The following is a 56,966-nucleotide window of genomic DNA, read 5'->3' as shown; positions in this document are numbered from 1 at the left end:
CCGCTCACAAAGCTGGTATCAGCTGGCAAACTCCATTCACGCGACACTACTCATTGGTGACACTGGCGATTACTTGCTGGAAATTGCCGCCAGCCTGGGTATTTTGCTGCTGGTGAGTGGCCTGTATCTGTGGTGGCCGCGCGACAACGCGAGCAAAGCTGGTTTCCTGAAAATCCGTTTTGGCAGCGGCACGCGTATTGTCATGCGTGATCTGCATGCCAACCTGGGTGGTGTGCTGTCGATTGTGTTGCTGTTCTTTCTGATCTCTGGTCTGTCGTGGACCGGATTTTGGGGGAAAACGCTGGTGCAGGCATGGAACACGTTTCCAGCCTATTACACCTGGGGACAGAAACCGACCTCAACGCCGGTTACTCACGCCAGCCTGAATCATGGCTCTGAAGAAGAGATGCCTTGGAACCTGGAGCAGACACCGATGCCTCAGTCGGCGGAACCGGAAAAAGCGCACGACCACTCCAAAATGGGGATGGAAGAAGCGCACATGATGGCGTCGAATACCGTAGATATCGATAGCATCATTGTCAAAGCGCAGGCGCTGGGCTTTGAACATTACCGCGTCTACTTCCCGAAAAACGCAACGGGCGTGTATACGGTCGCGGCTAATACCATGGCGGGAGACATCACCGATCCGCGTAACGATCGCACATCGCACTTTGACCAATATTCGGGTGAACTGCTGATGGATGTGACCTGGCAGGATTACACACCATTCGCCAAAGCCATGGCCGCTGGAGTTTCTCTGCATCAGGGCGATTTAAGTTCGTTGAATAAATACCTTAACGTCGCGTTTTGCCTGTCGTTTATTCTGATTGCGCTGAGTGGCATCGCGATGTGGTGGATTCGCCGTCCAGTCGGCAAAGGCAGACTGGGGGTACCGCCGCGTTTTGCACAAGCAGGTATCTGGAAAGTGGGTTTGGTAACGCTGGTCGTGATTGGTGTGGCATTCCCGCTGGCGGGTGCAACGATTGTTGTGGCTTTGCTGTGTGATTGGCTGCTCTTTAGCCGGGTTGCAACGCTGCGCAATGCCCTGCAATAGGCCTTGATGCCGTAATGAAATAAAAAAGCCAGAGTATGAACTCTGGCTTTTTTGTGCCGTTATGCCTGATACAGTTCGAGCGGCAGGCCATCCGGGTCCTGAAAGAAGGTGTACGCGCGTCCGGTGTACTCATCGATGCGCACTGGCTCAACCGAGATCCCTTGATGTTCCAACTGCTGCTTTACCTTTGCAACATCATCTACCGCAAACGCCAGATGGCGCAGGCCTTGTGCTTCCGGGTAACTCGGGCGAGCCGGTGCATCGGGAAAGGAGAACAGTTCAATTTGAGAACCATCGGGCAGCGCCAGATCCAGCTTGTAGGAATCACGTGCCGCGCGGTAATTCTCTGCAACAATCTTCAGCCCCAGAACTTCCGTATAGAAAGCTTTTGAGCGAGCATAGTCGGAACAGATAACGGCGGTGTGGTGAATCCTTTTCAGCATGACTTATCCTTTCTCGTTCAGTTTCGGGCTGAGGTGCTTCATGACGTAGTCGATGAACACACGCAGGCGAGCGGGCATGTATTTGGTCTGCGCGTACTGCATGGCAATCGCGCCATGATAGTTGCTTTTAATGGTCCAGTCTTTGAGCAGTTGAACCACTTTGCCTTCTGCCAGCGCATCTTGTACCACGAAGTCATGAAAGATACCGATACCCAAACCATTTTTCACTCCATTCAAGCGCATTTGCGAATGGTTGACGGCGTAACGTCCGCTCACCGAAACAGTGTGAAATTCATCGTCTTTCAAAAAGTCCCACAGGTGATCTTTGTCGGTTTCGGCCAGATACAGGCAATCGTGCTCAGTCAGCTGCGTGGGATGAGTCGGAACACCTCGTTCCTCAAGGTAGTCCGGGCTGGCGCACAATACCAGATTGGTTTTACACAGTTCGCGCAGCACCAGATTTTCATCCGGTTTGTCCGTTAGCTTAAATGCCACATCGATATTGTGTTTGAACAGATCAATTTCACCATCGGCGGCGCGCAGCTTGAGCTGGATTTGCGGGTATTTTTTGAGAAATGGCACTACAAAGGGCTGCAACACCGAGTTCAGAAACGCCTCTGGCGCAGCGACTGTGAGCGCACCGGACGGCTCTGTGTGATCGGAGCCGGAAAGCTCAACCGCCTGCTGAGCAGCATTCACCATCACCAGGCACTGATCGTAAACCTTTTGCCCCGCCTGAGTGATGATCAGTTTACGGGTGGTACGTTCGAAAAGTTTGACGGAAAGGGCCAGTTCCAGGCGAGTGATCAATTTACTCAGTGCAGAGGGGGTAACCCCAAGTTTGTGGGCAGCGGCTGTAAAGCTGCCTTCATTTACCACCAAAATAAATGTCGCTAAGTCGGGAAGTAGGCCAATGAGTTTGGTATTTAACATGGTCTTTCTACTTCTTCAATTTTCCAAAAATTCATGTTTCGGATGCTCTATAGTGCTGCCACGAACTCCTTGTGCAACAGGACAGAGTGGCAAACATCGAACCGTCGATTTTATAGGTAATCGTTCGGTTAGTGTAAGAAAGTGCGACATTTTGGCAGATTTGTGGCGGATAAGTGTCCGACTATCGTTTTTAATATCTCAATCTGTGCGCTGTGCCAAAAAATGGTATTCATCAAACCAATAAATCATCCGCATATTAGTATCTAATTGATAAAACTAAATTTTATTTTGCTCGATTAGTGAATTGAAATCATAAATATTGCGTTCAAGAAAGCGCGTATTCACGCGAAAATGTTGTCTTCTTTTAAAAAGACAGGCTCATTGGAATCAGTGAGCCTGAGGGTCAAAATCATCACTTTTAACTATCCATCGGATTATTTCAAAATGCCGAGCGATTTAAGCTTGCGATACAGGGTATTGCGGCTGATTCCCAGCATCTTGGATGTCCGACTGATGTTGCCTTGGTTGGCTTGATACGCTTGCAGCAGAGTATCTTCAACCGTTGATTTGAGATCCATCGCTGCGCTATTTGCGGGGGGAAGCGCGGTACTGGTGAGGGATTTGGTGATATGCCCGGGCACGTGTTCCAGACGCAATTCCGGCTCGTCACTGGACAGTAATGACGCAACCTTCATTAAATTATCCAATTCACGAATGTTACCCGGCCAATGGTAGCTGCACAGCAGTGTCATCAGGTGAGGGCAGAGTGCTTGTGCGCCAATGCGATATTTGTGGTGGATATGCTCAATCAGTGCCGCTTTATCTTGACGTTCACGCAGAGCGGGCAGTTGCAACACCAATCCGTTGAGTCGGTAATACAAATCCTGACGAAAACGACCCTCAGCCACCGCCTGTTCGAGATCTTTGTGGGTGGCGGCGATGATCTGAATGTCGACGTTATAGCTCTGGTTGGATCCAACCGGGACGACCAGCTTGTCTTGCAACACATGCAGCAGACGCGATTGCGCCTCCAACGGCATGTCGGCAATTTCATCCAGAAACAGAATGCCCTGATCGGCTTGGCGAATCTTACCCTGATAGCCTTTGCTGTTGGCGCCGGTAAAGGCGCCCGCGACATAACCAAACAGTTCCGATTCAATTAAGTCTTTGGGTAGCGCGCCGCAGTTGACGCTGACCAGCGCCTTGCTGTGGCGCGAACTGCGTTTGTGCAGCGCTTTAACAAATTCTCCTTTGCCGACCCCGGTCTCACCGAGGATCAACAGAGTAATGTCTTTGTCGATCAGTTTATTGGCTTGTTGCCACGCCTGCTCAACATGGGTATCACCAAAATGCAGGTCACAGGAAGCGGAGTAGGCCCGTGTTGTGCGCGGTTTGGCTTTGAGTTCATGCTTTTCAAACACAAAACCCGCCACGCGGGTATCAAACAGCTCTTCAATCGAGTGGCCCACCACCGAATTTTGCGCTAATAGCTGCGCGGCAATGTGGTTGTGTGCCAGCACTTTTCCGCCTTCATCGGCAATCACGATGCCTTGCCAGCCACTGTTGAGCAGCGAACGGTCGTAGGCGAGATCAATACGAGTCGAGCCTTGCGGAATATCACACAGCAGATGGTTTTCCACCAACTGCACCATGTTTTGCACCAGTACCTGAGTAGAGAGATCGTGCTGCTGTTGCTCACTGGTGATATCGAGAATACCGAGTAGTTCGCCTTGATGATTAAACAGCGGACAAGCGGAACAACTGATGAAATGGTGCTGACGAATATAGTGCTGATTGCCGATGATGGTCACGGGTCGCGCTTCGACAATCGCAGTACCAATTGCGTTCGTGCCTTTGAGCTTTTCCTGCCAGCAGGCACCGGATTCCAGCGCGATTTCCGTCAGTCTCTCGCTAAAATGTTGCTGACCCCAGGTGGCGAGGATCACGCCTTCGCTATCGGTCAGAATCAAACGACTGTCACTGTGACCACACATTTGATTGAACAGCGGCAGCGCGTATTTTTCGACAGCAGAAAGCAGCGATGTGGCGCGCCATTTACGTTCTTTCAGCTCATAGTTCGGCAGACGAATATGTTCCGGCCGAGTTCGCTGTGTCAGCCCGGCCTCTTGGCTGCGATGCCAGGAAGTGGTGAGCCAATCTTGATTAACTGATTGAATTTGCATAACTGTTCCATGTTGTCACAGTGGCAGTGTGTCATTTTGGGACACTGGAACATCGGGGGCAGCTCCCGAACATCCATTCCGTTGAAGCACTGATCTTTTAATCATTTTGTTAATCATAGTTTTACATTTCCTTAACAACAAGAATTCGCACTCTGGCTTGTGATTTGCGTTACGTACTTCAGAAGGTGCGCCGCTTGTCTGTTTTAAACGGTCTTCTAAGGGACGGAATTAAAAGGAAAACGCGACACCCGAACAACAAACTAACGTGAATGAGAAAGTGAGAAGGATCGAACGATGATTTATGCGCAACCAGGAACCAACAACGCGATTTTCAATTTCAAAAGCCATTACGATAACTACATTGGTGGCCAGTGGGTGAAACCAGTAAACGGAGAATATTTTGACAACATTTCGCCGGTGAATGGCCAGGTGTACTGTCAGGTAGCACGTTCGGGCGCTGAAGATATCAATCTGGCGTTGGATGCAGCACATGAAGTACGGGCACAGTGGGGCAAAACCAGCGTGGCGGAGCGCGCCAATATTCTGCTGAAAATAGCCGACCGCGTGGAAGCGAATCTCGAGAAATTGGCTTTTGTTGAAACGTGGGAAAATGGCAAACCAATTCGTGAGACGCTCGCGGCAGACTTGCCCTTAGTGGTCGATCACTTTCGTTATTTTGCAGGCTGTATTCGCGCTCAGGAAGGCAGCGCGGCAGAAATTGATGCCAACACTGCCGCTTATCATTTCCCGGAACCGATTGGTGTGGTCGGACAGATCATTCCATGGAACTTCCCGATGCTGATGGCCGCGTGGAAACTCGCGCCTGCGATTGCAGCTGGTTGTTGTGTGGTGCTCAAACCAGCAGAACAAACGCCGACGTCAATTCTGGTGCTGATGGAAACCATTGGTGACCTGCTGCCATCGGGCGTGGTGAACGTGGTCAACGGTTATGGCGCGGAAGCTGGGCAGGCGCTGGCGACCAGTAATCGCATCGCCAAACTGGCGTTCACGGGTTCAACCGATGTCGGACACCACATTCTGAAATGCGCCGCTGAGAGCTTAATTCCATCCACTGTGGAGCTGGGCGGTAAATCACCGAATATCTACTTCGCCGATGTGTTCGATCACGAAGATGCGTATCTGGAAAAATGTCTGGAAGGGACGTTGCTGGCCTTCTTCAATCAGGGCGAAGTGTGTACTTGTCCGTCGCGCGTGCTGATCCACGAATCGATTTACGACAAGTTCATCGCTAAGCTGGTGGAGCGTGCGAAAACCATCAAACAAGGGAACCCGTTAGACAGCGATACCCAAGTGGGCGCGCAGGCATCACAAGAGCAGTTTGATAAGATCCTGAGCTACCTCGAAATTGGCCGTCAGGAAGGGGCGCAAGTCTTGTGTGGCGGTGAAGTTGCGCAGCAACAAGGCGAAATCAGCCAGGGTTACTACATTCAGCCAACTATGCTGGCCGGTCACAACAAAATGCGCGTGTTCCAGGAAGAAATCTTTGGTCCGGTGATTGCGATCACCACCTTTAAAGATGAAGCGGAAGCGCTGGCCATTGCCAACGATACTGAATATGGTTTGGGCGCCGGGGTGTGGACACGCGATACCAACCTCGCGTATCGCATGGGACGCAACATCGAAGCAGGCCGCGTATGGATCAACTGTTACCACGCGTATCCGGCGCATGCGGCGTTCGGTGGCTACAAGAAGTCCGGTATCGGTCGTGAAACCCATAAAATGATGCTGGATCATTACCAGAACACCAAAAACCTGTTGGTGAGCTACGATGTGAATCCACTCGGCTTCTTCTAAATCGTTTCAATATCAAACCAAAGCGCCTTTGATAGGCGCTTTTTTCGTCCCTTTTTTCGGCGATAGAGGAATAATAAATCTTATTTGTGATTTCAAATCACTAATGCTTTTCCACAAAGCGGGATAATCCCTTTTCTGAGCTTGGATTACACTTAGAAGAGTTGAATTTTTACAGTGTAAATGGATCAACCTGAAGGATCCGTTCACTGACCCTACATGCCGCAAGGCAAAGAAAAAACAAGAAGGAAAATGCAATGTCTTCTGCTTTTTACCAACAGATTCGCGATCAGCTTGAGGAAGTGAAAGCTGAGGGTCTTTATAAAGCCGAACGAGTGATCACCTCTCAGCAGCAAGCGGCGGTGCACATCGCGTCTGGCGAAGAAGTCCTGAACTTCTGTGCCAACAACTATCTGGGGCTGGCTAACCACCCATCGCTGATTGAAGCGGCGAAAGAGGGCATGGACTCTCACGGTTTTGGTATGGCGTCAGTGCGTTTCATCTGTGGTACACAAGACACGCACAAAACACTGGAGCAGAAGCTGTCTGAATTCCTGGGTAAAGAAGACACCATTCTTTACACCTCATGTTTCGATGCCAATGCTGGCCTGTTCGAAACTCTGTTGGACAAAGAAGACGCTATCATTTCTGACGCGCTGAACCATGCGTCGATCATCGACGGTGTTCGCCTGTGTAAAGCGATGCGTTTCCGTTACAGCAACAACAACATGCAAGAGCTGGAAGAACAGCTGATTGCCGCTGATGCCGCAGGTGCTCGTCACAAGTTGATCGTCACTGACGGCGTGTTCTCAATGGATGGCGTGGTTGCAAACCTACCGGCTATCTGTGACCTGGCAGACAAATACAACGCGCTGGTGATGGTTGATGACTCTCACGCGGTTGGCTTTATGGGCGAAAACGGTCGTGGTACGCACGAATACCACAACGTGATTGACCGCATCGACATCATTACCGGTACGCTGGGCAAAGCCATGGGCGGCGCTTCAGGCGGTTACACTTCTGGTAAGAAAGAAGTGATCGACTGGCTGCGTCAGCGTTCTCGTCCATACCTGTTCTCGAACTCAGTGGCTCCGGCGATTGTGTCTGCATCGATTCGCGTTCTGGATTTGCTGCAAGAAAGCGGCGACCTGCGTAAACACTTATGGGACAACGCGGCGCACTTCCGCGCGCGCATGACGAATGCGGGCTTTACGATGGCGGGTGCTGACCACGCCATCATCCCAATCATGCTGGGTGATGCGAAAGTCGCAGCGGAATTTGCTGAGCGCGCACTGGCGAAAGGCATCTACGTGATTGGCTTCTCGTTCCCAGTGGTACCAAAAGGTCAGGCTCGTATCCGTACTCAAATGTCTGCAGCACACTCGCGCGAGCAACTGGATAAAGCAATTGATGCCTTTATCGAAGTCGGTAAAGACATGGGCATCATCTAAGTTTTCACTGCCAATAGTGATAACGAAGAACATGGAATTTTTTGCCTCGCACTGAGCGGGGCAATACTTGGTGAATAGTATGAAAATCAAAGCGCTATCTAAGCTAAAGCCTGAACAAGGCATCTGGATGACCGAAGTGGATAAACCAGAAATGGGCCACAACGATCTGCTGATTAAGATTAAGAAAACCGCGATCTGCGGCACTGACGTACACATCTACAACTGGGACGACTGGTCACAAAAAACCATTCCAGTGCCTATGGTTGTCGGCCACGAATACGTAGGTGAAGTGGTTGCGATTGGTCAGGAAGTTCGCGGTTTTAACATCGGCGACCGCGTTTCTGGCGAAGGCCACATCACGTGTGGCCACTGCCGTAACTGTCGTGGCGGTCGTACTCACCTGTGCCGCAACACCATCGGTGTAGGCGTAAACCGCACTGGCGCATTTGCCGAATACTTGGTGATTCCAGCATTCAACGCGTTCAAGATCCCAGAAGGCATCTCAGACGATCTTGCATCCATCTTCGACCCGTTCGGCAACGCAGTACACACTGCTCTGTCGTTTGATCTAGTGGGTGAAGACGTGCTGATCACTGGCGCAGGCCCAATCGGCATTATGGCGGCAGCGGTAGCGAAGCACGTTGGCGCACGTCACGTGGTGATCACCGATGTGAACGAATACCGTTTGGATCTGGCGCGTAAAATGGGCGTAACCCGCGCAGTGAACGTTGCTGAGCAAAAGCTGGAAGACGTGATGGCTGAACTGGGCATGACGGAAGGTTTCGACGTTGGCTTGGAAATGTCTGGTGTACCAAGCGCGTTCAGCTCCATGTTAAAAACCATGAACCACGGTGGCCGCATCGCCCTGTTGGGTATTCCACCATCAGACATGGCAATCGACTGGAACCAAGTGATCTTCAAAGGCTTGGTGATCAAAGGCATCTACGGCCGCGAAATGTTTGAGACTTGGTACAAGATGGCAAGCCTGATTCAATCTGGCCTAGATCTAACGCCAATCATCACACACCACTTCAAAGTAGATGACTTCCAAAAAGGCTTCGACGCTATGCGTAGCGGGGCTTCCGGTAAAGTTATCCTTGATTGGGAATAAAATAGAACGCGCTCCGAAAGGGGCGCTTTTTCTTTCCTACCAACATGTATGCACAAACAGTTAAATGGAAAATTTAGCCCCATTTAGTCCCCAGAAAAGCCCCAATTTAGCCCAAAAAGAGAAAGCCACCCTTCAACGAACTCCCAAAAAAGCCCTAAGAACTATTATCTCACTTTTGCCCCAAAACGAGCTAACTCGCTGTCTATGACGTAGTCAAACGCAGACTTTATCGCCTACAAGTTTTCATTCATTTCACTCAAATTTTGCAATTCTTTGAAATGTCTAAAATCTGGACAGACATACAGTTATATTGAAATCATGACGATTTTTATCCCAACATCGTGCGCGTTTTCACATTTCAACATGAAAAAATATTTTTAAAATCATGCAATTATAAAACTAAGGGTTAGATAATAGGTTTGGGAAACGCGCATGCGCGTTTTTCCAGATGGTGAATTTAGCAAAATGCTGATAAGTTCATTACATACAAATAGTTAACTGTGCGCGTTTTCACTGGTCCAACGAGGTAAACGCGCATGCGCACGAATAAAATGTTATGTGCCAAATATATGTACGAGAATAACAAATTTAATGAGGAGTAATAATGTCAGTGTCTGGAGCTGTGGAAGTCCAATCTAGTATGAAGGAGTGGTTAGAAATTGCATACTACTTTGCTGGGATTGTGGTTTCAATTGTAGCGGTATTAGGATTGTCGCAAGTTCGATTGTTGCGGAAACAAATCACGGTTGCCAAGGAGGATATTCAAACGACAAAATCTATTGCGAGGACAAACTCTCGCAGGGCTGCAATCGAACTAGCTGTTTCTGAAAATCGCCGCTTCGCTGAAACGTGCATACAAGCAAGCGTTAAAATTAGAAAATTCTGTACTCGAAATGAAGTTTCTTACCTTCAAGATATATTATTTGAGCGTACAGAAAATGGCTTTAAATTAGATACCAGCAACATTAATGCTGAGTCAACCAAAAAAATGGTTGAAATAGAAGAATACATTAACGAACTAGTTAATGGTCTAGAGTCATATGCTTTATATTTCATTGGTGGAGTCGCTGACGAAAAAATGGGCTTTTTATCCAATGGAAAGCAGTATATAGCTACATGCGAATTAGCATTTAAGTTTTTTCCCATTGCAGATATCGAAGATGATGATTTTGAAGCAGTTAAAGCTCTGTATTTTAAGTGGCGTAAGATGCTAAAAGAGAAGGAGTTGCGTCTCAAAGAGAAAGAAATCAAGGCTGAACTAGAGAAGCATAAAGAAACTTACGTCAAAGCGATAGGCACATAACAAGCAATTTAAGAGGGATTCACAACGCTTGGCATTTTTGCTTCTACTTCAAATTTAGTGTTTATGGCACAATGCTTTAGGTTTGGGTGAAGGCGTTGGTCACCCCTTAATTGGGCTACATGGACTCCCTCTTTTGTCAACAATAGCTCTCTTTGACAACAGTGGATCGGACAGCAGCTCTACATTCGGTATTTGACAGGCTTTATTGCCATTACCTTGATGATATTCGCTTGGTACCAGCCTCATTCGTTAGACAGTATTTTCTACTTCCCAATTAAACAGGCTTTGATACCTCGGTCTGACCGTATTGCCATCAATTGCAATTGTGTTGACTCGGTGGGGTTAACCATTGATATAGTTAACTTTATACTCATTTCCCGAAGTCAGTAACGCCCAGATAATTCGGGCGTTTTTAGCGGCTAAAGCGACGGTTGCTCGCTTATAACCGCGACGTTCAACTAATTGTTGTAACCAGAGACTGTTTCTATCCGTTTTGTCTTTGCATCTTGCTATAACAGCACGTGCTCCATGAATAAGTAACGTACGGATGTGTTTGTCGCCTCGTTTGCTTATGCGCCCAAGTTGGACGTGACCGCCAGTGGTATATTGTCTCGGCACTAATCCAACCCATGCAGCAAATTGACGGCTGGAACGAAATTGTTTTCCATCAGAAACCGTAGCAACAATGGCTGTTGCACTATGTTCTCCCACGCCAGGAATAGTCATGAGCTTTTTAGCCTCTTTCATCTGACTGACGAGCGCATAAATTTTGCGGTCGTATCGCAGTACTTCAATGTTGATATCGTGGATACGATTGACTAAGTCATAGAGTAGTTCGCGAGCCAGCATAGGTAGCCCATTTTCAGCATCTTCAAGAATGCTGGAAATGGTATTTTGGAGTGGGTATCGACCTTGAGGAATAATAATACCGAATTCAGAAAGTAATCCACGTAACTGATTAATGGTGGCGGTGCGGTTTTTAATCAGACCATGTCGAATGCGATGCAGGGTAAGCACAGCTTGTTGCTCTGTACTTTTAATAGCGACAAACCGCGTCTTGGGACGGCTGACGGCTTCACATATAGCTTCAGCATCATTGGCATCGTTCTTTTCATTTTGCCGATAAGGGATAACAAACTTCGAAGCCATAATGCGAGGTGTATGTCCAAGTTTACTCAGTTCTCTCGCCCAATGATGAGCGCCAGAGCAAGCTTCCATACCGACTAAGCAGGGCGGTAGGTTGGCGAATACCTCTAACAGTCTGTTTCTTTTAACTGTTTTGCGTAGTACACACTTGCCATATGCATCAACGCCGTGAATACTGAAGACATTCTTGGCGAGGTCAATGCCAATAGTTTGAATGGTGGACATAGTCACCTCCGTATTATCAACGTGTCATGAGTAACTATGGCACGTGAAGTGTCAGGTAGAGGGAGTCCATATCATTCGTTATGTTTCAGTAGAATAGTTATGATAGATAATATAGATTTTTCAGAATGGTTTAGTTTTCATAAGTTTGAGACTCATGAACAGATCGGTTGTCAAGGGACTTATATAATCGGCCAATTTGATGTTCCACCTACAGGTAAACCAAATGAGTTAGAAAAAAATATAGTTTATGTGGGTGAAACTACTCAGAAGCTAAAAGTTAGACTGAGAGCATTTGTTAAATCTGCGTTTGAAAGAAAAGCTGGTCACAGTGGAGGATGGACATTTTCGGATAAGTTCCTTCAAAATACACCTGTAAATGAAATTCCAAGAAACCTATATATTTCAATTTATTGCCCATCTGGAAATGATAGTCAAAAGAGAGCGTTAGCGAAGTTTGCAGAACGAAAAGTAATCCTAGATTACTGTTTAGAGTATGGCGAATACCCAGCTTGTAATAAAAATTAAAGTTATAAATTTAAACATACAAAGCGTTCAAGCGGGACTCATGCCGCGTGGCATTTTTGGTGTACGGTGATTTTTGTTGATGAAAACGTTGTTAGCCTCGGATGGATGTATTTAGGTGGAACGTGGTCTTATCTCCGAGTGGTGAAGATAAGACCATAATTTGGGTATAAGACTAATTGTACTCGCGTGCTATATTTCTCGCCATGCGATGTCGTTGACTCGTATTTCGAAAAAAATTATTCAGTACGTTTATTTCGCAAGATTTTCCAGCATAGTTTTCGTTACTAGAGTGACTCCTTTTTTTGTAACACGAAAACCATTGGCTTCATCCTGTTCCCTATCATAACCAATGCTCAAACCGGCTGGGATACAACAATAACTATCAAGGATAACTCGCTTCAGTTTAGCGTGTTCACCAACTTCACTGCCAGGCAACAATACTGACTCTTCAATAAGACTGTATGAGTGGGCATGGACACTTGAATACAACAATGACTTTCTAATAGTAGAACCAGAAATAATGCACCCTCCAGAAACCGTTGAATCTACGGCCATACCACGGCGTTCATCGTTATCAAAAATGAATTTAGCAGGTGGAAGCTGTTCTTGATATGTCCAAATCGGCCAATCTTTATCATAAAGGTCAAGTTGTGGTTTAGGTGTCACAAGTTCCATATTGGCTTCCCAAAATGAGTCTAGTGTACCCACGTCACGCCAGTAGGGCTGATTTTCACTGTCTGGATCTTTGAAAGAGTACGCAAAAACATTACTGTCATTAATGATTGAAGGAATGATATCGTGGCCAAAATCGCGGGTGGACCCTTGGACATCCACATCTTTTAATAACTGGTTAAAAAGAAAATCAACATTGAATAAATAATTGCCCATTGAAGCCAAACACTTATTTGGTTTGTTAGGAATTGGATTGGGTTGGGCTGGTTTCTCATCAAAAGCGACTATTTTGTTGTTGGAATCTACGGTCAGAACACCAAAGCTACCTGCGGCTTCCTCAGTATCAACTTCCAGGCAACAGACTGTCATATCGGCGTTATTTGCCACATGCTCCGCTAGCAGAGAGCCATAGTCCATACGATATACATGGTCACCAGACAGAATTAGAATGTACTTGGGTTTATGTGAACGAATTATATCAATATTTTGATATACCGCATCTGCTGTACCAGCATACCAATCATCGCCCGTTCGTTGTGAAGCAGGTAAAATTTCAACAAATTGTTGAGCCCTAAAACTTCCCCAACCGCGGCTAATGTGACGGATCAACGAGTGCGACTTGTATTGTGTAGCGATACCTACGCGGTGAATACCTGAATTGAAACAGTTTGATAGTGGAAAATCGATAATACGAAACTTACCACCAAAATATACAGCAGGTTTTGCTCGGACATCGGTAAGTTCAAATAAACGACTCCCTCGACCACCTGCCAATATCAAAGCGTAAGTGTCTTTGGTCAAATTACTGATATGTCTATCATAAACCTGGGACATAGAGACCTCCATGGGAACGTTTTATAAACTTGTTGTAGCGCGTACTTAAACAGCGTACATCGGAGCAGAGTATTAATTGTATGCAAGTTACTATATAGGGGGATTGTTGAAAAAACTGTGACTGAAGCAAGGCATTATTATTTGAATAGCCACCAGTGTTGTAGCCACTTTTAGCATTACCAAAAATAAGCCAATTTATAACAGAAGAAATGAGTCAGCTCAGGGCTAGCTGACTCGATGATAGGTACACTAATGTCAAACACTTATCGCTGCTGACACAAGAGTCACTCAGTAAGAATCGGACGGAAAAAGCTACGCTCATAACTCATTACGCAATCAGTTTCCTCTGCATACTTGAATGCAGCTTTACAATTTTCGTCTGATACCGAGTCATGACGGTATTTTTCATAGTCAGATAAAGATGGAAATGAAAACAACGCCATTGCAATGTTATTCGCTCCTTCCGACGGTAAAAAATACCCATGATGTATACCACCAAACTGTTCAACGAGTGGAATCCACATACGGGCATAGTGTTCAAATTCAGGGATTTTCTTAGGGTCAATAACGTATCTAACGTAACAGGTGATCACTGACAGTTCCTTCTTTTTCTATAGGCTACTCACATCCTGAGTATTAGATAAATTTGGTCAGTGAATTTGGAATTCAAGCTAAGCAATTGAAGTTAGTGACACCGAATGGTGCACTTTTAAGTTACGAAGAGCCAACTGTGTATGTTCAAGACAGAAACATGTTTGAAGTTGGCGAGTAAATGTCCGGGTATGGCACAGTATTGCTGACTTTGGTCACTAAATCTCTACGACGTATTCGCCTGATAGTGATAACATCGCCGCATCAGAATTTCCGAGAAACTCCATGTTTATCCATCATGTTAACGACATCGACTGGCTGGTGATTACAGCCTTTGAAGAACTGAAAACGCTATTCATCGAAGACGCTGGTGCTATTCCCTCTTGCTTCTCTACCACCAGCGAATTGAGCCTGATTGATCAAGCCAAGCGCACTTACGGATATTTGCCTAAACTCGACGGCGTAATCACCGATACCGGCACGTTTCAAAGGCCAAATAACGAAGAAGATTTGAACCCACAGCTTGCCTGCCTCGTTGAGGGGCGTGGCCGGGTGTTTATCTATCACTGCGGCTTTGTGGCTTTTGTGGACGACGAGAAAACCTTTATTACCCGAATGGACTGAACATGATTCAGTCAGTTGGAATTGAGCTGCGCTGGCTCCTAGTATCAATAAGAAATGCATAACCATCGACTTGATGGACGCAGTCTGAATTGGATACGGGCTGGAATACCGGTTTCCGCTTCTTTTGAAATGCCAATGATTTGCTGTTGATTGAATTGCTTATTAATGTTCATCATCCCCTTGGTTGGATGAACATTAATAAGCGTAGACTGAACTAGATTAAGGAACGTTGGCCAGACCGCACTAATAAAGCCTGTTAGTCGAGATACCAGTTAGTCGCATAAATCACAAGAACCACTACAGTGACCAGAAAGGCGAGTATCATTACCATCTTTTTCATGTAGCTTGATCTATCAAATGCCACGCCTTTTTCTTCCCTCACTCTCGCTTCTTCATCGAAATGCCACTTAATCGCTAAGTAGCCTCCAATACCTAATACAACAATCTTTAAAGCTCCTGCGAAGTACGGAAAGAAGTTGGACCAACTGCCGTTCATTATCTATCTCCATCAAATTAAATATCGATTATGCGTTAGCATCATCAAAGGTTCATGTTTAGCGCGCCTCAATCAGGCGTTTTAGCTAGCGCAAGTCTACTGCTCGCGCTAGTTGCCTACAACTCTCTTTGTAATACCTTCTGTCTAACAAAGTTATGTGAATACACTCGTAGCTTGGAAGACGGGGCTTTTCTATTTGTGCTGAAAGGGCTATTCAATGCCGTTGTGTTTTGAGTTAGGAGTCAATTTATGCCTGTCCATCAGTATCAAATCTTCTATCAGGGCAGTAGACTAGAGCGCAATTTCACCTATTTGGACACGGCGTCAAACAGTTATCAAAAAGAGAAAGAGATATTGCTTTCCCAAGGGTTTGAACTTGATGTTGATCCGATCACTGCAGCCTCTCCAGAAGAAGTCATTCAAAAGTATACGGACAAACTTGAGCATGAGTTACATGGAGCCAATTCAGCACGTCACCCATTTTACTCATTTGCGTTGATGCTTGAATCGGCTTTAAAAAGTCGCAAGAAGTAAAAACTTGCTTACCTGTCCGTTAAATTTGGACGTTCAGTGCATCGCATTTTGATTGCAAACTTGTTCAGGTGATTAAGGCGGTAAAGCCTGCTTTGGCGGCAGTACTCTCTTCCTTTAACGTGACAGTAAGCTCAGAGGAGTATATGGAAAATATCATCACACAAGCGATTGAGTTGAGAAAAGAGGCTAAGTATCAAGAATCCAGAGCGTTGTTAGCTACGTTATTAAACGATGAGCGATACGCGGCTAAAGCACATCTGCAAATTGCGTGGTCGTATGACAATGAAGGTAAAGAGCAGGAAGCGATAGGTCATTATTTATCATCTCTGGTTGGCCATCTTTCATCGGTAGAGCGGTTTGACGCATTATTTGGTCTCGCGAGTACATATCGAAGCCTCGGTAACTATTCAGAGGCGTTAAGCTATTTCGAACAAACGATCAGCGAGTATCCTGACTCTGTCGAAGTTCAGCCTTTCTATGCGATGTGTCTTTACAATTTAGGCCGTCATAAAGAAGCAACGTCTTTGTTGCTTGAACTATTGGTTTCAACCACGAATAGCGACGCCATTAAACAATACCAGCGTGCTATTTCTTTGTATGCGAAAGACTTAGACAGAGTATGGTAATCAAACACGCTTGTAGATATGTTTTGAGGGATCGATAGACGACGTTTTAACCCTCGTCTTCCTTGGCGCATTGCTGTAAATGCTCAATAAACATAGGAATTTTCTTGGCTAGGTGTTTGCGTGAGGCGTAGAAAGCATAGAGCACCAAGTCTTCTGGTTGGTATTCCAGTTTAACGATGTTGAGCAATCCGGTTTGAATTTCACCGTGGCAGAATGCGATAGGTAGGATTGCAAACCCTAAGCCAGCAATGGCTCCGGATTTCGCGAGATTGCCGCTGTTTACTTTGAACGCCGATTGCACTTTTTGCGTGATGACTTCGGCATTTGAGCGCTTGAACACCCAAGGTTCTCCCTTGAGCGCCGACAAGCTGCTGATGCAGGGCAGTTGACTCAAATCGGTAATATGAAAAGGTGTGGGGTAGGCGTTAAGAAGCTCTGGTGACGCCACCACAGCACTTGGCCAGCGTTTGATTTCTTTTGCAATCCAATTGTGGTCGTTGAGTTTGCCGCGCTGAAAACTCAGAACAACATCGAAACCGTCCAACAAATCCTCCTTCGGGCTCACGCTGGTATCGCAGCACAGTGAAATGGAAGGGTGCTGGCGACAAAAGGCCACGACAGCATGAGCCAGTTCCGGTGAGTCAGGCATTAGGACTCGCAATTGCCCCATCACTTCGTTGGAATGCTGGGTTACCTCTTCTAACGCATCGTTCAGCTTACTTAACAAGGGTTGTGTTTGAGCGTAAAGCTGTTCTCCGGCCTGTGTCGGTGCAATGCGGCGTGTCGTTCTGTCGAACAGACGGATATTTAACCGACTTTCTAGCAGCGAAATATGACGGCTGACGTTCGAGGTAGGAAGCATCAGCAGTTCCGCCGCTCTTTTAAAGCTATTGTTCTCGTAAACGCAGTGAAAGCTGGTCAGCCATTGTTGTTCGATCTTATCTAGCACTTCAATAATCCCATTTTGTTGGATTATAAAACCAATAATCGCCACTTTATTACCAAATATAGGTGCATACAATCCTAAGCAACGGTTGAAAGGTGAAGTAAGGTCGTCCATGAGTTGGTTGGAAAAGCTATTTGATAAAAAGAACATTTTAAATACCCGTAAAGCGACGATTCCGGAAGGTGTTTGGCTCAAGTGCGCTGCCTGTGAGCAGGTGTTGTATCGTACGGCACTTGAGCAGAATTTGTGGGTCTGCCCCAAGTGCGAGCATCACATGAGAATGCCTGCACGTATTCGTTTGGAGCGCTTTTTGGATCAAGAAGACAGAGTTGAGATCGGCAGTGAACTTCACTCCCAGGACCTCTTGCACTTCAAAGATGTGAAAACATACAAGGAGCGGCTATCTCTGGCGCAAAAACAGACAGGGGAAAGCGATGCGTTAGTTGTCATGCAAGGAAAACTAATGGGATTGCCCGTCGTGGCTTGCGCGTTTGAGTTTTCGTTTATGGCTGGTTCGATGGGGGTGGTGGTCGGAGCTCGATTTGTTAAAGCGGTCGAGGCCTCGATCGAACATCGATGTGGTTTAGTGTGCTTTTCCGCGTGTGGTGGCGCGCGTATGCAAGAGTCGCTGATGTCTTTGATGCAAATGGCCAAAACCAGCGCCGCACTCGACCAGTTGGCTCGCGCCGGTTTGCCTTATATCTCGGTGCTCACTGACCAAACCTTTGGCGGTGTTTCCGCCAGTCTAGCCATGCTCGGCGACATCAACATCGGTGAACCGAAAGCGATTATCGGCTTTGCCGGGCGGCGCGTGATAGAGCAAACGGTGCGTGAAAAGCTCCCAGACGATTTTCAACGCAGTGAATTTCTTCTGGAACATGGTGCATTGGATATGATTGTGGAAAGGCGTGATATGCGTGAACGGGTTGCCCGTTTGCTGGCGAAATTGATGAACGTGGAACTAAGGCAACAATCACTGCAAAGCAATAAGGCCTCAAATGATTGAGGCCTTTTTAAGCACTGAATTCGCCCACTTCAGACAAGAAACTTATAGCCTAATGACAGCATCAATAAACTGAGTGAGAGTGAAATGGTGCGTTGAATCAGTTTTGCGCCATATTTCATGGCGGATGCACTGCCGACATGGTTCCCCAACAAGTTCATGACCACTAACGGGATTGCGAGCATATACAACACGTTTCCAGCCAGCATAAAGGCGATCAGCGCACCAATGTTGGATGCAAAGTTAAACATCTTCGATGTTGCGGATGAGGCCACTAAATCGAATTTCAACAGGTAATGCAGGGCCAAAATCAAAAAGCTGCCGGTTCCTGGGCCGAAGAATCCATCATAAAAACCAATCACAAATACCGCACTTGGTACGCCAAAGAGAATGACACCTTTGTTGATGGGGGCGCTATTTGGCTCATGGCGACTCTTTTTCGGAATGAACGACAAAGCGATGCCGAAAGGCAGCATAAAGAGGATGATTCTACCAATCGTATCCGGGTCAAAATAGAGAATCGCCTGCGCGCCTGCGTATGCACCGATGAGACCAGCCGGAATACCTGTGGCTACGGCGGTCCAAATGACTCTCTTATTACGAACAAAATTTCTGATGGCGGCAATCGTGCCGAGTGTACTGACAATTTTTTCTTGGCCGAGTGCCAACTGAGGGGGCAAACCGGCAAGAATGAAGGAGGGCACTAAGATCAGTCCGCCTCCTCCGGCAACAGAATCAATAAAGCCAGCCGCAAAGGCCGAGGCCATTAACGCGATCAAGATGACAAGGGTAATGTCGTTGCCGAAGATTTCCATACTTCGCACTCCTTTGTATGGTTATCGCTGGTAAATCTTAAATAGCGCAGAAGTGTCCATGCGGCCAAACCCTTGCTGTTGAAGAGTTTGATACTCACTATCAACTTGTTGGGTGAGTGGCAGGTCGATACCCATCTGCTTGGCTTCACTTAAACAAATATTGAGGTCCTTGTGCATCCAGTCGATAGCGAAACCAAAATCAAATTTCCCCTGTGACATGGTGATGGCGCGGTTTTCCATTTGCCAAGAGCCTGCGGCGCCATGTTTGAGAACTTCAACCAACTGGCCGACGTCCAAACCAGCCTTCTGAGCCAGCAATAAACCCTCGCTTAGCCCTTTCAATACGCCCGCGATGCAGATTTGATTGACCATCTTACTGCGTTGACCCTGACCGTGTTTACCCATCAGAGCGGCCTGCTTGCCGTAACTTTTCATCACGGGAGCGATGCGTTCAAACACGGCGGGCTCGCCGCCACACATAATCGTCAGTGCACCGTTTTCCGCGCCGGCCTGCCCACCTGATACCGGTGCATCGATAAACGCGATGCCTTTTTCTTGGCAAGCGTTGGCTAGCTCTTCGGCGAGTTCAGCTGAGGTGGTGGTATGGTCAACCAATACTGAACCTGGCTCCATGCCAGCCAGCACGCCGTTGTCGCCGTAGACGACACTTCTTACATCGTCATCATTTCCCACACACAAAAAGACAATGTCGCATTCGGTAGCAGCAGCTTTGGGTGTTGAGAAGAATTCGCCGGAAAACTGCTGAGTCCACTGCCTAGCTTTATTCTCTGTGCGATTAAATACGTTGGTGCAATAGCCCGCTTGTGAAAGGTGACCCGCCATAGGAAAGCCCATTACACCCAAACCGATAAATGCGACGTTAACGCCTTCCCTTACTTGCATCTTTTCCATCTTTCTCTCCTCACTGAACGTTGTAAGCAATCAAATTGAGCTATGTCATTTGGTTGCCTTAATTAGGCTATTGATCATATTGATATATGTCAATGATAAATTTGATGTATTCAAAAAGTAATAAAACCAAAAAGACATATGTTATCATCCGGCAACGATGGGTTACTCCGAGGGAAAACGGGCGTGAGCACGAGCAAATTCATTCGCATTGCAGAAGTCATAGAACAGAAAATTGAAAGCGGTGAATTTCCACCCAGTTCCAAGCTGCCCACTCATCGCTTGCTCGCGGAAGAGCTGGGTACAACGCCGGTAACCGTCGCCAAGGCTTATAAGTTATTGAATGAAAAAGGGTGCCTTGAGTCGTTTGTTGGCCGTGGAACCTTTGTTCGGGCACACTCTGATCTTGATAAAGCCATCCAAGCCCCGGATGAAGAGCAAAGTTACAACTTTTCTATCCTTCAACCTTGCCTGTACCGTAATTTACCTGCACTCAAAAATGCCTATCGCCAATCTGCGGAGTTACTGACGACGGCGGTGATTGGCTACACGGAACATTCCGGGCACGACGCGCACCGCGATGCTGGCGTGAAGTGGGCACAAAAATATGGCTTGGAAGGGGCGAATCGCGACAACATGTTGCTGACTAACGGGGCTCAGCATGCGTTGTCTTTACTCGTCGATACCTTAACCAAGCCGGGTGACACCATATTGGTGGAACGCCTGACTTACCCTGGAATCTTAGCCATCATCAACACCTCTGGCCGCCAGATAGTGGGGGTAGAGATGGATCAGCATGGTCTCTGTCCTAACGCTCTTGCTTCAGCGATTGACGAGCACAAAGCGGCGATGGTGATTGCCATTCCCAGCCACCAGAATCCGACCGGCATTTCGATGCCGGAATCGCGCAAGAGGGAAATTGCCGAGGTCATCAACGATAAGAAAGTTTGGCTGGTGGAAGATGATATTTACTGTTTTCTCGATGATGAGCCGATTGCTCCTATCGCCAACTTTGCGCCGGATTACACGTTTCATATTTCGGCGTTGTCAAAGGCGATCAGCCCGGCCATGCGCTGTGGCTATTTAAAAGCGCCCGAGAGCCAGGTCGCGGCTCTCAATGCCAACATTCGAACTCATATCTGGCTGGCGTCGCCCATCAACTTTATCGCGGCGACGCTCTTAATCGAGTCGGGAGAAGCGTTCCGTTTGGCTGACCAACAACGTGAAATCGCCAACGAGAGACAAAAGCGGGCGAGAGAAATTTTGACTTCGATTGACTGCAGCGCATCGGGCTATCACATCTGGCTGCCACTGCCTGAATATTGGCAACCGGACCGATTTGCGATGGAAGCAAAGAATCGTGGCGTGATCGTGACCAGCGGCAGCTACTTTTGCACCAACAACAAAACGTCGCCACACGTCAGATTGTCTCTCATGTCGATCAGTAACGAGGCTCGATTGGAAGAGGGATTGCAAGAGCTGCAATCACTGTTGGTATCGGATGTGAGTACCTTTTTTCCGTATTAGAATTTCAGAATATTGACTGACAACATGACCAGATGCGATGGCTTTAAGATTCGCTCTGGCACGATTTAACAATGACATCGTTAAGGAAAGACAATGCAGTTGGGTAAAGCGTTTCAATATAAAAAATGGGCAAACAGTGAGTTATTGATGCTGGGGGAAAAGCAGTTTTCCCAGCTTCCCGAAAGCGATGCCACGTTCTTCATTCGCATCTTAAATCACACGACGGTGGTGGACAGTTTGTTCATCAGCCGCATTCTTGGTGAGCCAGAACAGTACAGCGCCGACAACACAGTCGAAACGCCGACGTTAAATGAGTTGCGCCAGACAATGGACAGCAACGACTCGTGGTTGATCCAATACGTGGAATCGGCCCCTGCACAAGAGCTGCAACGAGTGGTTCACTTTACGTTTGTCGACGGTGATTCAGGGCAACTCAGCGTGGAAGAGATCCTGCTGCATCTGTTGACGCACGGAAGCAATCACCGAGGCATGGCCTCAAGAGTATTGGCTGAGAACAATCTTGAACGCCCGCGAGATACCTTTACGCGCTATTTACATCAAGCAGAGCCACAGCGTCGACAAAATTTAACGGGTTCAAAATGAATGTGAGCACTTTTGTCAGTCGTCGCTTAGCCTAATGATGCTTTAGTTTTGCCACCTCCACGAGACTTTGCGATAATCGCGCTCCAACACGCTAGTTAAATTATTAAGACATTTGAACAGGTATATATGGCAGTTTTAGACATCCTCACCGCTCCGGATCCTCGCTTGAATATTCAGGCAGAAAAGGTTCAGGACGTTAACGCTATTCAGTCTCTGATTGATGATATGTTGGATACGTTATACGCGACCGACAATGGTATTGGTCTTGCTTCCACACAAGTGGGACGTAAGGAGGCCGTGGTGGTGATCGATCTTTCCGAAAATCGTGACGAGCCATTGGTGTTAGTGAACCCGGAAGTTGTCAGTGGCAGTAACAAAGCGATGGGCGAAGAAGGCTGTCTGTCGGTACCTGATTACTATGCGGAAGTGGAGCGTTTTACTTCGGTTGTCGTGACAGCATTAGACCGGAACGGCAATCCTATCAAGATTGAAACCGATGACTTTCTTGCGATCGTTATGCAGCATGAAATCGACCATTTGTCCGGCAACCTATTTATCGATTATCTGTCACCATTGAAACGTCAAATGGCGATGAAGAAAGTGAAGAAGTACGTGAAAGCGCACGCCAAGTAAGCGCGTTTGGTAACGAAACTTCTCCGGGTGCCTTTTCTGTCTTTGTACGAAGGCACCTCACTTCTCACCAGTCCTCCAGCGCCTCCGCTTCGACAAATTTTTAACCCTGTCGGACACTCTCACTGCTCCAATAAACAGCAAAATTTTACATAGCCTAGACCTTAGGTAATGCACTGCGTGGCATACTTCATCGCTCAATAATCAGGAGGTGTTTGTATGACCCAAAAATCTATCAGTGTTGCTTTGCTCGCTTTGCTGCCAGTGTCGGTTGCTTTAGCTAATACACCGCCACTAAAAGGCTGCGCGGCGAAAGAGCAGGCCATTCAACAAGAAATCGATGCAGCAAAAGCGCATGGTAATCAGCGCAAGCTTGATGGCTTAAAGGAAGCATTAAGCCAGGTCCGTGAGCATTGTACCGAAGACGGTCTGTTAAAAGAGCGGCAGGCGAAAGTCCAAGAGAAACAACGAGAAGTGCAGCAACGACGTCAAGAACTTGAAGAAGCGCGTGCTTCTGGAAAATCGGACAAGATTGAAAAGAAAATGCAGAAACTCGATGAAGCCAACGCCGAATTGGCAGAAGCGATGGCTGAATTGTCTAAATAGACGTTCGCGCTGGTAGCAATACGTAGTTGCGGCGGTTCTCAACTATCCATGTATTAGGCTGCTTCTTGTTTGGTGATGCTCTCTCATTGAACTAATAAATTTGTCATCACTTTTACATACAACGGACAACTTTCTGTTCCAAATCTCGTTTACTTGTCTCTTTTGAGTCATCAACGAAACCAAAAGCAGAGGTGTGAGAGTGTTTATGCGAGGAGTCCGACATCGGATTAAACGTCTGTTGATGACGGCTATCGTTTTAGCGCTGGGGTTGCCGGTTGTTTTGGTTTTGGTGCTGAAATACGTCAATCCGCCATTCTGGGGATGGCAAGTGTCGCGTACGCTGTTCCCGCCGCAAGGATACCCTCAACAGTCTCAGCATCAATGGATTCCTTTGGCATCCGCCTCTCCCTCGTTACCACTGGCTGTTATGGCCTCCGAAGACCAACGCTTTCCCGAGCATTGGGGTGTTGACGTGAACGCTTTGGCATCGGTAATAAGAAATCGTGGCGAAAATGGGCCAGATCGCGGTGCGAGCACCATTACTCAGCAAACTGCGAAGAATGTGTTTCTGTTTCCAAGTCACACCTATATCCGCAAAGCCTATGAGCTCTATATCTCGCTGTTGCTTGAGCTGATTTGGGGTAAAGAGCGCATCATGGAAATGTATCTCAATGTGGTGGAATTTGGTCCGGGCATTTATGGCATTCAGGCCGCGAGCGAGCACTACTTTGGCGTATCGGCAAACCGCTTAACGCGTTACCAAGCTGCGCAATTGGCCGTTGTTCTTCCGAATCCGTACCGCATTCAGCCTTATCCGATGACACACTACGTCCAGCAACGTGTGAACTGGGTATTGAGACAAATGCAGAATTTAGGTGCCGTGGCTTTGTAGGAAGGCTGATGATTCAACCGAATCAGCGCATTAAACAATGGTGTGAGTCGTTAATCAAGGGAAATAAACAAGATGGCCATCGAATTGAGAAGCGATATTCGATGGCCATTGTCTATTCCGGCGGCAGCGTCGGGAATGTTATTTCCCTACGTTGTTTCACTGCATTAGCGCTGATCTATCCGAAGCAGAATAGTGATTAGAAATAAAGTTGGTCGACAAGTTTATCGTTAACGAAGAGCTCGCATTTGTCTGCACTGCTGTTTTTAGTCGACTGAATGATGCCTGCAACCACGCCGAATGCACCGCCTTGATCGCCTAAGACAGACCCGAAATAACAGTGGCTGCGCAGGGCTAATCCTTGGTAGGTAGAGCTGAAGTTTTGGGTTGGCGTGTAAGGCGGAAACTGTCCTTGCATGATAGGGTCACCATTAACAGTGAGGATCAGCTTGTTTTTATCTTCTAGGTAACTGCCTGCAAACTTGAGGACTTTCCCGTCAACTTCGACGGTTTTCTCTTGCGCTGTACGAGGCGCTGTTGCACAGCCCATGAGTGTTGAGACGAGAACAAATGTAGCGAGCGTGGAAATTTTCATCAATCTATTGCCTTATGTTATTTATAAACACTTCCTATGAGACAGGGAGCATATCATGAGGTTTGATGAATATTGACGCATTCACCACGAAGAAGTGAGGGATTATTCTGGATAGATGTCACAAACAAAAAAATATACAACGAAAGTTGTAACCCTTTTTAGGCGTGCCTGGTTGGCTGCCAGTATTAATTCAGCGGAAATCTCGCAGTGTGATTGTTTGACTTACTGCGCGACGACTTTTATAAACGAAAGTAGCCTTTATTCAGGGAAGCAGAACAACCTTGTCAGAGCTTATTAAGAAACGATTTACTAAGTATGTCAGTGTTGGATTAGTCAACACGGTGGTGCATTGGCTCTCATTTGCGCTGATCTACTCGTTGGGCGTTTCACAGAGTGTGGCGAACTTTTCGGCCTTCTTGATTGCGGTGACATTTTCATTCTTTGTGAATGCGAGATTCACGTTTAAATCGTCTGTGACATCGAGAAAATATCTGCTCTATACCGCTTTTCTCGGCGCTTTAGCGTTACTAATGGGGAAAATTAGCGATATGGCAAACTTCTACCCGCTGATGACGCTGGTCGCTTTCTCCGCAACCAGCCTTGTGCTCGGTTTTCTATTTTCCCACTACATTGTGTTTAAGCGCGCCGAGTAACACCGCGCGTGTCTATGCGTTGTCTCGAGCGAGAACCGCATCCAGTTCGCTTTTGGGCATCGACTTGTAAAAATACCAGCCCTGGATGTAACCCCACGGGCAGTTTTCTTCAATGATCTTAAACTCATGTTCCGTCTCAACCCCTTCAAAAACTACTTGTTTGTTGAGTCCGGTGATGAGATCCATCACTGGCCTGACAATATTGCGTTTCATGTCGTAATTAAGCGCATTGACGAACACACGATCGACTTTGATGAAATCAAAATCCATTTCGGTCAGCCAGACTAAATTAGCGACGCCCGTACCGAAATCATCTAACACGACCATAAAGCCCATCGATTTCGCTCTTCTGGAAAAATCGGCTAATTCGTTGAGAGGAAGGTCAATTCGTTCGGTGATCTCTATTTTGATTTGTGAGGGTTGAATACTCAGCTCAAGCGTGAGCTTACTTAGGAACGGCAAAAACTGGGGATCCTGCAGTTCGAACGCGGCGATGTTGATCCCAAGAGAAAAGTCAGGATTTTCTTGAAGAATCGGCGCCATTTCGCTGATAGAGCGCTCGGCAACGAAATAGGCCAGTTGCGGATAAAGGGAGAGCTTTTCGGCAATCCCGATAAAGAGTTCCGGTGACACTCGGCCATAATGGTTGTCTTCCCAGCGCACCAGACTTTCGACTCCGGCGATACGTTTGTCTTTCACCGTGACAACGGGTTGATATTCCATATAGAGTTTCTTCTGCGATAACGCCTCGCGAAAACGATGTTCGATGGAATTGTGTCGACTGATAAACGTCCAGAAAGAGTAGGCGAGCAGAAAGCTGAACAGCAGTGCGATTGCGAGCAAAGCCAACAGGACATGCGCCGAGTAGTTCGCCAGTCCGGCTTTGGCGTTGTGCGTATGAACGCAGTAGTTGAACCGGTCGCTGCAGGTTTTCGTTTTGATGCTCAATGGCGGAAACGGGTTGCCGTAATCGTTGCCAGGTGTGTATTGGGTAAAAACATGCTCATCCGTGGCTGATTCCACACTGAAACGGAATTTTGGCATGCGTTGCATCAAGTGCTGGTATTGATCGGGTACGGTCAGTGTCACGAATTGGTTCAGACGGGTCAAATCGTACTTGTCATCCACGGGGAAAAGATGATCCACTTGGGTGTAAAAACGATAGCCTTTAAATGCTGTCTGGAATTTATCGGCGACATTCACGGGGTCAAAAACGCCCCAGTTCGCGGAGCATAGAACGGATTCTCCCTCCATCAAACCGATGTCGTAGATTTCGGAGTTTTCGTGAACGAGCTGGCGAATCACCGTCATGGTGGCGTGATCGCAACTGGGTTGGAAGATGGTATTGGCAACGTGAAGGGCATCAGATATCTGCTCAGTCGCTTGCTCAGCTTCGTCCAGCACTTCTTTGGCGAACCGAATCTGTTCATCCTGCTGTAGGTAATAGGTAGTCACTTCGAGAATACCCAAAGTAAGAGCAAACGCCGCGAGGAACATGGCCACTCTTTTCAACACGCTATGAGCCATTCTTACCCACTGAATCCGATTGGAATAAAGTACTGAGTATGCGCAGTTAATGCCTTTCACACAATAATCATCAGGGATAATTTACATCGGGGAAACAAAGCCGAGATGAACAACCCCAGATTGTTTTCTTGAGCCCGCGCGGCGCATTGTCTAAAATGGCGCACTTTTTAATGACACTGGGTCAATAATATGAACGACACGACTGCAAAACCAGCACTTCCGGATCACCTGGCAGGTAACCCTCGTAGCCCGCATTTTGTTGCTGAATGCTTTGAACACCAAATCGGCATTCGCTTGAACGGCAAAGAGCGTACCGACGTTGAAGAATACTGCATCAGCGAAGGCTGGGTAAAAGTCGCCGCGCCTAAAGCACTGGACCGCCGTGGTCAACCGCTGCTGATGACGCTGAAAGGCACAGTAGAAGCTTACTACAAATAATGATGAGGTTGCCGGTTGGCGACCCAACATCTTCGGGCTTAGGGTGGCTGAGTCTGAAATAGAAAAAGGCCGCTGAGCGTAGACTCGGTGGCCTTTTTTATGACCTGCTTTTATTGCTGCACAGGGCGTTACGACGATAAGCACACGGTCTGTTCTGCCTGCGCCACCATTTGCTCCTGCTGCTGCAACAGGTACATGGCGCGGTAACGACCATGTTCGATCGTCATCAATTGCTGGTGGTTGCCTTGTTCAATCAAGTGGCCTTTATCCAGCACCAGAATATTGTCGGCGTGATGAATGGTGGAAAGGCGGTGTGCCACCACAATCAAGGTGACTTTGCCTTGCAATTCATTCAGTGCTCGCTGCACAACCTGCTCTGTTTCACTGTCGATGTTGGCCGTTGCTTCATCCAGCAACAGAATTTTGGGTGAACCGGCTAACGCGCGGGCAATGATCAACTGCTGGCGCTGGCCCGTCGAGAGGCGCAAACCGCCTTCACCAAGTTCAGTCTGATAACCGTCGTTCATCGCGATGATCACTTCGTGCAGATGCGCCTGCTTGGCTGCGCGTTCCACTGCCTCCTGGCTCAGATTACGCCCCATATCAATGTTATCGAACACGGTAGTCGCCAACACAAACGGCTCCTGAGGAATAAAACCAATCCCCTGGCGCAAGGTGTGCTGGTCGTAATCACTCAGTTTGTGGCCATCAATCCGAATGCTACCGGATTGTGGCTGATAAAAATTGAGCAACAGATTCAGCAGCGTCGATTTGCCGCTGCCGGTATGACCAACAATGGCGTAGAAACGCCCCGCGTTTACTTGGACATTAATATCGTGCAGAACCGGCTTATCTTTCTGATAGCTGAACGTCAGTTGTTCAATGGCAAGATCGCCGCGCGAGATTTCACTCCAACGAGCGGAACCTTCATGGGCGGAAGGCTCTTGCAGCAGTTCATGCACGCGATCGCCTGCCACAATGGCTTGCTGGTAAAGGCTGAATCGCTGAGTAATCTCAACCAGCGGTTCGGTGAAACGGCCCAGATAATTCAAATAGGCATACAGTACGCCGACTTCCGCCACGCCCTCGACTACTTTAAGACCAAAGAACCACACTACGCCGCCCAGTACAAGAATACTCAGCAGGTTGATGGCCGGACGCAGCAGCAAAGATCCGACCGTGACCGATTTCAGCCTCGTGGCGTAGTAATCGCGGTTGATGGCCTGAAACTGCTCATATTTCGCGTGCTGCTGATTGGTGGCCTGAATCACCGTCATGCCGGAAATCGATTCATTCATCGTCGAGTTGATGTCCGAACGCAACTGACGGCTTTCGGTGACGGCTTTGACACTGAACTTTTGATAGAGATAAATCAGTGTGACGACCGCCGGGATGAGCAGCAGGGCCACCAACATCAGTTGAATGTCCAGAATCGCCATCGCGGTCAGAATGCCGATCAGCAGAATCAAGTTGGCGAGGATATTCGACAAGAACTGTACGTAAATATCTTTAATCGATTCGGTATCGTTGGTGATTCGGCTGACCAGCTGACCAGTGCGCGCGTAGTCGAAGAAAGCGACGGGCAGCGTCAGCACATGTTTGAACAGGCGCTTACGAATATCCAGCACGGCATTGAGTGCGATATCGAGAAAACGCAGCGTCTGTTTGTATTTGAGGTAAGTTCCCGCCAATACCGAGAACACAAACAGACCGATCACGCCCGCCACTGGCCACAGTGGGTAGTGATCCTGCATCACAAATTCGTCGATAAACACTTTGCTCAGCATCGGGCCGAGTACATCAAATCCAGTGGCCAGAATCACCAGCAGCAGCGTTTTGACAAACAGGGCCTTTTCGGCAAACACATAGCTCATCAGCAGTTGCAATGACCCGGAGCTTTTGGCTTTCTGTGGTTGAGTTTTCATTGCAAATCGTTCTCCAGTGCCTGCTCCATTTGTTGGTACGCCGCCATACGCGCATACCAGCCGTCTTGGCGAATCAGTTCGCGGTGCGTGCCTTTTTCAATCATTTCGCCATGCGCCAGCACGACAATTTCATCTGCGCGTTCAATGGCGGACAGACGGTGGCTGACTACGATCAGCGTCTGCTCACGTCGCTGCTGCAGGTGCTCAATGATCACTTTTTCCGTTTTGATATCGACCGCCGACAGCGCATCATCCAGCACCAGAATGGGTGCCTGGCTAATAAGCGCACGAGCGATAGAAATACGTTGACGCTGACCACCAGAAAGTGTCACACCGCGCTCACCCACCAGAGTTTGGTAGCCTTCCGGAAACTGTAAAATATCGTCGTGAATCGCTGCCAGTTTTGCTGCCTGATGCACTTCTTCATCGCTGGCTTCACTGCGGCCGATACGAATGTTTTCCATGATGCTCATGCTGAACAAAAATGCATCCTGCGGCACATACGCGTACAGGTTGCGCAGAGCAGGCAGGGGAATGGATTGAATCGGAATACCACTGACCTCAATCGAACCTTGCTCTGCTTCCCAGTAGCGCATCAAAAGGTGCAGCAGGGTCGACTTACCAGCTCCTGTGGCTCCTGCAATACCAAGCACGCGGTTTTCGCCCAGTTGCAGGGAAATATTGCTCAGTGAAGGTTGCCCAGTCTCCGGGTAATGGAAGCTGACGTGCTCAATCGCCAGCGCATAGCCTGCTGGCTCAGTGGTGCCTTGATCGTTAATGGAATCTGGCAGGTTGAGCAGCTCTTCCAAACGGCCGATCGCGGCGTTGCCGCGCTGCAAAATGTTCATCAGCCAACCAAAGGCATACATGGGCCAGATAAGCTCGGACAGATACAGGGTAAAACTGGTGAGCTGACCCACGGTGAGGTTACCGCTGCTGATCTGCCAGCCACCCATAAGCAGGGCGATGAGCAGTGCCGCACCCAAGCTGAGCTGAATAATCGGATCGAATAACGCTTCAGAACGCTGAACTTTGTAAGTACTTTGCGCCGATTGTTCAGCAATACGCTCAAATTTGTCTGCTTCAATCGCTTCACGGCCCATGGACTTGATCATGCGAATGCCAGCGACCGACTGTTGTGCCTGCTCATTCAGGGTCGAGAAGGAATCTAACGTGTCTTTAAACTGGTGATGAATGCGATTCGACAGTTTATAGAAGCCATAGCCCATAAACGGGAAGGGCAGAATGGCCAGCACAGCCAGTTGCCAGTCGATAAACACAAACATCATCACCAGCACGAGGATGAAGGTCATCAGGCCATCAAAACCCGACAAAATGCCTTCACCGGCCGCCATTTCCACTGCGTCGATATCGTTGGTGGCACGCGCCATCAAATCACCAGTGGAGTGCTGGTTGTAGAACGCTTGGCCTTGTCTCAGCAGACGATGATAGAACTGCTCGCGCAGAATGTTGCCAAGCTGATAAGAGGTGCCGAACAGCACTCGGCGCCAGCCGTAACGAAGCAGGTAGACCAGAATACTGACTCCAAGCAGAGCAAACAGGTAAAATTCTGCTTGAGAAAAATCGCGGGTTTCCAGTAACTTATCGATAGCGTGACCAATAAACCACGGCACCGCCATGTTGAGCATCGCGACGGCAAAAAGCATCGAGAGCGCCAACGCATAGGTAAAGCGGTGCTGGCGGAAAAACCACTTAAGGTGTTGAAATAATTGCATGAGTGACTGTCCAGACGAGACAACGAAACGGCAGTGTTCAATAACGCGGTGTCAGAAATCGCCCGAGCAAAGGCACAAAAAGAAAAATGTGAAGGGCTCGCGGCGGTGGCCGTATTCGTTAATTTGCTTTTGTTCTGAGCAATAGTAGCGCAACGTCTGCGTTGGATAAATACGCACACTGAAGTGATTCGCCCGGTTTATACGAATAGGCAAAAAATAAAGAGATATGGATACGACTTTGCCATGCAGGTGGTGTCAGTGATGAAGGAATAAGCATGCAAGAAAAAACGCAGAGTGGCTTTCACCAAAGCGACGGCGCCGCTGCCGATACAGGCCTCGACGAGCAAGGCTTGATTCTTGATACCTGCTCACCAGACAAGATTCAGCGCGAATTTTTGCCCGTTGTTGATGCTTTGCTTGATAACTTAAACCACGCTTTTCCGGGCGAGATACACAGCGTTTATCTGTATGGCAGCGTCGCTCGCGGAGTGGCGGAGATCGGGCGTTCAGACCTGGATATTTCACTGATTTTCAACCATCAAATCCAAGCTTCTCAACGTGAAAGACTGCGCGAAATTTCATGCGAGTTTCCACGTCGATTTTCTCAGATCTCCAAACTCGATCTCGACCCGGGCTGTCTGGAAGAAGTGCTTCATCCCAGAGAGAAATATCGTTGGCAGTTCTGGTTAAAGCATTGCTGTTGCTGTATTAGCGGCGATGATGTTGCAAAAACCTTTGAGGCACTTAAGCCCAGCCGCAACATCGCGCTGGAGCTGAACCATGATCTTGCGGCATTTCTCTCATTTAGTTCTGAGCATGTGGCGGGTAGGGAAGTTAAGGTTCAAAACCGAGTCTTGGCCAAAAAGATCCTGCGTACAGCCTATTACTTCAATGCCGAGCATCACGGCAGTTGGTACACCGATTTAGCGGCGTGTGCCCGGGTTGCCAAGTTGTACTATCCGCAGCAAACCGAGCAGATCGATACGGCATACACACTGGCGCGCGGCAGGGATTGTTCACCGGCGGCATTCGAGGTGCTGACCTCACAATTAGGCACAATGCTTGTTAAGCAAATGGCAACCATGACGCGTTATTCTGCTCAAATGGATGAGGATATGAATGACGAAGAGAAAGGTGATGTTACGAACCCCTAAAGATGTAACACCTGTCTCATTGATTAATAGCTTAACTTGTTTCTTTGTCGCTCTGAATCAAATAGGGGCGACGTCGCCAAACTCATTTCTGCCCCATTGCGAATTATTGGGGCGGCTGATAATTAAGTCTACAAACTATAAGTTGACCAAATTTTAGTAATGCTACAGAGTTTCTAGAGTACTCCGACTTTACAGTGTGTCTAACGGACTCGTTGTCCCCGCGAAATGTTGGCCAAGTACATGTGTATAGATTTGTATTGTACTCACGTCATTGTGGCCAAGTAACTCTTGAACACTTCTTATATCACGACCGGCTTGAAGTAGATGAGTTGCGAAGCTATGCCTAAACGTGTGGCAGGTGACGCGTTTATTTATTTGAATACTACGCACGGCATTCCCGAGCGCTTTACGAATAACACTCTGATGCAGATGATGCCTGCAAACTATTCCAGTATACGGGTGGATGCAGGTCGTTTTAGAAGGGAAAATAAACATCCATCCGCGCTGCCTAAAAGCGTTAGGGTATTTACGTTCTAATGCATTTGGCAGTGAAGGGCCTATCCCTCGTTGGTTGTCATACTGTTGGATCTTAGTAGCTTTCTCAATATATGCTGGAAACTTTTCGGCGCATTTATGACTGAGGATGGTTTGCCTATCTTTTCGCCCTTTTCCGTCTCTAATGGTCAGTGTAGCCCGCTCCATATCAATGTCTTGGACACGTAACCGGAGACATTCTGAAACTCTCAGTCCACTACCATAGAGCAGCTCAATGATTAGCCTGTCGCGGCCATAGAGTTGATTTAATATCGATGATATTTCCAATGGGGATAACACTGTCGGTAAATGTCGCTGTTTAGTGGCATAGCAAAAACCTAAATCCCCAAGCTCATGGTGCAAATGCTTCTGATACAAATAGGCCAATGCATTAAGTGCAATTTTTTGAGTGTTGATTGCCACATTCCGTTGGTTGGCAAGGAAGGTTAAAAATTGTGTAACTTCTTCCGTTCCCATTGTTTCGGGGTGACGCTTGTGGTGAAAGTTAATGAATGCCTTGATCCAATACAGATAAGTTTTTTCTGTTCTAATACTGTAACCACGCATGCGCATTGTTTCTTGAACACCGATTAGAAATGGGCTTTTTAGACTCATGATAACCTCACCCCAAAGAGCTGTTTATTTATACAGTATTATTTGATATTTCCTAATATCAAGGAAAATAGTGAAATAATTTTGCGCGTTAAGACACGTACTAATTCATATAATTCATTTTTTATCAATCAGTTATGTGTTGACGACTTGAGATAATAGGTTTGGAAAACGCGCATGCGCGTTTTTCTAGATGGTATATTTAGCAAAATGAAGATAAGTTCATTGTATACAGATAGTTAACTGTGCGCGTTTTTACTGGTCCAATGAGGTAAACGCGCATGCGCACTAATAAGCTGTTATGCGAATTAAGCCCTTATGCATTGAGCGTATGGTATATGTTTTTATTTTTTGAGGTTATATAGATGCCAGAATCTGTTAAACATCCAGATAGACTTAGAGCTGAGTTAGAAATTTCAAGTTACGTACGTAGAGTTGAGAAGTATCATACGAATTTAAATAATTCAGGTATTTGGTTGTTTTTGGCCATACTGGGTTGTTGGGGTGTTCAATCTCTTAGTGTAAAGCTATTTGCTGTTACAATTGCCTTTATTCTTTTTTCTCATAAGCTAACTACAGAGTTAGACAGCTATAAATTCTTTCCGAGTCAAAAAAAGGAAATCGAGGAGATAATTGATGTGAGTAGTTTGAATGAAGATATAAAAGGAGCGTTAAAATATAAGCTGCTTATCTCAGATAAAAAGTGGACGTCACAGATGAGGTATATAAAATACTTGCCTGCTTATTATTTGTCATGTGTATTTCTTATTGTTTCAATGTATGAATGGTTTAAACATCTGCTCTAAAAAATTCGCATAACAAACGCTTTAAGACGGATTCGCAACGCTCGGCGGTTTTGGTTTGATTTAACTTTTGTGTTTACGGCGCAATAATTAAGTGTCGTGGTAGCGTTGCTCACCACTTAAGCGGGCGTTATGCGCTAGAGCACTTCGCTTGCTTAGGTTTTCAGGTAAAATGCTGACTGTAAGAGATAAATCACTTTTAGAAGGATACCGTAGTGGGACATAAAATTTTCCTTAGTCACAATCATAATGATAAGCCTTTGGTAGAAGCAGTTGCTTTAAAACTTGCTAGTATCTTTGGTCAAGATGAAGTGTTCTATGATTCTTGGTCAATCCAGCCTGGTGAAGGGATCATTGATAAAATGAATCAGGGGCTTGAAGCACCAGAGTTTGTTTTTTTCTTTGTATCCAAAAACAGCCTTGCTAGTGGCATGGTGAAATTAGAATGGCAAAATGCCTTGTACTCTGCATCTAAAGGAAAAACTCGAGTTATACCAGTTAGAATTGATGGTTCTGATATGCCATCGCTACTTAAGCAAACCCTCTTTATTGATATGCATACGGTGGGGCTTGAGGCCGCGATTGCACAGATTGTAAGTGTTACGCAGGGAAATGCTTCTTTTACTCCTCAACACCAAGGCTTCTCAAATCTGTCATTTACACAAACTAAAGTAGATGAGACACAAATTGAAATTGCCGTTAAGGCATCGCACCTTATGGAACCTAATGCTAGCTTTGTATTTGTTACAACCAACGCAGAGCAGGATATTCATTGGGAAATGTCGAACGGGCAACCATTCGTTGGTGGTTTCAACAAAGATGCATTCACTTCCCCAAATGGTAATGCTAATGGTATTTTAATTCGTCCTATGACGTCTACTCTAACTCCGACTCATCCGTTAAGAGTTAAGTTTTCGAAAAAAGGAACCGTCGATATCGATATTGCCGCTGTTTTTCATGAAAAAAGTGAGAATCAGTGGGTTGAGATTCCAAGGGCCGCGCCGACATTTGCGTACTAAATAAGCGCATAACAAAGCGTTTAAGACAGATTCCCAACGCATGGCATTTTTCATTCCATCGTTGGGTTTTGTGTTTACGGCGCAATGGTTTAGTTTAGGTGGTCGCGTTGCTCACTACTTAACGCAGCGTTATGTGATTGGAGGAAATATTATGAAAAATGCAGAAGAATTAGGATTTGAAACAGCGATTACATATTCAGTAATAAGTGATCATACTCCAGGGAAACCGATCGAGTATTCCGGTATCAATACAGGCGACTCTGTAACTCTTCAATATGATTCTGAGAGAATTACAGTAACATCTGTTAAAGAGATAGCCGCGAAAACATACCAAGGTAAAATTAGTGGTTTTGACCCAAGTATTAGCGTCGCGTTCAAGAGCTTGAAGCTGGGTGATGAAATTGAGTTTAATGAGCATCACGTGTTCAGTTGTACAAGAGTGTAGCGAGAACTGTCAGTAATCACATAACAATCTGTTTAAGAGTGATTCGCAACGCGTGGCATTTTTACTATGCGTTGCGTTTAGTGTTTAAGGTGGTATGCGGTGGCATCGGTATTGCGTTGTTCACACCTTAACAGGGCTACATGGACTCCCTCTTTTGTCAACAATAGCTCTCTTTGACAACAGTGGATCGGACAGCAGCTCTACATTCGGTATTTGACAGGCTTTATTGCCATTACCTTGATGATATTCGCTTGGTACCAGCCTCATTCGTTAGACAGTATTTTCTACTTCCCAATTAAACAGGCTTTGATACCTCGGTCTGACCGTATTGCCATCAATTGCAATTGTGTTGACTCGGTGGGGTTAACCATTGATATAGTTAACTTTATACTCATTTCCCGAAGTCAGTAACGCCCAGATAATTCGGGCGTTTTTAGCGGCTAAAGCGACGGTTGCTCGCTTATAACCGCGACGTTCAACTAATTGTTGTAACCAGAGACTGTTTCTATCCGTTTTGTCTTTGCATCTTGCTATAACAGCACGTGCTCCATGAATAAGTAACGTACGGATGTGTTTGTCGCCTCGTTTGCTTATGCGCCCAAGTTGGACGTGACCGCCAGTGGTATATTGTCTCGGCACTAATCCAACCCATGCAGCAAATTGACGGCTGGAACGAAATTGTTTTCCATCAGAAACCGTAGCAACAATGGCTGTTGCACTATGTTCTCCCACGCCAGGAATAGTCATGAGCTTTTTAGCCTCTTTCATCTGACTGACGAGCGCATAAATTTTGCGGTCGTATCGCAGTACTTCAATGTTGATATCGTGGATACGATTGACTAAGTCATAGAGTAGTTCGCGAGCCAGCATAGGTAGCCCATTTTCAGCATCTTCAAGAATGCTGGAAATGGTATTTTGGAGTGGGTATCGACCTTGAGGAATAATAATACCGAATTCAGAAAGTAATCCACGTAACTGATTAATGGTGGCGGTGCGGTTTTTAATCAGACCATGTCGAATGCGATGCAGGGTAAGCACAGCTTGTTGCTCTGTACTTTTAATAGCGACAAACCGCGTCTTGGGACGGCTGACGGCTTCACATATAGCTTCAGCATCATTGGCATCGTTCTTTTCATTTTGCCGATAAGGGATAACAAACTTCGAAGCCATAATGCGAGGTGTATGTCCAAGTTTACTCAGTTCTCTCGCCCAATGATGAGCGCCAGAGCAAGCTTCCATACCGACTAAGCAGGGCGGTAGGTTGGCGAATACCTCTAACAGTCTGTTTCTTTTAACTGTTTTGCGTAGTACACACTTGCCATATGCATCAACGCCGTGAATACTGAAGACATTCTTGGCGAGGTCAATGCCAATAGTTTGAATGGTGGACATAGTCACCTCCGTATTATCAACGTGTCATGAGTAACTATGGCACGTGAAGTGTCAGGTAGAGGGAGTCCATATCATTCGTTATATTAATGGGGAAACTATGCGAAAATTATTTGTTGTCGCTTTAAGCTTTTATAGCGCTTTATCTTATGGTTATTCTTCAGAAAGGGCATTGGCAAACTTATCATCTGACTACGCCACATGCGCTGCTTATTACTTATTTATGTCAAAAGGTCTCGAAGCTAGCGGCTCAGACGGCTCTCAGCTAAGAGAAATGGGAGAATTAGCTTTCGAAAGCGCTGTAATTTCTTCAAACGAGGAGGTTTCAAAGTCTCGTGTTAAGTTAAGTTACCAGCAGCTTGCAAAAGAAACAGACAGTAATTACTCCAATGCAGCAATTCTAATTGATAAGTATGGGGTAACATGCAAATCCACTATGGAAGATCCAGAATCACGTTTGAATTATTGGCTGGAGAAAAATTAATATAACAAACGCTTCAAGACGGATTCGCAACGCTTGGCGGTTTTGGTTTGAATTGGTTTTTGCGTTTACGGTGTAATAATTAAGTATCGTGGTAGCGTTGCTCACCACTTAAGCGGGCGTTAGCCCATAGAAATTTTCATCCGAAAATGACGAGTTAGCGTCAATGCTTAAACTCGGAAATGTCCAAAACCTTGTTACGTGGATCCTGTTGTGACGCATCTTCAAAGTCACGAGAAAGACCCAAGCCTCGTGTTCTCCGCCAGTGGGAAAGGAGTCGAGTTACAGTGGTTATATTCGTTTCGTAGGTCATGCCTCGCTGGCAAGTACCGTAGCCATGAATGTAAAGGTTAATTTTTCACGTGTTTATTTCCTTCTTATAGATTGAATGAGTAGACGCGTGGGCATATTTCGTAAGCGCTGACAGTGACTGCAGCCTCATCTTTAGACCCTGCAATTTTGTATTTGCAGATCTTTACAAACTTGCCCTTTGTTTCACTCTTGTAGGCACCCTGCCACGTCATAGCGTTAGCCGGACTAATTGCGGCCCAACCAAAGACAGCGACGGAAATAACTAACAGTAAGGTCGATTTCATGGGTTTATTTCCTTGTATGATTAAGGTCAATTAGGAACAGAAGAATACTTGTGACTTATTGTGAGGCTAGGCGCATTAATTCGATAATTATTAAATTTAATAATTGGATGGATAATTAAAAGTCAATTTAAACAATGGGTTACGATCTGGTGGTGATTGATTCGTTGGAGGGGGTTAGTAAGTAGTGATAAAAGATTATTTTGTAATAGATGAGTAAATTTGATCACTAAGCTAGAGTTTTCACAATGTCTCAAATAATCATTTTAAATGCTAATTTAGTAAAGACACTAACACACTTTTCCCATTTGCGAGTTAAAGTAATCAACCGGAATGTGTGATCAATCGGAACCTCTTCGATAAAAAGGTTTTCTGCAAGGGAAGCTAAGTCAAATGCCAAAACGCTACCTTGCACTAACAATCAAATCTTGGATAACGGTGTTAAGCTGTTAAGGCAAATGTAGATGGGTTGTTTAAAAACCTGACTCAGGGTTGGATTTTTGTATCTGCGATATTTCAAACAAAAATCTATTCATTAAATGCGGGTATCAAAGCACTCGATTTGGTCTGGCGCGGGTCGTTTCCTTAGTATGTTGTGAAGCCGCCATCACATTTGAATATCTAACCTAAAATAAACGGCATATTTTAAATGCTATATATTCATTTTCAGGGAATGAATACGCTTATTGAATAAATATAGTGAGGTTTATTCTGGATTGTTTGGATAATTAGTCTTGCCATGACTAATTATCCAAAGAGTTTAAGCTTGCTAGTGAAATTGAATTTTGAATTTCATCACACTCATGCAAATAGCCTTGAATTACCATCAGCGCTCTTAGAAAGATAAGCCCTAAATAATCACTATCAAAATCCCCTACAAACCTATTATAAGGATACCTATCATCATGAGCGGTAAGATCATCAAGCTATCTCGAAATACAGACCGAGCGCCAATCAATGCAGTCTCTACACAAAGTGTTGCTTTCTCTCATTACAACAATATCTCGGCGCAACTGCCGATTGATCCTCAAAGTGGTGAGTTGGTGGTAGGGGACATCAAAGCGCAAGCGAAGCAATGTTTTGAAAACATTAAATCTATCGTAGAGAGCATTGAGCACGTGATGGATGATGTGGTTAAAGTGAATGTATTCCTTAAGAATATTGACGATGCAGGCGCAGTCAACGAAGTGATGGCGACGTTCTTTACTCAATACTTCCCAACGAAAACAGTGTCTGCAGTGGCTGAACTACCTAACAGTGATGCACTGATTCAGGTTGACGCTTTAATCTCTAACGGTGAAGGTACCCAGCCTCAAGAACCCTGCGCGTTGATTAAGCTGGCGAGAAACAGTAATCGCGTGACTCAGAGCGCGACATCGACTCATTCAGTGGCTTTCTCGCACTACAACAACCTTTCTGCGCAACTGCCCATTGATCCGAATACAGGCGCGTTGGTTGAAGGTGGAATCAAGGCGCAAACGGCTCAGTGTTTGCGTAACCTAAAGACAGTTTTAGAAAGTATTGATGTACCGTTTGATGATATTGTCAAAGTGGGCATTCAGGTGAGAGATCTTGCCGACATTGAGCAAGTGAATGAAGTGTACATGACGTTCTTCCCTGACTCGTCCATCGCTCGCAGCGTCGCTTATGTTCCAGCGCGTACCGTGACCCAAGCGGCAGGCCTGCCAATGAATGCATTGGTTCAAATTGATGCGGTTATTTCTCATGGCGACGGCACTCCACCACAAGAAGTGGAAGACAGACACGGGCTTGTGATTCGCGCGAACAATACCGAATTGGCACCAGTGAGTGGGCTTTCAACGCAAACAGTGGCTTTCTCTCACTACAACCATATCTCAGCTCAGCTTCCTGTGGATGTACAGACAGGAAAACTGGTAGACGGGAATACTGGCGAGCAAGCGAAGCAGTGTCTCACACATATTAAGTCCATCGTTGAAAGCATTGGTCATGAAATGGATGATTTGGTGAAGGTCAATATTCAACTGACCAATATCGCTGACCTGCATCTGGTTGATGAGGTATACACGACGTTTTTCAACGGCAAACTTCCAGCAAGAACCGTGATTGGTGTTGAAAAGATCCTATCAGGCGCATTGATTCAAATGGATGCGGTTGTTTCAAATGCTGAAGGCACACCGCCAACAAAATAATAATATTGCTGCCTTATATGCGGATCATCAGCATATAAGGCAAACTTTCTTGAAGCGGCTCTTCCGAGCTGCTTTTTTATTTCCTTGCTCAGTGGGAAAGGCGGGTGACTGCTGCCATTGCTTCGGCATTCAGGTCTGTGGCTGCCACCTGATACCAGCGCAGCGCCTGAGTTTTATCCTGAGTCACTGCGATGCCATGTTCATAGAAATACCCCAAGCGAAGCAGCGCTTGAATGCGGGGGTGAACATTGGCCGCTGCTTGCTCGGGGGATGGTGCGGCTTTGAGATACCAGTTAAGGGCATCGGTGTTGCTTTGGGGGACGCCCAGACCTTGCTCATACAAATGACCAATCAGAGCGGCTGCGGTAATATCGCCAGCATCAGATGCGGCCCGGTACATTTTCATTGCTTTGGCGTAGTCGACGTTTTCTCCCAAGCCATGTTCTGCCATTAAACCGAGATAACGGGGCGCTTTCATGTGACCATATTGCCATGCCTGCTCAAAGTATTGATGAGCGAGCGTATAATCCTGTGGCACTTCCTTTCCCTCCAGATAGAAAATGCCGAGATCCAGAATCGCGCGATCATAACCAAGCGTGGCTGAGTGCTTGTACCACTCCAACGCGTTGACCATATTTTTATCCGTCCCGTTGCCTTGCTGATATGCCTTGCCGACTTCGTATTGAGCCAGACTATTATTGTGTTCAGCCAGCGTCAGAAAATCAGTAAATGCCTGCGTAGCGTTGTCGTGCAGGTAGATGTTTTCCACATCGGCATAGGCACTGTTACGCTGTGCAAAAAGCCAGTCACGGACGCCTTCCAGCTGATACGCATAATCAAAAGAATACATGTGCTCTGCCCCAGGGTGGGTATTGCCTTTCGGTGGTGCAGTGCCTTTTGTAAACTGAACAAAGTTGATGGCTTCGCCTTTGGCAAGTAACTGTTGAATCTTCTGCTCTTGTTCTTGGTGTGGGAGCTGAGCGGAAAACTCGGTGCTGGCGACGGAGACGCCCTTGTCGCTCAGCATGTCGCCGAGGGCCTTCATTCCCGCCGACGCTTTTTGATCGCCAGCAGACACAATGTAGAAAAAGTGCATATTAGCCAGGGGGGCCAACGCCTTCACATCCCATTGACTGCCGACAAACAGCGAAGCGGCGAACAGGTTCGGATAGTGCGCATTGAGATAAAAAGAGACCATGCCACCCATCGATTGTCCGGTGGTGTAAATACGGCTTTTATCAACGTTGTATTGGAAGGTGATGTGATTGAGCAGGCGCAGGGCCATTGGCACTTCTTGCGAAATTTCCCAGTCGTCATTAGTGGCGTTGTCTGGCCCTGCAAAGGCAGGCACTAACACAAAACTAGGATGCTTAGCCTGATTTTCCGGCGTTGCCCAGATAATACCGCCGTAACCCTGTTTAAGCGGCGCTTCTGCACCTTTGCCTGTTGTGCTGGCGTCGGCCATAAACAGCACTAATGGGTAACTTTTATTGCTGTCGTAATCTTCAGGGATGTAAAGATTGTAGTCCATCGTGCGCCCCGTCACGCTGTCGTGAAAAGTCAGCGTCTGGAAGGTCGGAGCAATCTCATCGCGCAGCGTGAGCAAATGCGTATCATAACTTTTGTCGACGCCGCCGTAGGCCGTGTTCCACGTACTGACCGACTCGGTGGGTTGCGGCGCAGTTTCACTGAATGCGGTGCTGGGGAAAACCAGACTAAGCAGGGTCGCCAGAGCGAAGGCGAAAACAGAGGTGTTGTTCATGTCCAATGCATCTCAAACGAAGGAATTAAACCAAGGTTAGCGGATTAAGGGTTAAGACTGGGTTATGAAGCGCACAGAAAGCGGAATAAAACCGATGGCGAGGATAAAAATCCTGATGAGCGGGGGAACTCATCAGGCAGGAGCGACTACTCGTCGTGAGGGTAATACTGATAACGGTAGTTAACGGTCAGAATACTTTGAAACTCAATCTGGCCACTGGGCTCGGCGACCGGTTTGACGCTGCGCCGAATCTGGCTGATTCGCACGCTTTTGCTGTCTACATTTTCGTCGTAAATCGGCAGCACTTTTAACAGCTCTTGCGAGGGCATTGCTTGCAGATTGGCCATCATGGCTTCGCCCGCTTCGGCGGCTTGCTTTTGTGTCTGGTAACTGGCGGTGCTCAGGTTCGTTTGCGGCGCACCAAGGCGCATGCCAGACAGAGCAACGCTGCTAAACAACATGGCGGCAAGCAGCAGAATGATCTTCTTCATACTTACTCCAGTCTGATTTGTATTGACGGGATCATTGTGGTCGGGATCTGGCGGGGCGGTGTTAGCAAAAGGTCAAATGATCAGCAAATTATCCACAATAAAAACGCGGCGTTGTTGCCAGCGCCGCGCCGATCAAGAGCCCGTTAATTGATGTTGATACGTTGGCTCTCTTCAGGTTTGCCTTCCAGTTTGGGAACAACCACCACCAGAACGCCTTCTTCAAATTCGGCGTAGATCTCTTTCAGATCCACGTTGTCGCCTAAAGAGAAGCTGCGCACCATTTTTCCGTGATAGCGTTCTTTATGAATGACTTTGTCCTGTTCTTTGGTTTCTTCGTTTTTCGTGGTTGAAGCTTCAATCGTCAGCGTACCATTGCGGCAGGTGACGGCTATGTCATCTTTTGCCACTCCCGGTAGATCGGCGATGATTTCAAATGCCGTCTCTTTCTCAATCACATCTACACGTGGAGAGAAAGTGTCAGCATCGAAACGAGGCCGAAGTGCCGGAAAGGCATTGTCGAACAAACGATAGAAATCTGACCAAGAGTCACGCGGAATTAAGCTCATAACGCCCTCCTGTTTTCACCGTTTAACCCATCATCATAAGTGTAGATCTCGTCCAAAGTTTCGATTCGCAAACTTCACCTGAATTGATCTAAGTCAAGTGAGAATCGAATGGCATCTTGTGACGCACGCAAAAGTTGCATTAGATAAATGTTTGATAATTGCAATAAAAAGTGATGGGGTTTGCATTTTTCTACTATTTGCCGCAATAAATTTTACAAATTGATTTCCATCAAAAATGTGTGGTCTTTATGTGCTACTGTGCGCAGCAACAAGAACTACAAACTCTAGCCCTAGAAAAAGGAAATCACATAATGAAAAAAACACTTTGCGGACTTGCTGTACTTTCAGCGCTGGCTTCAGCGAACGTTCTGGCTCACCAAGAAGGTGACTTTATTGTTCGTGCAGGTCTGGCTGCGGTAGTCCCAAATGACAGCAGTGACAAAATTCTTGGTAGCGATGAAGAGCTGAAAGTAAACAGCAATACTCAGTTAGGCTTGACTCTTGGCTACATGATCACCAACAACATCAGCTTTGAAGTGCTGGCGGCATCACCTTTCTCTCACGATATTTCGACGGACCTGAGCGGTCTTGGCAAAATCGGTGAGACTAAACATCTACCGCCAACGTTCATGCTGCAATATTACTTTGCAGAGCCACAATCTGATTTTCGTCCATACGTAGGTGCGGGTATCAACTACACCATGTTCTTCGATGAGAAGTTCAACAGCACGGGTGAGAACGCTGGTCTGAGCGATCTGAAACTGGACGACTCTTGGGGTCTGGCGGCTAACCTGGGCGTGGATTACAAAATCAACGACAACTGGTTCCTGAACGCATCTGCCTGGTATGCAAACATCGAAACCACCGCGAAATACAAAGCGGGTGGCACATCATACTCAACTGATGTGAAAATCAACCCTTGGGTCTTCATGATTGCTGGCGGCTATAAGTTCTGATTTTTTATCGATATTTTTATCGGGAAGGGCAGCGAAAGCTGCCTTTTTTTGTGCCTGTCGCGACCAAATCTATTGACAAATATGTGTATGCTTTTGTGTGCATATATTTATCAGTTAAATATAAACTTTTGATTGATAACTAGGATTTTCCTGTCTTTTTTATCAATGAGCCCTCATTCCGCTAAGTCACTGTAAGCTTTAATGAACATGGGGTGAAAATTATTTTTTTGACCGAGTGGCGAGCTGGATTTTCTTGTTCCACTTTCAATGGGCGACGTTCGTCGCAGGTCAACAGATGCCAGTTAAAAGGCAATCTAACTATTTTCACACTCTCTAGGACTGAGAAATGAAAAAACTACAACGTCAAGTTAAAGGCTTACTCGCAGTAGGTTCAGTGATGGCTTTCCCGGTTTCTGCCGCGCAATGGGTTGCGGTTGAAGACAGCGGTCAGTTTCAGCAAGCGCTGACTGAGCAGAAAAGCAGCGTCGTCACTCAGGCAAACCGTTATAAGGCAGTCAAAACCATTAAACTGCCAAACGGCAAAGTAAAAGTACGTTATCAGCAAATGTATAACGGTGTTCCAGTGTTCAATACTGCCGTGGTTGCGACAGAGTCGAGCAAAGGGGTAACCAAAGTACAGGGCATGATGGCACAAGGCATTGAAGCGGATGTGGCGACAGTGCAGCCAGCGCTCGATGAGAAACAGGCCATTGCCAAAGCGGCGGACAACTTTAGTGCGGCCAACGCCTCTTTTGCTGGTCAGGAACTGCCGATGGAAAACCAATCTGCGGTGTTGATGGTGCGTTTGGACGACAATCAACAAGCGCAACTGGTTTATCTGGTGAACTTCTTTGTGGCGTCGGACACGCCTGCACGTCCTTTCTACTTCATTGACGCCAACAGCGGCGAAGTGTTGAAACAGTGGGATGGTCTTGCACACGCTGATGCAACGGGTACCGGCCCTGGTGGTAACCAGAAAACCGGCATGTATCAATACGGTACTAATTACCCGGGCTTTGCCATCAGCAAAACCGGTTCAACCTGTACCATGTTGAGTTCTGCGGTCAAAACCGTTGACCTGAAAAACAAAACCTCAGGCACGACGGCGTACAGCTACGACTGTAACAACAGCAGCAACTACAACGATTATAAAGCGGTGAACGGTGCGTATTCTCCGCTCAACGATGCCCATTACTTCGGTAAAGTGGTATTCGATATGTATAACGACTGGCTGAACACATCTCCGCTGACGTTTCAGTTAACCATGCGTGTGCACTACGGTAATAACTACGAGAACGCCTTCTGGGATGGTTCTGCCATGACGTTTGGTGACGGCTATTCAACCTTTTACCCGCTGGTGGATATCAACGTGAGTGCGCACGAAGTCAGCCACGGCTTTACCGAGCAAAACTCTGGTCTGGTGTATGAAGGTATGTCTGGCGGTATCAACGAAGCTTACTCTGACATCGCGGGTGAAGCGGCGGAATACTACATGCGCGGCTCGGTAGACTGGGTGGTCGGCAGCGACATCTTTAAGTCGTCCGGTGGTCTGCGCTACTTCGATACTCCGTCTAAAGATGGCAGTTCTATCGACCACGCTTCTCAGTACTACAGCGGTATTGACGTGCACCACTCCAGCGGTGTGTTCAACCGTGCGTTCTACCTGCTGTCTAACAAACAGGGCTGGAATGTTCGCAAAGGCTTTGAAGTGTTTGCGGTGGCAAACCAGTTGTACTGGACACCAAACAGCACGTTTGATGAAGGCGCTTGTGGCGTCGTGAAAGCGGCGCAAGATCTGGGCTACAACGTGAACGACGTGAGTGCAGCCTTTACCACTGTGGGCGTGAACTCATCTTGTTCTGTCGATTCTGGCAATGAACTGGTGAAAGGCCAACCTGTGACCGGGCTTTCTGGTTCTGCGGGCTCTGAAACTTTCTATACCTTTACCGTAAGCAGCGCGTCGACAGCGACCGTTTCTATCGGTTCAGGAACGGGCGATGCAGACCTGTACGTGAAAGCAGGCAGCAAACCAACCACCAGTTCTTGGGATTGTCGTCCATATCGTTCAGGTAACAGTGAGCAATGTTCGATCTCTGCGGTTCCTGGCACGACTTACCATGTCATGTTGAAAGGCTACAGCGCTTACTCAGGTGTGACGCTGCGTCTGGACTGATTGCTGATCCCTTGTTATTTCCCTTAAGAAAAAGCGCACTCCCAGAGTGCGCTTTATTTTTTCTTTGGATGGCTGAGTTAGCGGCCTACAAAGGCCACCACGACTTTATCGTCGTCCAGCGTACGCGAGAACACGTAAGCATTCTTTTGTTCGATGACATGATGTTCGCCGGCACCGATGGCCGGATGACGCTGACGGAATTGCCCCACGGTCTGCCAATGCTTAAGCAAAGCCTCGCGATCGGCATTGAGATCCCACACCATATCTGAGCGGGTACCCTGATGAAAATCATCGGCGTATGGCCCGGCTTCCCGGCCGACTTCATCACCGTAGTAGACTTGCACCGCACCCGGAGTCAGCAACAGGGCATTGGCCGCATTGCGCTGCATATCGAACGACTTAAAGCGGCCAAAGAACAGCTCCGTATCGTGTGAAGACATATAGCTGACGGGATTGAAATCCGGGTATTTCGCCAGCGTTTGCGCGTAATCGCGATACACCATTGCCATCTGGCTCAGGCATGCTGCTCCGGTATCCATGCGTTTTTGAATATCGAAGTTGATCAGAGCGTCAAAACCGTCGTCGAAATAGGGGCTGCGATAGGCGCGATGGCCCCAGACTTCGCCCATCATCCAGAACGGTTCGCCTTGCTGACCATTGGCCGCACGCCACTCATTGAGGCTCTCGCTCGCTTTCTGTTTAAGGCGCTTCCATACATCGCCCTCAACATGCTTCACGGTATCAACCCGGTAACCGTCTACGCCGAATCGTTTGACCCAATCGCTTTGCCACTCGATCAGATAATCGGAAACCGTGTAGTTGTCTTTGGCGACCACACGAGTCCCGGGATTATTCAACAGCCATTTGGGTGGCGTGACATAGTCGGTCGATTCAGTGCGAAAATCGGGGAGGCCAGCCAGCGTCATGGTGATGTCGCTGGAACCGGGTTGTGGATAGCCCGGTAAGCCGGCACGCACCCAAGCGCCACCCCACCATTCTTTCCAGTTTGGGCTTTTGTAATCGATATTTTGATGGAAACTGTGCCAGTTCTCGCCAGCTTTAGGTGCCCAATCAGCCCAGGTTTTCAGTAAGTTGGCCGGATTGACTACATCAATACCGTCGAATTGCAAATCGGCCAGCGTGGCATAGCCTGCGTGGTTAATCACAGCATCCAACAGCACTTTCATGCCGCGTTTGTGTGCTTCGGCAACCAGAGTTTTCAGATCGTCATCGACACCAAAATTCTCATCGATTTTGGTGAAATCGCGAGTCCAGTAGCCGTGATAGGCGTAGAACGGAAACGATCCGCTGTCACCACCGCCGACAAAACCGCGTACCTGTTCGACAATCGGTGACAGCCAAATAGCGTCAGTGCCGAGGCTCTTGATGTAATCGAGCTTAGCGATGACGCCTTTTAAATCGCCGCCATGAAAGGTGCCGACTTCATCTTTGCCATCGCTTTTACGGCCATAACTGTGATCGTTGCTCGGATCGCCGTTCTTAAAGCGGTCAACCATCACAAAGTAGATGTTGGCGTTGCGATAGGTAAAAGGTTGCGCTTTGGCTTTTACTGGCTCTAGCAGGACCAGTCCACCACTGGATTTGGCCGGAGTGAGCGTGACTTTGCCTTGCTGCACGGTAACGACTTGTTGGGTAAAGGCATCTTTGAGTTGAGTACCATCGGCAAAGGTATCGCCAAGTGCCAGCGTGACATCGCCACCCTGATACACTTCGCATGACACATTCGGGATCGGGCGCTTGAACTCTTTTTTGGCCGACGCCGTGGCTTGGCGCACAAACGTGAGTGTGTGGGCGTTGGCGTCGTAACTGAACGCGTATTCACCGGTAAAACGAATCTTAAGTGGCAGTTCGGTCGCGCTGCCACAATTGAGGCCAATCGGCGTGTTGAACTTTATGCTCTGTTCTGCCGGAGCCTGACATTGTCCGTCGACACCGGTGATGCGTAGTGTGTAGTCATCTTTGGTTAACGGCACCACCAAAGGCTCTTCGCTGCTGAGTGGAAAATCACGGCTGTTAGTGGTGGTTGAAATCGTCAGGTTGGGCGAGGCCATGGCGGCAGGAGCCACGGCGAGCAGTGCCAGTGTCAGGGTGCTGAGTTTCATACTCTTTCAGGTCCTTGCTTCGTTTCCCTTTCTACCCATACCCGATTCAACGAAAAGAGATACGATGCCAGTAGTCGGGATATTGTTGGAATTATTCACGCTCCACATTACTCCTTGTGGTGTCAGGATACATCCTTCCTGAGCCTACGCCCCAAGAGCTTGAAGTGACTCACGTTTTGCCATTCAAAGGCGTAGAGGCGAGGCGGTTGTACTGGTGAATCAATCAAGGCACACTGGCCGAAAACAGGAGAGATTCATGAACAAATGGCGCTGGATGAGTGTGGCGGTGATGGCGTGTTGGAGCCTGACATCAACGGCGGCGCATCCGGATTTTCTGCCGCCTTATCTGCTGGGGAAGAATGTGGATGAGGCAGCGTTTGCTGAGCACAGTGATTGGATCGAGTGCAGTGAAATGCCGTCGGTAAAAAAGTGGTGCAGCGAACCTTTTGCCTATTACGCCACAACGGTATGGGCTCAGGTGGCGTTTCACCATGATCGTTCCAATGAGATGGTGCTGCATGCCGATTACAGTATGCACAACTGGAGTCAGTTGCAGCTTGGATTACGCAAAGATGGCTTTCAACTTCAACATGCGCAAGTGGATCAGGCCACCTTTGATGTGGTGCAGCAGATGCAGATACAAAGCTGGCAAGCAACGGATAAAGCATTGGTTGTGTTTCTCAACCAACATGCGCGGGCATTTCCCAAAACTCTGATTTGGCGGCATCAGGACGCGCAGGCCAAGCTTTTCACTGACGGTTCAGATATTACCCTGACTTTTACGCGGACGGTGTCAGCTCCTTAGGATGACGCTGCAAAAATGCCGCCATGGCGGTTTCATCCAGATAGCCATCGGCTTTTTTATGTGCCCGCAGATACTGGTATCCGGAGATAATCAGACGCTGCTGCTCCTGATCACTGCTCGATAAAACGTTACCTGTCACATACCTGTGCGCCAGCGCGTAAGCGTCCATGTCCACCACTTCGGCCTGACGATAGAGATAACCACAACCGGTCGCCAGCCACTCCAGTGAGCAGTTGGCACGCATCGCTATCTGGTTAGCTTTAGACAGGCTGGGTTCGCTGCCTTTGAGATATTTGCGGATCAGACCTTCAGACATTTCTACCCGGCGAGCAAAGCCACTAATGCTCTCTTCGCCGATCAATTCTTGTAAACGTGTAGCAAAACTCACAACTTCGTACTCCAGTTCGAACTTCTCAAGTCTATCCGTTGAGGTGGCAGGGAAACAAGCTTAGGATGTTCGCCAAAGAGAGAAAAGGAGTAAAACCATGGTTGCGAAAGTAACGATTGCCTCTCAAGGCCCGGAATTTTCTGAGCTAGTACAAGGTTACTGGCGTCTGGGCGAATGGGGTATGACGGCGCAAGAGCGTTTGACCTTCCTGAAACAGCACCTCGAGCTTGGGATCACAACGGTTGATCACGCTGATATTTATGGCAACTACGAGTGTGAACAACTGTTCGGTGAAGCGTTGGCGTTGGAACCGTCGCTGCGCGAGCAATTGCAGATCGTCACCAAGTGTGACATCAAGCTGTGCAGCGCGAAATTCCCAGAGCGCAAAATCAACCATTACGACACCAGTGCGGCGCATATTTACCAGTCAGTGAATAACTCGCTGGAGCGTCTGCGTGTGAACGAAATTGATGTGCTGCTGATTCACCGTCCGGATGTGTTGATGGATGCAGACGAAGTGGCTGAAGCGTTTACCGAGCTGCACAAAGTGGGCAAAGTGAAACACTTCGGCGTATCGAACTTCTCACCTGCGCAGTTCGAATTGCTGCAGTCGCGTCTGGGTAAACCGCTGGTAACCAACCAGGTGGAAATTAACCCCCTCAATTTCGACGTCGCGCACGATGGAACGTTGGATCAAATGCAGATGCTGCGTACCCGTCCGATGGCGTGGTCATGTTTGGGTGGCGGCGCTATCTTTAAAGGGGATTCTGAGCAGGCGCAACGTGTGCGCGCTGTTTTAGAAGAGCTGCGTGAAGAGTTAGGCGCAGAGAGCATTGATCAAGTGATCTACGCTTGGGTTCGTGCACTGCCGTCCAAGCCTTTGCCGATCATCGGTTCGGGTAAAATCGAGCGGGTACAAGCGGCTGTTGACGCACTGGATCTGACTCTCAGCCGCGAACAGTGGTATCGAGTTTGGGTCGCGTCGAAAGGCCATGGTGTGCCATAGACCACTCTGCTGAAAAGATGAAAACCAGCCTTCAGGCTGGTTTTTTAGTATGTGAACGTTGCTGATTCGATTTCTCTGCGTCAATGACGCTGACAGATAACCGTTCACGCCAGAGTATGACCGTTCGTCGCAAAGCGCCAAATGAGTATTCAAATCGCTTTAATCTGATTCCCGACAACACAGAAAAGGGATGTGCCGCACGTTTCGTTGCGGCATTAAAGGGAGCGTGTAGGCAAACCCGCCTGAACTGTTTAGGATCCACTCATTGATAAAGGAATCGTCTCATGACAGACACAACTCTTTGGCTAAAACGTCATGGCAAGAGCCTGACATTTACCGCGCTGTTTTGCTTTGTGATTGCGCTCGGCACTCAGGCTATCTGGTCAAGCCCGCTCAGCGGCCATCTTATCATCAGCTTTGGTTACGGTTTGAGTGCGTATATGTGTGCACTGGTGCTCGGGGCGGCGCTCCCATCGCTTTCTACCCGCTATATCAATCTGCTTGCGTTGGCTGGCGGAATGGTGCTGGGCACCGCCAACGCGTACATGTGGTTGAATCAATACCCGGGATTCGACAGTATTGCCGCGCTCAAACCGGTGGTGATGCTGGGCTTTATGTTTACCGCGCTGTGTTTTTTCTATTTCTATGCCCATGAGCAAAAACTGGTGGCAGAAAATGCGCTCGAAGTGGCGAAACGTCGTCAGAGCGAACAGGAGAAAGCACTGTTGCTGAGTCAACTCAAACAGCTGCAAAGCCAGATTGAACCGCATTTTCTGTTTAACACGCTCGCGAATGTGAATGCGCTGATTGCCAGCGAACCGCACAAAGCGCAGCGTATGCTGGAAAAACTGACCGATTTATTGCGCAGTTCAATGCGCCGTCGCGAGGGTGTTTCGACTCTCAAAGATGAACTGGAATTGATTGACGCTTATCTCGGAATTCAGGCGATTCGCTTGGGAGACCGCCTGCGCTACAGCTTACCTGCTGGTCAGCAGTGGAACTCGCTCTGCCTGCCGCCAATGCTGTTGCAGCCGCTGGTGGAAAATGCGATAGAGCATGGCATTGAACCCAAAGCGGAGGGCGGAGAAGTGAACGTGGCGATTGAACGCCTGCAGGACTCGATTGTATTCACGGTCTCTGATAATGGCGCCGGGCTCAGCGATATTCCCAAAGGGAATGGTATCGCGCTGGAGAATGTGCGTCAGCGTCTTCACGGTTTGTTTGGTCATGATGCCAATTTCACGATTACTCAGAACGCAAAGGGCGGCGTGACGGCCGCTATTCGAATCGCTGAACACGCGATGGAACACTCACAAGGAGAGCACTATGCGGCCTGATGTGACCGCGCTGATTGCAGACGATGAACCGCTGCTGCGCCGCCATCTCAACCAGTCTTTGGCGGATCTGTGGCCACAACTCACGGTGGTGGCCACAGTGGATAATGGGGAAACGGCACTCGAAGCCATTCATCAGCATCAGCCGGACATCGTATTTCTGGACATCAGAATGCCCAAGCTTGATGGCATGGCACTGGCGAATAAACTCAAAGGACTCATCAAGCCGCCGCTGGTGGTGTTTGTCACGGCCTTTGATGAGTACGCGCTGCGTGCCTTTGACACCAATGCGGCGGATTATCTGCTTAAACCGGTTACCGAATCTCGTCTGCAGCAATGTTGTGAACGTTTGCAGCAGCGATTACAAAGCGCCGAGCAAACCGCGCCGGACATGACGCAGCTGATTTCCCAGCTATCGCAGCTTAACGTTAAACCCAGTTATTTGACTTGGTTGAAAGCGAGCAAGGGCGAGGAGATTCATTTGATCGCTGCGGCAGATGTGCTCTATCTCAAAGCGGAAGATAAATACCTGTCGGTTTACAAGCAGGGCGAGCGTGGAATCGAAGAGTATCTGCTGCGCTCATCGCTTAAGGATCTGCTGGCCCAGCTCAACCCCGAACAGTTCTGGCAAATCCATCGCTCCGTCGCTGTCAATGTCGCTAAGGTGGATAAAGTGAAAAAGGACTTCACCGGCAAAATGTACGTCTACATCGGTGAGCGAAAATTGGCGGTGAGCCGGGCATTGCAAAGCCAATTTAAATAGCGAAAGAACCCGTTCAAATCGGATGGGTTCTACATAAACCGTGGTTCAAAACAAAAAGCGGGCATGAAGCCCGCTTTTTCATTCGCTTGGGTGATCAACCAATCACGATTTGACCGAGGACGTAACCCATACAACAGCCACCAATCACACCAACCAGGCCGGGTGCCATAAAGGAGTGGTTGAAATACCACTTACCGATCTTGGTGGTGCCAGTGATATCGAAGTTCACGGTTGCGATATCAGACGGGTAGTTAGGAATGAAGAAGTAACCGTACAACGCAGGCATCAGACCAATCAGCAGGGCAGGTTCTAAGCCCAGCGCCAAGCCCACAGGCAGCATCATTTTCGCCACCACCGCTTGCGAGTTCACCACTACCGATACGATGAACAGCGCCAGCGCAAACGTCCAAGGGTAGGCGTTTACCATGTCGATGATGCCAGAGCGGAACTGCGGCATCGCGTATTGGAAGTAAGTGTCTGACATCCATGCGATACCGAAGATCGCAATCGCTGCCACCATACCCGATTTGAACACCACGCCTTCCGGTACCGTTTTCGGATTCACTTTGGTGACCAGCAGAATGATACCGCCGAAACACAGCATCATCATCTGAATGACGGTTGCCATGTTAATCGGTTTGGCATCGCCGATTTGACGCACTTCAGGGAACATCGCCACCAGTACAATCACGATGATCGACAGAATGAACAGCAGAACTGAGTTTTTCGCAGAAGCTGGCAGATGCTCATTCAAAGACGTTGCGGTGGTGCTGAAGATTTTTTCACGTAGCACAGGATCTTGCAGGCGCGCTTGGTACTCTTTGTCGTCTTCCAGCTCTTTACCGCGACGCAGGCTGTAAAGCGACATCAGCACGGTACCGAACAGCGTGGCTGGCACAGACACCATCAGAATCGACAGCAGTGTGATGTTGTGGTTGATGTTGGACAGTTCCGCCAAGTAGTACACCACCGCCGCAGAAATCGGAGACGCGGTAATGGCGATTTGCGATGCCACAGAAGCCGCCGCCATCGGACGTTCCGGACGAATGCCGTTTTTCAACGCAACGTCGCCGATGATTGGCATGATGGAGTAAACCGCGTGACCGGTACCCAGCAGGAAAGTCATACAGTAAGTCACCAGTGGCGCAATGATGGTGACACGTTTAGGGTTTTTACGCAGCAGGCGTTCAGCCACCTGCAGCATGTATTTCAAACCGCCGGCCGCTTCAAGAATCGAAGCACAGGTCACCACCGCAAGAATGATGAGCATAACGGTGATTGGTGGTGAAGTCGGTGGCATCTTGAAAATAAAGACTTCGATCGTAAGGCCGATGCCCGATACAACGCCAAGGCCAATACCGCCGTAACGTGAGCCGATGTATAACATCAGCAAGAGGAACAGGAATTCCACGTACAACATATTTGTGAACCTTATAAAGTGAAAGATGAATATATTTTCCGACGCTATTCACAAAAAATATGAAGCTTGGTTCACACAAATCTGGCTATCAAAAATGAAATGAAAGTAATGGGAGTATAGTCACGCTATTCCCTTGATACGTAATGGTTTTGGGAGTGTTTTTGTAGCGAGAATGTTGTGCTACATCGTAAGGCGTGTGAATAAAAGCCAAGCGCAGAAGGCTTGGCTTTACAATAACTTAGGTGCATTGATGCATAAAGCACCAAAAAGTATGCAATCCGATCAGTCGTAGATGGTTGGAATCGGTTGACGCTTGTGCTGGGTTGCTTTGTAAATGCCCACCAAACGGTCTATAACGAACTGCTCAACGGGCTTGCCTTCGAGGAAATCGTCGATCTGTTCGTACGTCAGATTCAATGCATCTTCGTCCGCCTTTTGTGGTGCCAGTTCTTCCAGATCGGCGGTTGGTGTTTTGTGTACCAGCAGATCCGGAGCGCCCAATGCTGCTGCAACTTGGCGAACCTGACGTTTGCTCAGGCCAAACAGAGGCGCCATATCACACGCGCCGTCACCAAATTTGGTGTAGAAGCCAGTGATGTTTTCTGCCGAGTGGTCCGTACCCAGAACCAAACCACCCACGTAGCCTGCGATTTCGTATTGCGCCACCATGCGCGCACGCGCTTTCACGTTGCCTTTCACGAAGTCGACTTTGGCTTCTTCACTTGGGATAAGGCCAGTGCCAGCCAATGCATCGTGTGATGCCGCATGCAGACCATCAACCCCCGCTTTGATGTTCACCGATACCGAGTATGTTGGCTGAATGAAAGAAAGCGCCAGTTGCGCTTCGTCTTCGTCTTTCTGCTCGCCGTAAGGCAGGCGAACGGCGACGAATTTGTATTGGTCGGTGGCGTGTTCTTGGTTCAGTGCGTCGACTGCCAGCTGCGCCAAACGGCCACACGTAGTGGAATCAATACCGCCACTGATACCCAGTACCAGCGCTTTACAGCCAGATTCAGTCAGTTTGCGTTTGATAAAGCCAACACGGCGTTCAATTTCGAATTCTGGATCGATGCTTGGTAGCACTCGCATCTCTTCGCGGATAATTTGTTCCATTAGAGTTCCTTTTCCTGCAAGCAATAAACATTTAGTAGTATCATACCGCAAACATTCAATTAGAAAACCGTGAATGCCGTTTTCACTCTTAATCGGGAAAAAGATGGAAAAAATTGCTGTTTTTGGCAGCGCTTTTAACCCACCAACGTTGGGGCACAAGAGCGTAATCGACTCACTGGAACATTTTGATCGCATTTTACTCGTACCCAGCATTTCGCATGCCTGGGGTAAGGAAATGCTAAATTATGAGATCCGATGCCAGCTTATTGATGCTTTTATTAGCGATTTGGCTTCAAATAAGCTAGAACGTTGTACTGTAGAACAAGATTTAATCAATCCGGGTGAGAGTGTTACCACTTACGCCGTTTTAGAGCGTTTACAGGAAATTTTTCCAAACGCTGACATTACTTTCGTGGTCGGACCTGATAATCTTTTCAACTTCGGTAAGTTTTTTAAATCCAAAGAGATTTTGCAGCGCTGGTCAGTGATGGCCTGTCCGGAAAAAGTCAAAGTGCGCAGTACGGATATCCGTCAGCGACTGGCTGAGAAAGGGGATGTGTCTTCAATGACCACACCTTCGGTAGAACATTTGCTGCGAAAACTGGATGTTTATTAATTGTTTGCCCGTTTTGGGCTGGAGTCGTATTCATGAAAAAGTGCGTTTTGCTGATGACACTTTTCTCTTTGCCGACCTTAGCGTCTGCATGCGATCTCTATACGCCCGCAACACTCCCTACCGATGAATCCTACGAAGCCGCCCAATTAGACAATGCTGGTGTGTGTATTTCTCTGCGCGATGGCTGGGAATACACCTCAGAGCACTTGTTGAACTTCGATGTCGAAACCGAATCCGGCGCCAATGATGTCAACTACTGGAATGGCTGGATTGCCGCAGATAGTAATGACACGAACCCGTTTCTCACTCAACAACTGGAAAACAGTTATTTGGGGCTGGGCGTGTGGATGCCGACCGATTTGGCCGCGCGCGAAAACCAGATGAGCACCGAAGAGTGGCTAATGAGTCATGGTTTGAAACTGAGCTTGGGTTTTGGCCAGAAGAAAGCGGGCGAGCCGCGCGTTCGTTTGGATTATCGCTGGCACGAAGTGTATCAGGCAGACTGGTTTATGCAGATTGAAGTGCCGTTCTGAACCTCTATGAACAGTAATAAAAAAGGTCATCACAGTGATGACCTTTTTTATTGGTTGCCGCATTGATTAATTCAGTTTGAACGCGCCGAGTTGCTGTTTCACGCGGTCGACTTCGCCGTGATAGCTGCTGACGATGTTATTCATCTGCTGCGCCAGTTCACCGGTTTGTTGGGCAATTTCAGCCAGAATATCGACGTCTTTATCGACGGCTTCGCTGGCTTTTGATTGCTCGATCGTGGCGTTAGCGATGCTGGTGATGTGAGCGTTAACTTCTTCGATCACGCTTTCCAGAGCGGCAACACTGTTTGTCACCGTTGAGACGGACTCAAAAGTTTCATGGGTCGCATCACG

At 47.6% G+C, this 56,966-nt stretch carries 57 protein-coding genes (2 of these 57 only partly in view); 32 read left to right on the top strand and 25 right to left on the bottom strand.

All coding sequences use genetic code 11. The features are described 5' to 3' along the window. On the top strand, positions 1 to 1,054 hold the 3' portion of the coding sequence (locus DYA43_RS15855; protein ID WP_061055861.1) for a PepSY-associated TM helix domain-containing protein. Its footprint begins 392 nt before the window's first position; the window shows 1,054 of its 1,446 coding nt (coding positions 393-1,446); its start codon lies off the left edge, out of view; it ends in the stop codon at positions 1,052 to 1,054. Positions 1,055 to 1,113: 59 nt separating this feature from the next. On the opposite strand, the gene gloA2 is transcribed toward DYA43_RS15855, so the two are convergent. From gloA2 to DYA43_RS15840, 3 genes are all read right to left on the bottom strand, one after another. Next, positions 1,114 to 1,497 (bottom strand): SMU1112c/YaeR family gloxylase I-like metalloprotein, encoded by a 384-nt coding sequence (gloA2, locus tag DYA43_RS15850; protein ID WP_055452091.1) that lies wholly within the window; start codon positions 1,495 to 1,497, stop codon positions 1,114 to 1,116. Positions 1,498 to 1,500: 3 nt separating this feature from the next. Beyond that, entirely contained in the window at positions 1,501 to 2,430 is a 930-nt protein-coding gene (locus DYA43_RS15845; protein ID WP_020332484.1) for a LysR family transcriptional regulator, read from the bottom strand. 434 nt (positions 2,431 to 2,864) lie between these two features. Further along, positions 2,865 to 4,613 (bottom strand): sigma-54-dependent Fis family transcriptional regulator, encoded by a 1,749-nt coding sequence (locus DYA43_RS15840; protein ID WP_061055860.1) that lies wholly within the window; start codon positions 4,611 to 4,613, stop codon positions 2,865 to 2,867. Positions 4,614 to 4,907: 294 nt separating this feature from the next. Between DYA43_RS15840 and exaC the strand changes: the two genes are divergently transcribed. The 4 genes from exaC to DYA43_RS15820 all read left to right on the top strand — a co-directional run bounded on the left by exaC (position 4,908) and on the right by DYA43_RS15820 (position 10,290). After that, the gene (gene exaC, locus DYA43_RS15835; protein ID WP_061055859.1) at positions 4,908 to 6,428 is read left to right on the top strand and encodes an acetaldehyde dehydrogenase ExaC; all 1,521 of its coding nucleotides are present in this window, start codon (positions 4,908 to 4,910) and stop codon (positions 6,426 to 6,428) included. A gap of 254 nt (positions 6,429 to 6,682) precedes the next feature. Continuing rightward, complete coding sequence (locus tag DYA43_RS15830) at positions 6,683 to 7,876, top strand: glycine C-acetyltransferase (protein WP_020332487.1); 1,194 nt, start codon at positions 6,683 to 6,685, stop codon at positions 7,874 to 7,876. Between the two features lie 79 nt (positions 7,877 to 7,955). Beyond that, positions 7,956 to 8,987, top strand: a complete 1,032-nt coding sequence (gene tdh / locus DYA43_RS15825) for an L-threonine 3-dehydrogenase (protein ID WP_024374360.1) — start codon at positions 7,956 to 7,958, stop codon at positions 8,985 to 8,987. 604 nt (positions 8,988 to 9,591) lie between these two features. Next, positions 9,592 to 10,290, top strand: coding sequence for a hypothetical protein (locus DYA43_RS15820; protein ID WP_061055858.1), 699 nt, complete (start codon positions 9,592 to 9,594; stop codon positions 10,288 to 10,290). A gap of 342 nt (positions 10,291 to 10,632) precedes the next feature. On the opposite strand, the gene DYA43_RS15815 is transcribed toward DYA43_RS15820, so the two are convergent. Continuing rightward, complete coding sequence (locus tag DYA43_RS15815; RefSeq protein WP_061055364.1) at positions 10,633 to 11,661, bottom strand: IS110 family RNA-guided transposase; 1,029 nt, start codon at positions 11,659 to 11,661, stop codon at positions 10,633 to 10,635. A 36-nt stretch (positions 11,662 to 11,697) separates the two neighbouring features. On the opposite strand from DYA43_RS15815, the gene DYA43_RS15810 reads away from it, so the two are divergent. After that, positions 11,698 to 12,186: a hypothetical protein gene (locus DYA43_RS15810; RefSeq protein WP_123946151.1), complete on the top strand. Its 489-nt coding sequence runs from the start codon at positions 11,698 to 11,700 to the stop codon at positions 12,184 to 12,186. Positions 12,187 to 12,435: 249 nt separating this feature from the next. On the opposite strand, the gene glgC is transcribed toward DYA43_RS15810, so the two are convergent. Both glgC and DYA43_RS15800 read right to left on the bottom strand, forming a co-directional pair. After that, the gene (gene glgC / locus DYA43_RS15805; protein WP_061055857.1) at positions 12,436 to 13,692 is read right to left on the bottom strand and encodes a glucose-1-phosphate adenylyltransferase; all 1,257 of its coding nucleotides are present in this window, start codon (positions 13,690 to 13,692) and stop codon (positions 12,436 to 12,438) included. 284 nt (positions 13,693 to 13,976) lie between these two features. Continuing rightward, positions 13,977 to 14,285 carry an NIPSNAP family protein gene (locus DYA43_RS15800; protein WP_038130092.1) on the bottom strand — a complete coding sequence of 103 codons (309 nt, stop codon included), beginning with the start codon at positions 14,283 to 14,285 and terminating at the stop codon, positions 13,977 to 13,979. A 283-nt stretch (positions 14,286 to 14,568) separates the two neighbouring features. Between DYA43_RS15800 and DYA43_RS15795 the strand changes: the two genes are divergently transcribed. After that, entirely contained in the window at positions 14,569 to 14,907 is a 339-nt protein-coding gene (locus DYA43_RS15795) for a hypothetical protein (protein WP_061055856.1), read from the top strand. 256 nt (positions 14,908 to 15,163) lie between these two features. On the opposite strand, the gene DYA43_RS15790 is transcribed toward DYA43_RS15795, so the two are convergent. Continuing rightward, on the bottom strand, positions 15,164 to 15,403 hold the full coding sequence (locus DYA43_RS15790; protein ID WP_032082258.1) for a hypothetical protein: 240 nt from the start codon (positions 15,401 to 15,403) through the stop codon (positions 15,164 to 15,166). Between the two features lie 249 nt (positions 15,404 to 15,652). Here DYA43_RS15790 and DYA43_RS15785 point away from each other — a divergent pair, with 249 nt between their 5' ends. Then, a complete protein-coding gene (locus tag DYA43_RS15785) occupies positions 15,653 to 15,937 on the top strand; it encodes a hypothetical protein (protein WP_061055855.1) in 285 nt (94 codons plus the stop codon). 143 nt (positions 15,938 to 16,080) lie between these two features. Then, positions 16,081 to 16,563, top strand: coding sequence for a tetratricopeptide repeat protein (locus DYA43_RS15780; RefSeq protein WP_061055854.1), 483 nt, complete (start codon positions 16,081 to 16,083; stop codon positions 16,561 to 16,563). 46 nt (positions 16,564 to 16,609) lie between these two features. On the opposite strand, the gene DYA43_RS15775 is transcribed toward DYA43_RS15780, so the two are convergent. Continuing rightward, positions 16,610 to 17,512: a LysR family transcriptional regulator gene (locus DYA43_RS15775; RefSeq protein WP_061056099.1), complete on the bottom strand. Its 903-nt coding sequence runs from the start codon at positions 17,510 to 17,512 to the stop codon at positions 16,610 to 16,612. 109 nt (positions 17,513 to 17,621) lie between these two features. Here DYA43_RS15775 and accD point away from each other — a divergent pair, with 109 nt between their 5' ends. Continuing rightward, positions 17,622 to 18,515, top strand: a complete 894-nt coding sequence (gene accD, locus DYA43_RS15770) for an acetyl-CoA carboxylase, carboxyltransferase subunit beta (protein WP_061055853.1) — start codon at positions 17,622 to 17,624, stop codon at positions 18,513 to 18,515. Between the two features lie 29 nt (positions 18,516 to 18,544). Here the strand turns inward: accD and DYA43_RS15765 are convergent, their stop codons facing one another. Together DYA43_RS15765 and DYA43_RS15760 are read right to left on the bottom strand one after the other, a co-directional pair. Further along, entirely contained in the window at positions 18,545 to 19,327 is a 783-nt protein-coding gene (locus DYA43_RS15765; protein ID WP_061055852.1) for a TSUP family transporter, read from the bottom strand. Between the two features lie 21 nt (positions 19,328 to 19,348). Beyond that, a complete protein-coding gene (locus DYA43_RS15760; protein WP_370446011.1) occupies positions 19,349 to 20,239 on the bottom strand; it encodes an NAD(P)-dependent oxidoreductase in 891 nt (296 codons plus the stop codon). A 183-nt stretch (positions 20,240 to 20,422) separates the two neighbouring features. Between DYA43_RS15760 and DYA43_RS15755 the strand changes: the two genes are divergently transcribed. The 6 genes from DYA43_RS15755 (at position 20,423) to DYA43_RS15730 (ending at position 24,694) form a co-directional block, all read left to right on the top strand. Continuing rightward, positions 20,423 to 21,763 carry an aminotransferase-like domain-containing protein gene (locus tag DYA43_RS15755; protein ID WP_061055851.1) on the top strand — a complete coding sequence of 447 codons (1,341 nt, stop codon included), beginning with the start codon at positions 20,423 to 20,425 and terminating at the stop codon, positions 21,761 to 21,763. 93 nt (positions 21,764 to 21,856) lie between these two features. Further along, the gene (locus tag DYA43_RS15750) at positions 21,857 to 22,366 is read left to right on the top strand and encodes a DinB family protein (RefSeq protein WP_061055850.1); all 510 of its coding nucleotides are present in this window, start codon (positions 21,857 to 21,859) and stop codon (positions 22,364 to 22,366) included. A gap of 126 nt (positions 22,367 to 22,492) precedes the next feature. Next, a complete protein-coding gene (gene def, locus DYA43_RS15745) occupies positions 22,493 to 22,999 on the top strand; it encodes a peptide deformylase (protein ID WP_020332505.1) in 507 nt (168 codons plus the stop codon). Between the two features lie 216 nt (positions 23,000 to 23,215). After that, positions 23,216 to 23,602 (top strand): DUF1090 domain-containing protein, encoded by a 387-nt coding sequence (locus DYA43_RS15740; RefSeq protein WP_061055849.1) that lies wholly within the window; start codon positions 23,216 to 23,218, stop codon positions 23,600 to 23,602. 205 nt (positions 23,603 to 23,807) lie between these two features. After that, the gene (gene mtgA / locus DYA43_RS15735; RefSeq protein WP_081094718.1) at positions 23,808 to 24,494 is read left to right on the top strand and encodes a monofunctional biosynthetic peptidoglycan transglycosylase; all 687 of its coding nucleotides are present in this window, start codon (positions 23,808 to 23,810) and stop codon (positions 24,492 to 24,494) included. An 8-nt stretch (positions 24,495 to 24,502) separates the two neighbouring features. Beyond that, entirely contained in the window at positions 24,503 to 24,694 is a 192-nt protein-coding gene (locus tag DYA43_RS15730) for a hypothetical protein (protein WP_061055848.1), read from the top strand. Here the strand turns inward: DYA43_RS15730 and DYA43_RS15725 are convergent. After that, positions 24,691 to 25,086, bottom strand: a complete 396-nt coding sequence (locus DYA43_RS15725; protein WP_020332508.1) for a hypothetical protein — start codon at positions 25,084 to 25,086, stop codon at positions 24,691 to 24,693. The genes DYA43_RS15730 and DYA43_RS15725 overlap by 4 nt on opposite strands. A 281-nt stretch (positions 25,087 to 25,367) precedes the next feature. Between DYA43_RS15725 and DYA43_RS15720 the strand changes: the two genes are divergently transcribed. Continuing rightward, positions 25,368 to 25,739: a GtrA family protein gene (locus DYA43_RS15720; RefSeq protein ID WP_081094717.1), complete on the top strand. Its 372-nt coding sequence runs from the start codon at positions 25,368 to 25,370 to the stop codon at positions 25,737 to 25,739. Positions 25,740 to 25,751: 12 nt separating this feature from the next. Here the strand turns inward: DYA43_RS15720 and DYA43_RS15715 are convergent, their stop codons facing one another. After that, positions 25,752 to 27,254, bottom strand: a complete 1,503-nt coding sequence (locus DYA43_RS15715; protein ID WP_225869377.1) for an EAL domain-containing protein — start codon at positions 27,252 to 27,254, stop codon at positions 25,752 to 25,754. Between the two features lie 201 nt (positions 27,255 to 27,455). Between DYA43_RS15715 and DYA43_RS15710 the strand changes: the two genes are divergently transcribed. Then, a complete protein-coding gene (locus tag DYA43_RS15710) occupies positions 27,456 to 27,704 on the top strand; it encodes a DUF3297 family protein (protein ID WP_020332511.1) in 249 nt (82 codons plus the stop codon). 128 nt (positions 27,705 to 27,832) lie between these two features. Here DYA43_RS15710 and DYA43_RS15705 read toward each other — a convergent pair whose 3' ends face one another. Continuing rightward, positions 27,833 to 29,629, bottom strand: coding sequence for an ABC transporter ATP-binding protein (locus DYA43_RS15705; protein ID WP_061055846.1), 1,797 nt, complete (start codon positions 29,627 to 29,629; stop codon positions 27,833 to 27,835). Beyond that, entirely contained in the window at positions 29,626 to 31,365 is a 1,740-nt protein-coding gene (locus DYA43_RS15700) for an ABC transporter ATP-binding protein (RefSeq protein ID WP_024374943.1), read from the bottom strand. The genes DYA43_RS15705 and DYA43_RS15700 overlap by 4 nt, the downstream gene beginning before the upstream one ends. A gap of 275 nt (positions 31,366 to 31,640) precedes the next feature. Between DYA43_RS15700 and DYA43_RS15695 the strand changes: the two genes are divergently transcribed. After that, positions 31,641 to 32,519 carry a nucleotidyltransferase domain-containing protein gene (locus DYA43_RS15695; protein WP_061055845.1) on the top strand — a complete coding sequence of 293 codons (879 nt, stop codon included), beginning with the start codon at positions 31,641 to 31,643 and terminating at the stop codon, positions 32,517 to 32,519. 189 nt (positions 32,520 to 32,708) lie between these two features. On the opposite strand, the gene DYA43_RS15690 is transcribed toward DYA43_RS15695, so the two are convergent. Then, positions 32,709 to 33,668 carry an integron integrase gene (locus DYA43_RS15690; RefSeq protein WP_061055844.1) on the bottom strand — a complete coding sequence of 320 codons (960 nt, stop codon included), beginning with the start codon at positions 33,666 to 33,668 and terminating at the stop codon, positions 32,709 to 32,711. Between the two features lie 362 nt (positions 33,669 to 34,030). On the opposite strand from DYA43_RS15690, the gene DYA43_RS15685 reads away from it, so the two are divergent. The 3 genes from DYA43_RS15685 (at position 34,031) to DYA43_RS22975 (ending at position 35,932) form a co-directional block, all read left to right on the top strand. Beyond that, positions 34,031 to 34,471, top strand: coding sequence for a hypothetical protein (locus DYA43_RS15685; RefSeq protein WP_061055843.1), 441 nt, complete (start codon positions 34,031 to 34,033; stop codon positions 34,469 to 34,471). Positions 34,472 to 34,683: 212 nt separating this feature from the next. Then, complete coding sequence (locus tag DYA43_RS15675; RefSeq protein WP_061055842.1) at positions 34,684 to 35,487, top strand: toll/interleukin-1 receptor domain-containing protein; 804 nt, start codon at positions 34,684 to 34,686, stop codon at positions 35,485 to 35,487. Between the two features lie 40 nt (positions 35,488 to 35,527). Continuing rightward, the gene (locus DYA43_RS22975) at positions 35,528 to 35,932 is read left to right on the top strand and encodes a hypothetical protein (protein ID WP_081094716.1); all 405 of its coding nucleotides are present in this window, start codon (positions 35,528 to 35,530) and stop codon (positions 35,930 to 35,932) included. Positions 35,933 to 36,295: 363 nt separating this feature from the next. Here the strand turns inward: DYA43_RS22975 and DYA43_RS15655 are convergent, their stop codons facing one another. Further along, complete coding sequence (locus DYA43_RS15655; protein WP_061055364.1) at positions 36,296 to 37,324, bottom strand: IS110 family RNA-guided transposase; 1,029 nt, start codon at positions 37,322 to 37,324, stop codon at positions 36,296 to 36,298. Positions 37,325 to 37,421: 97 nt separating this feature from the next. Here DYA43_RS15655 and DYA43_RS15650 point away from each other — a divergent pair, with 97 nt between their 5' ends. Next, positions 37,422 to 37,805 (top strand): hypothetical protein, encoded by a 384-nt coding sequence (locus DYA43_RS15650; RefSeq protein WP_061055840.1) that lies wholly within the window; start codon positions 37,422 to 37,424, stop codon positions 37,803 to 37,805. A gap of 374 nt (positions 37,806 to 38,179) precedes the next feature. Here DYA43_RS15650 and DYA43_RS15645 read toward each other — a convergent pair whose 3' ends face one another. After that, positions 38,180 to 38,398 (bottom strand): hypothetical protein, encoded by a 219-nt coding sequence (locus DYA43_RS15645; protein WP_024374936.1) that lies wholly within the window; start codon positions 38,396 to 38,398, stop codon positions 38,180 to 38,182. A gap of 902 nt (positions 38,399 to 39,300) precedes the next feature. Here DYA43_RS15645 and DYA43_RS15640 point away from each other — a divergent pair. Then, a complete protein-coding gene (locus DYA43_RS15640) occupies positions 39,301 to 40,566 on the top strand; it encodes a RidA family protein (RefSeq protein ID WP_061055839.1) in 1,266 nt (421 codons plus the stop codon). A gap of 88 nt (positions 40,567 to 40,654) precedes the next feature. Here DYA43_RS15640 and DYA43_RS15635 read toward each other — a convergent pair whose 3' ends face one another. The 3 genes from DYA43_RS15635 to DYA43_RS15625 all read right to left on the bottom strand — a co-directional run bounded on the left by DYA43_RS15635 (position 40,655) and on the right by DYA43_RS15625 (position 43,385). Further along, complete coding sequence (locus tag DYA43_RS15635; protein ID WP_081094714.1) at positions 40,655 to 42,328, bottom strand: alpha/beta hydrolase-fold protein; 1,674 nt, start codon at positions 42,326 to 42,328, stop codon at positions 40,655 to 40,657. A 146-nt stretch (positions 42,329 to 42,474) separates the two neighbouring features. After that, positions 42,475 to 42,819: a DUF3316 domain-containing protein gene (locus DYA43_RS15630; protein ID WP_061055838.1), complete on the bottom strand. Its 345-nt coding sequence runs from the start codon at positions 42,817 to 42,819 to the stop codon at positions 42,475 to 42,477. Positions 42,820 to 42,962: 143 nt separating this feature from the next. Then, positions 42,963 to 43,385 (bottom strand): Hsp20/alpha crystallin family protein, encoded by a 423-nt coding sequence (locus DYA43_RS15625; protein WP_020328173.1) that lies wholly within the window; start codon positions 43,383 to 43,385, stop codon positions 42,963 to 42,965. A 311-nt stretch (positions 43,386 to 43,696) separates the two neighbouring features. Between DYA43_RS15625 and ompW the strand changes: the two genes are divergently transcribed. Further along, a complete protein-coding gene (gene ompW, locus DYA43_RS15620; protein WP_024374932.1) occupies positions 43,697 to 44,341 on the top strand; it encodes an outer membrane protein OmpW in 645 nt (214 codons plus the stop codon). Between the two features lie 346 nt (positions 44,342 to 44,687). After that, complete coding sequence (locus DYA43_RS15615) at positions 44,688 to 46,514, top strand: M4 family metallopeptidase (protein WP_020431607.1); 1,827 nt, start codon at positions 44,688 to 44,690, stop codon at positions 46,512 to 46,514. 77 nt (positions 46,515 to 46,591) lie between these two features. Here the strand turns inward: DYA43_RS15615 and DYA43_RS15610 are convergent, their stop codons facing one another. Then, positions 46,592 to 48,637, bottom strand: coding sequence for an alpha-amylase (locus tag DYA43_RS15610; RefSeq protein WP_061055837.1), 2,046 nt, complete (start codon positions 48,635 to 48,637; stop codon positions 46,592 to 46,594). Positions 48,638 to 48,893: 256 nt separating this feature from the next. Here DYA43_RS15610 and DYA43_RS15605 point away from each other — a divergent pair, with 256 nt between their 5' ends. After that, positions 48,894 to 49,442 (top strand): hypothetical protein, encoded by a 549-nt coding sequence (locus DYA43_RS15605; RefSeq protein ID WP_061055836.1) that lies wholly within the window; start codon positions 48,894 to 48,896, stop codon positions 49,440 to 49,442. Here DYA43_RS15605 and DYA43_RS15600 read toward each other — a convergent pair. Next, positions 49,417 to 49,830, bottom strand: coding sequence for a hypothetical protein (locus DYA43_RS15600; protein ID WP_020328178.1), 414 nt, complete (start codon positions 49,828 to 49,830; stop codon positions 49,417 to 49,419). The genes DYA43_RS15605 and DYA43_RS15600 overlap by 26 nt on opposite strands. Before the next feature lie 97 nt (positions 49,831 to 49,927). Here DYA43_RS15600 and DYA43_RS15595 point away from each other — a divergent pair, with 97 nt between their 5' ends. The 3 genes from DYA43_RS15595 (at position 49,928) to DYA43_RS15585 (ending at position 52,933) form a co-directional block, all read left to right on the top strand. Continuing rightward, a complete protein-coding gene (locus DYA43_RS15595; protein ID WP_061055835.1) occupies positions 49,928 to 50,836 on the top strand; it encodes an aldo/keto reductase in 909 nt (302 codons plus the stop codon). 284 nt (positions 50,837 to 51,120) lie between these two features. Then, positions 51,121 to 52,173, top strand: a complete 1,053-nt coding sequence (locus DYA43_RS15590) for a sensor histidine kinase (RefSeq protein ID WP_047460593.1) — start codon at positions 51,121 to 51,123, stop codon at positions 52,171 to 52,173. Next, on the top strand, positions 52,163 to 52,933 hold the full coding sequence (locus tag DYA43_RS15585) for a LytR/AlgR family response regulator transcription factor (protein ID WP_047460597.1): 771 nt from the start codon (positions 52,163 to 52,165) through the stop codon (positions 52,931 to 52,933). Before DYA43_RS15590 ends, DYA43_RS15585 begins: the two co-directional genes overlap by 11 nt. Positions 52,934 to 53,027: 94 nt before the next feature. On the opposite strand, the gene DYA43_RS15580 is transcribed toward DYA43_RS15585, so the two are convergent. Together DYA43_RS15580 and nadE are read right to left on the bottom strand one after the other, a co-directional pair. After that, positions 53,028 to 54,353 (bottom strand): anaerobic C4-dicarboxylate transporter, encoded by a 1,326-nt coding sequence (locus DYA43_RS15580; protein ID WP_020328184.1) that lies wholly within the window; start codon positions 54,351 to 54,353, stop codon positions 53,028 to 53,030. Between the two features lie 282 nt (positions 54,354 to 54,635). Continuing rightward, positions 54,636 to 55,466 carry an NAD(+) synthase gene (gene nadE / locus DYA43_RS15575; protein WP_020328185.1) on the bottom strand — a complete coding sequence of 277 codons (831 nt, stop codon included), beginning with the start codon at positions 55,464 to 55,466 and terminating at the stop codon, positions 54,636 to 54,638. Positions 55,467 to 55,569: 103 nt separating this feature from the next. Here nadE and DYA43_RS15570 point away from each other — a divergent pair, with 103 nt between their 5' ends. Together DYA43_RS15570 and DYA43_RS15565 are read left to right on the top strand one after the other, a co-directional pair. After that, the gene (locus DYA43_RS15570; protein ID WP_020328186.1) at positions 55,570 to 56,082 is read left to right on the top strand and encodes a nicotinate-nicotinamide nucleotide adenylyltransferase; all 513 of its coding nucleotides are present in this window, start codon (positions 55,570 to 55,572) and stop codon (positions 56,080 to 56,082) included. A gap of 32 nt (positions 56,083 to 56,114) precedes the next feature. Continuing rightward, positions 56,115 to 56,615: a hypothetical protein gene (locus DYA43_RS15565; RefSeq protein ID WP_172465304.1), complete on the top strand. Its 501-nt coding sequence runs from the start codon at positions 56,115 to 56,117 to the stop codon at positions 56,613 to 56,615. A 66-nt stretch (positions 56,616 to 56,681) separates the two neighbouring features. Here DYA43_RS15565 and DYA43_RS15560 read toward each other — a convergent pair whose 3' ends face one another. Beyond that, positions 56,682 to 56,966: the 3' portion of a methyl-accepting chemotaxis protein gene (locus DYA43_RS15560; protein ID WP_061055834.1), read on the bottom strand. It continues 1,713 nt past the right edge of the window; 285 of the gene's 1,998 nt are visible here — the last part of the coding sequence; the start codon falls outside the window, past its right edge; it ends in the stop codon at positions 56,682 to 56,684.

Origin of the sequence: Vibrio fluvialis, from assembly GCF_900460245.1 — a bacterium.
GTDB classification, from domain to species: domain Bacteria; phylum Pseudomonadota; class Gammaproteobacteria; order Enterobacterales; family Vibrionaceae; genus Vibrio; species Vibrio fluvialis.
Note: the sequence above shows the minus strand (reverse complement) of the source record. Positions and strands in the feature narration are given on the sequence as shown.

Excerpts from the sequence above, each read along its gene's own strand:
- gloA2 (WP_055452091.1), bottom strand. The coding sequence starts at position 1,497 with ATGCTGAAAAGGATTCACCACACCGCCGTTATCTGTTCCGACTATGCT.
- DYA43_RS15845 (WP_020332484.1), bottom strand. The coding sequence starts at position 2,430 with ATGTTAAATACCAAACTCATTGGCCTACTTCCCGACTTAGCGACATTT.
- DYA43_RS15840 (WP_061055860.1), bottom strand. The coding sequence starts at position 4,613 with ATGCAAATTCAATCAGTTAATCAAGATTGGCTCACCACTTCCTGGCAT.
- exaC (WP_061055859.1), top strand. The coding sequence starts at position 4,908 with ATGATTTATGCGCAACCAGGAACCAACAACGCGATTTTCAATTTCAAA.
- DYA43_RS15830 (WP_020332487.1), top strand. The coding sequence starts at position 6,683 with ATGTCTTCTGCTTTTTACCAACAGATTCGCGATCAGCTTGAGGAAGTG.
- tdh (WP_024374360.1), top strand. The coding sequence starts at position 7,956 with ATGAAAATCAAAGCGCTATCTAAGCTAAAGCCTGAACAAGGCATCTGG.
- DYA43_RS15820 (WP_061055858.1), top strand. The coding sequence starts at position 9,592 with ATGTCAGTGTCTGGAGCTGTGGAAGTCCAATCTAGTATGAAGGAGTGG.
- DYA43_RS15815 (WP_061055364.1), bottom strand. The coding sequence starts at position 11,661 with ATGTCCACCATTCAAACTATTGGCATTGACCTCGCCAAGAATGTCTTC.
- DYA43_RS15810 (WP_123946151.1), top strand. The coding sequence starts at position 11,698 with ATGGCACGTGAAGTGTCAGGTAGAGGGAGTCCATATCATTCGTTATGT.
- glgC (WP_061055857.1), bottom strand. The coding sequence starts at position 13,692 with ATGTCCCAGGTTTATGATAGACATATCAGTAATTTGACCAAAGACACT.
- DYA43_RS15795 (WP_061055856.1), top strand. The coding sequence starts at position 14,569 with ATGTTTATCCATCATGTTAACGACATCGACTGGCTGGTGATTACAGCC.
- DYA43_RS15790 (WP_032082258.1), bottom strand. The coding sequence starts at position 15,403 with ATGAACGGCAGTTGGTCCAACTTCTTTCCGTACTTCGCAGGAGCTTTA.
- DYA43_RS15785 (WP_061055855.1), top strand. The coding sequence starts at position 15,653 with ATGCCTGTCCATCAGTATCAAATCTTCTATCAGGGCAGTAGACTAGAG.
- DYA43_RS15780 (WP_061055854.1), top strand. The coding sequence starts at position 16,081 with ATGGAAAATATCATCACACAAGCGATTGAGTTGAGAAAAGAGGCTAAG.
- accD (WP_061055853.1), top strand. The coding sequence starts at position 17,622 with ATGAGTTGGTTGGAAAAGCTATTTGATAAAAAGAACATTTTAAATACC.
- DYA43_RS15765 (WP_061055852.1), bottom strand. The coding sequence starts at position 19,327 with ATGGAAATCTTCGGCAACGACATTACCCTTGTCATCTTGATCGCGTTA.
- DYA43_RS15760 (WP_370446011.1), bottom strand. The coding sequence starts at position 20,239 with ATGGAAAAGATGCAAGTAAGGGAAGGCGTTAACGTCGCATTTATCGGT.
- DYA43_RS15750 (WP_061055850.1), top strand. The coding sequence starts at position 21,857 with ATGCAGTTGGGTAAAGCGTTTCAATATAAAAAATGGGCAAACAGTGAG.
- def (WP_020332505.1), top strand. The coding sequence starts at position 22,493 with ATGGCAGTTTTAGACATCCTCACCGCTCCGGATCCTCGCTTGAATATT.
- DYA43_RS15740 (WP_061055849.1), top strand. The coding sequence starts at position 23,216 with ATGACCCAAAAATCTATCAGTGTTGCTTTGCTCGCTTTGCTGCCAGTG.
- mtgA (WP_081094718.1), top strand. The coding sequence starts at position 23,808 with ATGCGAGGAGTCCGACATCGGATTAAACGTCTGTTGATGACGGCTATC.
- DYA43_RS15730 (WP_061055848.1), top strand. The coding sequence starts at position 24,503 with ATGATTCAACCGAATCAGCGCATTAAACAATGGTGTGAGTCGTTAATC.
- DYA43_RS15725 (WP_020332508.1), bottom strand. The coding sequence starts at position 25,086 with ATGAAAATTTCCACGCTCGCTACATTTGTTCTCGTCTCAACACTCATG.
- DYA43_RS15710 (WP_020332511.1), top strand. The coding sequence starts at position 27,456 with ATGAACGACACGACTGCAAAACCAGCACTTCCGGATCACCTGGCAGGT.
- DYA43_RS15705 (WP_061055846.1), bottom strand. The coding sequence starts at position 29,629 with ATGAAAACTCAACCACAGAAAGCCAAAAGCTCCGGGTCATTGCAACTG.
- DYA43_RS15700 (WP_024374943.1), bottom strand. The coding sequence starts at position 31,365 with ATGCAATTATTTCAACACCTTAAGTGGTTTTTCCGCCAGCACCGCTTT.
- DYA43_RS15695 (WP_061055845.1), top strand. The coding sequence starts at position 31,641 with ATGCAAGAAAAAACGCAGAGTGGCTTTCACCAAAGCGACGGCGCCGCT.
- DYA43_RS15690 (WP_061055844.1), bottom strand. The coding sequence starts at position 33,668 with ATGAGTCTAAAAAGCCCATTTCTAATCGGTGTTCAAGAAACAATGCGC.
- DYA43_RS15685 (WP_061055843.1), top strand. The coding sequence starts at position 34,031 with ATGCCAGAATCTGTTAAACATCCAGATAGACTTAGAGCTGAGTTAGAA.
- DYA43_RS22975 (WP_081094716.1), top strand. The coding sequence starts at position 35,528 with ATGGCATTTTTCATTCCATCGTTGGGTTTTGTGTTTACGGCGCAATGG.
- DYA43_RS15655 (WP_061055364.1), bottom strand. The coding sequence starts at position 37,324 with ATGTCCACCATTCAAACTATTGGCATTGACCTCGCCAAGAATGTCTTC.
- DYA43_RS15650 (WP_061055840.1), top strand. The coding sequence starts at position 37,422 with ATGCGAAAATTATTTGTTGTCGCTTTAAGCTTTTATAGCGCTTTATCT.
- DYA43_RS15645 (WP_024374936.1), bottom strand. The coding sequence starts at position 38,398 with ATGAAATCGACCTTACTGTTAGTTATTTCCGTCGCTGTCTTTGGTTGG.
- DYA43_RS15640 (WP_061055839.1), top strand. The coding sequence starts at position 39,301 with ATGAGCGGTAAGATCATCAAGCTATCTCGAAATACAGACCGAGCGCCA.
- DYA43_RS15635 (WP_081094714.1), bottom strand. The coding sequence starts at position 42,328 with ATGAACAACACCTCTGTTTTCGCCTTCGCTCTGGCGACCCTGCTTAGT.
- DYA43_RS15630 (WP_061055838.1), bottom strand. The coding sequence starts at position 42,819 with ATGAAGAAGATCATTCTGCTGCTTGCCGCCATGTTGTTTAGCAGCGTT.
- DYA43_RS15625 (WP_020328173.1), bottom strand. The coding sequence starts at position 43,385 with ATGAGCTTAATTCCGCGTGACTCTTGGTCAGATTTCTATCGTTTGTTC.
- ompW (WP_024374932.1), top strand. The coding sequence starts at position 43,697 with ATGAAAAAAACACTTTGCGGACTTGCTGTACTTTCAGCGCTGGCTTCA.
- DYA43_RS15615 (WP_020431607.1), top strand. The coding sequence starts at position 44,688 with ATGAAAAAACTACAACGTCAAGTTAAAGGCTTACTCGCAGTAGGTTCA.
- DYA43_RS15610 (WP_061055837.1), bottom strand. The coding sequence starts at position 48,637 with ATGAAACTCAGCACCCTGACACTGGCACTGCTCGCCGTGGCTCCTGCC.
- DYA43_RS15605 (WP_061055836.1), top strand. The coding sequence starts at position 48,894 with ATGAACAAATGGCGCTGGATGAGTGTGGCGGTGATGGCGTGTTGGAGC.
- DYA43_RS15595 (WP_061055835.1), top strand. The coding sequence starts at position 49,928 with ATGGTTGCGAAAGTAACGATTGCCTCTCAAGGCCCGGAATTTTCTGAG.
- DYA43_RS15590 (WP_047460593.1), top strand. The coding sequence starts at position 51,121 with ATGACAGACACAACTCTTTGGCTAAAACGTCATGGCAAGAGCCTGACA.
- DYA43_RS15585 (WP_047460597.1), top strand. The coding sequence starts at position 52,163 with ATGCGGCCTGATGTGACCGCGCTGATTGCAGACGATGAACCGCTGCTG.
- DYA43_RS15580 (WP_020328184.1), bottom strand. The coding sequence starts at position 54,353 with ATGTTGTACGTGGAATTCCTGTTCCTCTTGCTGATGTTATACATCGGC.
- nadE (WP_020328185.1), bottom strand. The coding sequence starts at position 55,466 with ATGGAACAAATTATCCGCGAAGAGATGCGAGTGCTACCAAGCATCGAT.
- DYA43_RS15570 (WP_020328186.1), top strand. The coding sequence starts at position 55,570 with ATGGAAAAAATTGCTGTTTTTGGCAGCGCTTTTAACCCACCAACGTTG.
- DYA43_RS15565 (WP_172465304.1), top strand. The coding sequence starts at position 56,115 with ATGAAAAAGTGCGTTTTGCTGATGACACTTTTCTCTTTGCCGACCTTA.